We start from the raw sequence: 53,677 nt of genomic DNA, 5'->3' as shown, positions 1-53,677 counted from the left end.
AAATGGCAGCGACGAATTCCGGCCGCCTGCGCTCGAGATCGATGTCCTCGATCCGCAGCAGAAAACGACCGCCGTTCAACTGCGCCGTATCGTGCGCGATGATCGCGGACAGCGCGTGCCCGACATGCAGCAGACCGTTCGGCGAGGGAGCAAATCGCGTGATCGAACTCATTGGCCAACCGTCCGGCCCGCGGAACGGCGCGCATTGAGCGAGACCTTCGCGATCTCGCGCCGTCGATGCACGATCATAAACGCAAACAATAAGCCTATCGCCAGCGCCAGCGCCGACGGCGCCAGCTTCCAAAACACATCCACGCGCAAGATCCCTCTACGCAAGCTACGCCCGCTCGAAATCGCAGATTAAGCGCTCGCAGGCGGCGATAAAAGTGTCGTCCAACAGTGACGACTTGGTGACCCCGGCATCGGCAGCCGCTAAAAACTGTTTCGAGGATTGCGCAGGCGCATCGACGCCATCGATGCGGGTGAACAATCGGCAATCCGCGCGTCATATGACCGCGCAAGCCGCTCAAATACGGCAAAAATCTCGGCGAGAGCCTACATTAGAGCGGATGCTTCACAGAATTGATATGCGCGGCTAGTATCCCGGCGCCCTGACGAGGCAGACGCGATTCGACGGAACAAAAACCGCGAGGTTGATGGCTACCGTGAATGCTCACGCGACAATCCCGGATAATTGTCCGGCTCTGGTCCTGAACGCCGACTTCCGGCCGCTCAGCTACTATCCGTTGTCGCTGTGGAGCTGGCAGGACGCGGTCAAAGCCGTGTTCCTGGATCGGGTCAACATCGTTTCCGAATACGAACGCTATGTCAGAAGTCCGTCGTTCGAGCTGAAGCTGCCGAGCGTTGTTTCACTCAAAACGTATGTAAAGCCGGCGCTCTATCCTGCGTTCACGCGCTTTAACGTGTTTCTGCGCGATCGCTTCACCTGCCAGTATTGCGGCGACAAGAGCGATCTGACGTTCGATCATCTCATTCCACGCTCACGCGGCGGACAAACGCGTTGGGACAATGTCGTCACCGCCTGTGCGCCGTGCAATCTCAAGAAGGGCGGGATGATGCCGAAGGTCGCCGGAATGTTTCCGGCGCATGAGCCGATGCGGCCGACAGTTTTCGATCTGCATAGAAATGGGCGGCTTTTTCCGCCCAATTATTTGCATGAAAGCTGGCTCGATTATCTCTACTGGGATACCGAACTCGAACCGTAGGCGTAGCTTCCTACGCCGCGCGCTGCATTGGATGCGCGCAAATTTCCGTCGCGATGAGATCGACGGCCCGCTCCCACGTTGCGACATCGCCCGCATTCAATCCGAACGCCTTGAGCGCGTCCTGCGGCGCACCGCCATCGCGGAAAATGCGCGCGCATTCCTGACGGCTGACGGCGACGGCCTGATGCCACTGGATGGGATTGAGATAATCAGGAACCGAGGGGGTCATGTTACAGCTCCGCATAAAACTTCATACTGGAGGGAACTTGAAAGGTGCCTTCCGTGTTCCCGGCAGGCGGCAGACACACAGAGCGCTGTGACACCACTACGCAAAACCTTGTCACGTGATGTCTCGATTGAGGGCTAACTCGATCACGCTCCGTGTGTCTGCCAGCTCATTGGGAAAGCCGGCTGCCTTCCAAATCTCGTTTCGACGAACGCAAACAGCGACACGCAATACCGACACGGGAACGCGACTACCAAACTCAACGCGCTGACTGATCTCCCGATGGCTTTCGAGCCGCCATCAGAACGTCGCGCGCAACATCTCCAACCGGACGCCAATCCCAGTCATCAGATCCCGCATGAAGCCCAGGGCCCGACAAAGGACCGTGAGGCAGCGTGCGGGCGAACCGCCGGGACATACGCATCGACGAGTTTGTCGAAGCGGTTCGCCTTAGTTTTTTGAACGTTCCGGACAGAACTTCTTTTGGCGTCCGTCCGCACTCAGACACAACGCTACGCAACAAACGCTTACGATACGCAACAACGCAACGCGCACTCAAAGACGGGACGCGAACACGCTCGCAAGGACCACCGAGGGCAGGCAGCTCGGGAACCGATCCCGAAAGACGCAACTCGAACGCCACTTGAAACTCCCTCGACGCTTGGAACGTCACCAACTCGGCTGTGTGTTCCGCGAACGAAGAGAGAATAGCCGTCACATTCAGGCAACGCGAAGGCGCGATTCTGTCAGTGCGATGATATTCGATTGACAGTATCGAGCCCGCAACGAAATCAAGGTTTTCGTGCGTTGCGAGAATTGTGGACAAAGTCCAGGAGGCGCGGAAAAGCGGGACGCGCGCTATCGGCGTCCGGCAGCGGCGGCAAGCCCGGCGCGAAGCGCCAGCGCCATGATCAGCAGTGACGACACAACGTTCCAGCCGGCGAACGAAATTCCCAGAAACCGGAACGACGCCTCGTCGCAGCGCATCACCTTGATGCCCTGGATGTCGTTGAGCAGGCCGCCCGCCGTCGTGCTGAGCGACTCCCCGCCCCCGCACGTCTCCGGGCCGGGCCAGAATTTCCATTCCGCGCCAGCGTGATAGACGCCGAGACCGGCGTTGGCGAGGAACGCCAGCGCGACCAGAAAGAACAGGATCGCGGCAAGCCCGCGGTAGCTGCCCGATGTCAGCGCGAGAGCAACGAAAAGAACCGGCACCGCGGCGTAGTAGGCGTAGCGCTCGATCAGGCAGAGCATGCACGGCACGTAGCCGCCGATGTACTGGAACCCGAGAGCCGCGAGAATGGCGCCTGTGGTCAGGAACAGCGCTACGGCGCCGTAGCGATAGTCGGCTCCACGTTCGGCATGTGCAGCAAGCGCCATGAGATGGTCTCCGCTAGTGCTTCCGGAAAAGTCGAAACCGTTTTCCGGTCAGAAGCACGATCAGACAGAAAACTAGAGCGTTTCCGAGCCTCTGCGGAAGGCTCTAGAAGATATACTTGACCGCGACAAACCCGCCGATCAACAGAACGAAAAAGACCGTCATCACCAGGCTGAGACGCTTCTCGATGAACTCGCGGATCGGTTCGCCTGCGTAGTATAGCAGTGCGGCGACCATGAAAAAGCGCATCGCCCGCGCCACGATGCTCGCGCCGATGAACGCCAGCAGGTCCATATGCCCGACCCCTGCCGCAATCGTCACGACCTTGTACGGGATGGGCGTCATGCCCTTGATGATGACCGCTGGCACGCCGTAATCGCGGACGAACGCCATGAAGCTGTCGAGCGCATGCTCGCGCCCGTAGAATTTCAGGATCGGCAGCCCGACCGCGTCATACAGGAAGTAACCGATCGCATAGCCCAGAAGCCCGCCGAGCACGGAGGCGACGGTCGCAATGGTCGCGTACCACCAGGCCTTCTCGCGCCGGCTGAGGATCATCGGGATCAGCATCACGTCGGGCGGGATCGGGAAAAACGAGCTTTCGACGAACGATACGCCAGCGAGCGCGGCCGGAGCCTTGTCGCTTGCCGCCTTTCGCATTGTCCAGTCGTAGAGTCCCCGAAGCATGCGGCGTGCTTAAATGGCGTCCAGTGAATTGTCTATGCGGCAGCCGGGACGAAGCCTTTGGAAAGCTCCGCCACGACCGCGTTAAGAACCAGCCGCCCGGCGCGTGTGACGCGAATGCGGGACGGCGAAGTTACGTGGGCAGCGAATGTCTCCGGCGCAAGCCCCGGTCCGGCGCAACCGCGAATGATGTCTCTGTCGTCGTCTTGCGCGAGAACAACGCCAGACCGCCCCGCGCTGGATGCGGCCACGACTTCCAGAAGTCCCATCGCGATGAGACCGCCAACGACATGCGCGGCAGGACGAACGCCGCCGAGCGCGGCGAGCTGATCGAGATCGACGCCCTCGCTCAGCCGCAATCCCATCAGCAGCATTTCGTCGGCCTGTTCTTCGAGCGTCAACACCGTGCTTTCGACGACGCCGGTTCCCGAGGCCTCCACCCGCTCCGCCCACGCTTCCGGATTGCGTTCCGTAACTGTTGCCGTGCGCTGCCCCTTGACGATGATGCGCCCGTGCGCGCCGGCGCCGATGCCGGCATATTCACCGTAACGCCAGTAGAGCAGATTGTGCCGGCTCTCGGAGCCTGGCCGCGCATAATTCGAAACCTCATACGCCGCGAGTCCGCGCGCCGCCGTCAGCTCGTCCGTGATTTCGTAAAGCGCACGCGCCGCGTCGTCGTCGGGAATGACGAGCTTGCCTTTCGCATGCAGTGCCGCGTACGCCGTATCGGGCTCGATCGTCAGCTGATAGAGCGACAGGTGATCGCCCGCCAGATCCAACGCTTCCGAAAGTTCCGCGCGCCACGCGTCAGGCGTTTGCTTGGGCCGCGCGTAAATCAGGTCGAAGGAAAATCGATCGAACGTCGAGTGCGCGACATCGAGCGCCGCCTTCGCTTCCGCAACGCTGTGAATGCGTCCGAGCTTGCGCAGCTCATCATCGCGCAGCGATTGCACGCCGATTGAGACGCGATTGACGCCCGCTTCGCGAAAACCGCGAAAGCGCGCGGCCTCGACGCTGTTCGGATTGGCTTCGAGCGTGATCTCGGCATCGGGCGCTATAGTCCAGCGCTTCGCGATGTGATCGAGAATGGCTGCCGTCGTCGCCGGCTGCATGAGCGACGGCGTACCGCCCCCGAAAAAAATGCTCGAAACCGTCCGCGCGCCGATCAGATCCGCAGTCGCGTCGATCTCGCGAACGTAGGCGGCGAGAAATCGCGCCTCATCCCAACCGCCAAAACGAACGTGGCTATTGAAATCGCAATACGGACATTTCTGCGCGCAGAACGGCCAATGCACATAAACCCCGAACGACGGAGCATCATCTCGCAGCCCGGACGACTGCAGATCACCCTTGCTCCGCGTGAGAAAGGATGACTCTCGACGCTCCGACTTCTCCCCTCTCTCCTGCGGGGAGGCGTCGGGGGTGGAGATTGCGGCAGGAGCTGTTAGCGCGTCCGTCATCGACCGTTCTGACTTGCCGCGAGCATCGCCTTTGCGAGTTGCCGCCATGCCGGTTCATCCGTCGCCGGTGCATCGTTGAGCCGCGCCGCAAGCGCATCGAGATAATCTGCGAGCGTCGTGTTCGCCCACTGACTTTCCTTGGCTTCGAGATCGGCCTTCAGGCGCTCGACAAACGACGCTACTTCAACGCGCGTCGAAAGACTGGCAGCCGCTGCCGAGAACGCAGCAAGATCTCGCGCATCCGTCGAGCCATCGCCCGCATTGTCACACTTTAAATGATCCAGCATCGCCGCCTGAAAAACGGCGAAGGCGCGCGTCCGGTGCGAGATCGCGTACTTCTCCGCGGGCTCCATTTCTCCGAACGTCTTGCTCTCGCCGTCCGCCACGAACATCGGATCGTATCCGAAACCGTTACCGCCGCGCGCCGGCCAGACGAGATGGCCGAAGACTTTGCCTTCGAAGATTTGCGTCTCGCCGTCAGGCCATGCAAGACACAGAACTGAAATGAAATTCGCCTTCGGGTGAGGCGGACCCCAGCCGTTGCGCACGCTGATTTCATCCGCGACCTTCTTCATCGCGATCCCGAAATCCTTGCCCGGTCCCGCCCAGCGCGCCGAATAGATCCCCGGCGCTCCGTCGAGGCAATCGACTTCGAGACCGGAGTCATCGGCGAGAGACGGCAATCCCGAACCTTCGGCTGCGGCCAAGGCTTTGAGCCGCGCATTGCCAGCGAACGTCGTCTCCGTTTCTTCCGGCTCCGACAGATTGAGATCGCCCGCAGAAATGGCGTTGAGACCATAAGGCGCGAGAAGCTGGTTGATCTCCCAAACCTTGCCCGGGTTGTGACTCGCGACGACAAGCTTCGATCCGTGCGTCAAGCGCCGCATCAGGAAATCCCCCAGATGCGCGCCTCGGCCAATTCGAGGCAGTTGCCAGCCGGATCGCGGAAGTAGATCGAATGCCCGCCCTTCGGCCATTCGAAATCGGCTTCGATTTCGACGCCCAATTCAGGGAGCTTCGAGCGCCAGACATCGAGATCGTCGGCTGTCACGCGGAAGCACACATGCCCCTCGCCTTCCATGCCATGCGGCGGCACCGGCAGCGCACCCGGCCTCGGCGGATGGCGCGTCGCCTCCGGATTGAAGATCAAAAGCATCTGCTCTCCACAACGAAAGAAGACATGCCGGCCGGGAACGACGGCGATCGGCTGCAGTCCGAGCACGCGCCGGTAAAACTCCTCGGTCGCGACCAGATCGCGTGCATAAAGCACCGTTTCGAGAATTGAGAGTAAGGGGGAGGCAACGCTCAGATCAGCACCCATAAGAATATCCCAGCACTCACCAAGCCGAGCCCTGTCCGCACGGCATGCAGTCGTCCCCATTTCTCGAGTAACGCCCGCGACGCCGGACCGGCCTGATCGACGACGGTCGCCTCGAGCACCCGGTTCGTCGGCATGATCGAAATGAACGTATAGGGCCAGTTGGCGAACAGCACGAGCGCTCCGAGCAACCATAGCCAATTGCCGGTGACGAGCCATTCGAGAACGCCGAGCACGGACCCAAGCAACGCCAGCGTCGCCTGCATCATCGCGCCGCGCGGGTAAGCGACGTGCCAGTGCGCCAGAGCCGGACCATCGCCCAGCTCCATGCGCGCCGGATGCTCGGCAACGCTGATGTAAAGCGCCGCTCCGGCGAACAGGCACGCAGCGACGAGTGCGAAGTTTCCGAACATGCTCGTTCCATCCGAGCGTCTGGTTTACCCGACCGTCAGCTTCTGCAATTGCACGAGTTCGCCAATACCCTTTTTTGCCAACGTCAGCAGATCGCCAAACCGCTCCTCGGTAAACGGCGTCGTTTCCGCCGTCCCCTGGATTTCGACGATCCCACCCGTGCCCGTCATGACGAAGTTGGAATCGGCGTCGGCGTTGCTGTCCTCGGCATAGTCGAGATCGAGAACCGGATCGCCTTTATAAATTCCGCATGACACGGCGGCGACATGGTCGCGCAAAACGCCGTCCTTCACCATGTCGCGCATTTTCATCCATTGGATGCAATCATGCAGAGCCACCCAGGCGCCGGTGATCGACGCTGTCCGCGTTCCGCCATCGGCCTGGATAACGTCGCAGTCGACCGTGATCTGGCGTTCCCCGAGCTTCGGCAGATCGACGACGGCACGCAACGCGCGACCGACGAGCCGCTGGATTTCCTGGGTTCGTCCCGACGGATGCCCGCTCGTCACCTCGCGCCGTGTCCGCTCGTGCGTGGCGCGCGGCAGCATCGAGTATTCGGCCGTGACCCAACCCCGGCCTTGACCCTTGAGCCACTGCGGCAGGCGCTCTTCGAGGCTTGCCGTGCAGAGGACATGCGTATCCCCGAATTTGATCAGGCAAGAGCCTTCGGCATGCTTGGACACGGCACGTTCAATCGAAACGCGGCGCAGCTCATCGGGCTTGCGTTTGGAGGGTCGCATAATGTTCCTGAAAACCTTGAAATTTCGCTGGAGGCTAAAGAAGTCGTCCCCGCCCTTCAACCCTAAAGCCCGAAACCCTGCAAGCCGATTTGACGGAAGCCATTGGCCTTCCTAGACTCTCAGGTCATGAAAATCGACGATCAGGCCGTGACGGCAGCCTTGCTTGACGGCAAAAGCCCGCTTCAGAAGCTTAACGAGCGCTCGCGCACGATCCTGCGGCGCATCGTCGAGAGCTATCTGGCGACCGGCGAACCCGTCGGCTCGCGCAACCTGTCGCGCGCTCTGCCGATCGCGCTGTCCCCCGCATCCATCCGCAACGTGATGTCGGACCTGGAGCAGCTTGGCCTTATCGTTTCGCCGCACACCTCCGCCGGGCGGCTGCCGACGCAGCTCGGGTTGCGGTTATTCGTCGACGGCCTGCTCGAGGTCGGCGACGTGACGCCGGAGGAACGCCGCCAGATCGAGACGCAGATCGCCTACCGCCGCGACAAATCCGTCGATCAGTTGCTGAGCGAAGCCGGCGAATTGATTTCCGGCCTTTCGCACTGCGCCGGCATTGTGCTCGCCGAAAAGCAGGTCGCGCGCCTGCGCCACATCGAATTCGTGCCGCTCGAACCCGGACGCGGCCTCGCCGTTCTCGTCGACGAAGACCAGAATGTCGAAAACCGCATCATCGCGCTGCCCGAGGGGCTGCCGCCGTCCGCGTTGCAGGAAGCCTCCAACTATCTCAACACGCACGTCCGCGGCATGACGCTCGCCGAGGCAAAGGTCGAGCTTGAGAAATCGCTGCACGTCGCCAAGGCCGAGCTCGATCAGCTCGCGCAGAAGGTCATCACCGCAGGCCTGGCGGAATGGTCCGGCGTTTCCGACGACCGCAAGAGTCTCATTGTTCGCGGGCAGAGCAATCTCTTGAAAGACGTGACCGCCGCCGAGGATCTCGAACGCATCCGCCAGCTGTTCGACGCATTCGAGGCGAAACAGGACATCGTCGAGCTGCTCGGCGCCTCCGACAGGGCGGAAGGCGTTCGCATTTTCATCGGTTCCGAGAACAAGCTGTTTTCACTGTCCGGATCGTCTCTGATCGTCGCACCGTTCCGCGATCAAACTCGTCACGTGGTCGGCGTCCTGGGCGTGATCGGCCCGACGCGGCTGAATTACGCGCGCATTATCCCGATGGTCGATTACACAGCGAAGCTGGTCAGCCGTCTCATTCCTTAAGGGTTCGTTGAGCGCCAGCGTCTACTGCGGTTCACGACCGCCTTGATTTTTCGGCCATTGCAGCCGATATCCCGGGACCCGTTCGTGTGCGCATCGGGTTCCCATCAATCCCAAGCGAAGAGAATCATGAGCGACGAGAACAAGCCGGTTGACGAGCCCATCGAGGACGCAGCGTCCGAGCACGGCGATGTAACGCCGGAACAGCTCAAGGCGATGGTCGCCGCTTTGCAGGCCGAGATCGACAACAAGACCGCTGAGGTCGCGGCCAAGCAGGACGCCTATCTGCGCGCCGTCGCTGAAACCGAAAACGTGCGCCGCCGCCTCGAAAAGGAAAAAGAGGAAACGGCGAAATACGCGATCTCGAAGTTCGCGAAAGATATTCTGACGGTCGGCGATAACTTCCAGCGCGCCATCGCTGCCGTGCCGAAGGACGCGCTCGAAGGCGATCCGGCGCTATCGGCGTTGCTTGATGGCGTCGTTCTCGCCGAACGCGACTATCGCGGCGCCCTCGAACGCCACGGCATCGTCGTCGACGATCCCGTCGGCCAGCCGTTCAATCCCCATCATCATCAGGCCGTGATGGAGCAGGAGAATCCTGACGTCCCGAGCGGCACCGTGCTGCAGGTTTTCCAGGTCGGTTATCTGATCGAGGACCGTTGCCTTCGCCCGGCGATGGTCGTCGTCTCGAAGGGCGGCCCGAAGGTCGCAAAACAGGACGTCAACGAACCACCTCCCGCGGCCTAACCGCTGCTGTGACGACGTTGCGCAGAGCCGCCGTCAGACGAAATCCGAGGGAATTCGTACTCTTGAAGCGCCATTTCGGATCAAATTATTCCTGACGAAATGGCCCAAAATCGAACGTGTTTGAGGGGAAAGGTTTGTGCTGGTAATCCGCGACCCGGTGGCCTTAAAGTTGATGTGCGGTTGCGCGGGTGAACCGTTGCACGCGAAAAACAGCTCCTTATATAACCGTCGGTCACACCATTGAAATCCTGGGGACCGGTGCTTTGAGCCCCTCGTGGGCGGGCACGTTGGATGCCAAACAAGGGTCCACCCGGTCTGCCGCAACTCAGAAGGATTGACGAGAATGTCTAAAGTAATCGGTATTGACCTCGGCACGACCAACTCATGCGTCGCTGTCATGGAGGGCGGAAAGCCGAAGGTTCTGGAGAATTCCGAGGGCGCGAACACGACGCCGTCCGTCGTTGCATTTACGTCCGACGACGAGCGTCTCGTCGGCTTGCCGGCCAAGCGCCAGGCTGTGACGAACCCCACGAACACCTTCTTCGCCATCAAGCGTTTGATCGGCCGCCGCTTCGACGACCCGGAGGTCCAGAAGGACGTTAAGCTGGTCCCGTTCAATATCGTTAAAGGTACCAACGGCGACGCCTGGGTCGAAAGCCACGGCAAGCAGTATTCCCCGCAGCAGATCTCTGCGTTCATCCTTCAGAAGATGAAGGAAACCGCCGAAGCCAAGCTCGGCGAGAAAGTCACGCAGGCCGTCATCACCGTTCCGGCGTACTTCAACGACGCTCAGCGCCAGGCGACCAAAGACGCCGGCAAGATCGCCGGTCTTGAAGTGCTGCGCATCATCAATGAGCCGACGGCAGCCGCGCTCGCTTACGGTCTCGACAAAAAGAAAGAAGCCAAGACCATCGCGGTCTACGACCTCGGCGGCGGCACGTTCGACGTGTCGATCCTCGAGATCGGTGACGGCGTCTTCGAAGTGAAGTCGACGAACGGTGACACGCACCTCGGCGGCGAAGACTTCGACATGGTGCTGGTCAGCTACCTCGCTGACGAGTTCAAGAAGGAGCAGGGCATCGATCTCCGCTCCGACAAGCTGGCTCTGCAGCGCCTGAAGGAAGCCGCTGAAAAGGCCAAGATCGAACTGTCGAGCGCCCCGCAGACCGAAATCAACCTGCCGTTCATCACGGCCGACGCTTCGGGTCCGAAGCATCTGACGATGAAGCTGACGCGCGCCAAGCTCGAAAGCCTCGTCGAAACGCTGATCAATCGCACGAAAGGTCCTTGCGAAAAGGCCCTGAAGGACGCTGGCCTGAAGGCTGCCGAAATCGACGAAGTCGTTCTCGTCGGCGGCATGACGCGCATGCCCAAGGTCCAGGAAGTCGTGAAGCAGCTGTTCGGCAAGGAGCCGCACAAGGGCGTCAACCCCGATGAAGTCGTGGCCGTCGGCGCCGCGATCCAGGGCGGCGTCCTGAAGGGCGAAGTCAAGGACGTGCTGCTGCTCGACGTGACCCCGCTGTCGCTCGGCATCGAGACGCTTGGCGGCGTGTTCACACGCCTGATCGATCGCAACACGACGATCCCGACCAAGAAGGGTCAGACGTTCTCGACGGCGGAAGACGGCCAGAACGCCGTGACGATCCGCGTGTTCCAGGGCGAACGCGAGATGGCTGCCGACAATAAGATGCTCGGCCAGTTCGATCTTCTCGGCATCCCGCCCGCTCCGCGCGGCGTGCCGCAGATCGAAGTGACATTCGACATCGACGCCAACGGCATCGTCCATGTGTCCGCGAAGGACAAGGCGACCGGCAAGGAACAGTCGATCCGCATCCAGGCATCGGGCGGTTTGTCCGACGCCGACATCGACAAGATGGTCAAGGACGCGGAAGCCCACGCGGCCGAAGACAAGCAGCGGCGCGAGGTCGTCGAGCTTCGCAACCAGGCCGAAGCGCTCGTCCACGGCACCGAGAAGTCGCTCAGCGAAAACGAGTCGATCCCGGCTGTCGCGGCGATCAAGGGTGACGTCGAAAGCGCCATCGCTGCCACCAAGACCGCGATTGCAGGTGAAGACGCCGAGGCGATCCGCTCCGCAACCACGGCTCTGACGCAGGTTGCGATGAAGATCGGCGAAGCCGTCTACACCGCCAAAGGCGGCGCGGCCGGCGTCGAAGGCGAGGAGCCATCTGCTGAGAAGTCCGCCGGCGGCGAAGACGTCGTCGACGCGGATTTCGAGGAAGTCAAAGACGATAGGAAGAAATCGGCTTAACGGCCGATCGACGTCTCATCGCCCTCGACACGCTGCGGAAATCCCTGCATAGGGTGCCGCTGGTGGGTCGAGGGCGAAAGAATATAACGCGGATATTCTGACGGGCGTACAACCGGCCCCTTTTTGCAAACAGGTCACAGAACAACAAAACCATGGCCAAGCGGGACTACTATGAGGTTCTCGGCGTCAAACGCGGCGCCACGGAACAAGAGGTCAAATCCGCGTATCGTAGTCTCGCGAAGGAATTCCATCCCGACCGCAACGCCGGCGACAAGGAAGCCGAGCGCCGCTTCAAGGAAGTCAACGAAGCCTACGAGGCGTTGAAGGATCCGCAAAAGCGCGCCGCCTACGATCAGTTCGGCCATGCGGCGTTTGAAGGCGGAATGGGCGGTCGCGGCGGACCGGGCGGATTCGGACCCGACTTCGCCTCCTCGATGTCCGACATTTTCGACGACCTCTTTGGCGAATTCATGGGCGGACGCCGCGCTGGCGGCGGCCAGGGCCGTGGCGGACGTTCCGGCCGCGAAGCCGGCGCCGATCTCCGCTACAATCTCGAAATCACCCTCAGCGAAGCCTTTGGCGGCAAGACCGCGCAGATCCGCGTCCCGGCCAGCGTCAAATGCGAGACCTGCTCCGGAAGCGGCGCGAAACCCGGCACCAAGCCGCGCACGTGCACGACCTGCGGCGGCATGGGCAAAGTTCGCGCCAGCCAGGGCTTCTTCACGATCGAGCGCTCCTGCCCAGCCTGTCAGGGCCGCGGTGAAACGATCGACGATCCGTGTGCGGATTGCGGCGGCGCCGGTCGCGTGCAGAAAGAGCGCACGCTTTCCGTCAACATTCCGGCGGGCGTCGAGGACGGCACCCGCATCCGTTTAGCGGGCGAAGGCGAAGCCGGACTTCGCGGCGGCACGCCGGGCGACCTCTACATTTTCCTGTCCATCAAGCCGCACGAGTTCTTCCAGCGCGATGGCGCCGACATCTTCTGCAAGGTGCCGATCGCGATGACGACGGCCGCCCTCGGCGGACAGATCGAAGTCCCGACGCTCGAAGGCACGACGACGCGGGTCAAAATTCCGGAAGGCACCGAAAGCCGCAAGCAGTTCCGTCTGCGTGGCAAGGGCATGCCGGTGCTTCGCGCCAAGGTCACCGGCGACATGTACATCGAGGTCGATGTCGAGACGCCGAAAAACCTGACGCGCCGGCAGCGCGAACTGCTCGAAGAATTCGAACGCGCGAGCCACAAGGAAACGAGCCCCGAAAGCGCCGGCTTCTTCTCCCGCGTTAAGGAATTTTTCGAGGGCAAGAGCGGCTGATCTGAGCGGCGCGCTCTTCAGCTGCGCGCCCGGTCCTATTCCCTAATCCTCAATCCCTCGGTACGGTCCGGCGCAATCCGCCGCCAATCCTACACGGACAGTTCTTTCTCCATGACAGCATCGACGAAGTCGGACCCTCGCCTGCTCTTCTTCGCGGGCAGCGCTCGCAAGAATTCGCACAACAAGCGCTTGGCGCGTCTCGCTGCTCAAATCGCTGAAGCAAACAGCATTCCGTCGACGTTCGCTGACCTCGCCGATTATCCGATGCCGCTTTACGACGGCGATTTCGAAGTGACCTCGGGTCAGCCCGAGAATGCTCATAAGCTGAAAAATCTGATGAAGGCGCACACGGGCATCTTCATCCTCAGCCCCGAGTACAACGCTTCCTTCACGCCGCTGCTGAAAAACGCCATCGACTGGATCAGCCACATTCGCGACGATGGCGAAGCCCCGATGGAAGTCTATCGCACGCGGGTGTTCGCGATCGGCTCGGCATCGCCCGGCGGCATGGGCGGCTTACGCGGCCTGTCGCAGCTTCGTCTGGTTTTGGAAACTGGCATCGGTGCGCTGGTGCTGCCCGATCAGTTCTTGCTCCCGCGCGCCGTCGACGCCTATGACGAGCACGGACACTTGAAAAACAAGGACCAGCAGGAGCAACTGAAAACGGTCATTCAGAAGCTCGCTCGCGCCGCCCGCGTTTTGCACGGATAAGCCCGATGACGGACGCCAAAGACAAACTCATCGTCGCCCTCGACCTGCCCTCCTACGACGAGGCGCGGGCGCTGGTTAATCGTCTTGGCGACACGGTGTCATTCTACAAGATCGGGCTCGAGCTTCTGTTTTCCGATGGCCTGTCGCTCGCGAGCGAGCTGAAGCAGGAAGGCAAGCGCGTCTTCCTCGATCTGAAATTTCTCGACATCGGCAACACCGTCGAGCGCGCCGTCTCTTCAGCCGCGGCACTCGGCGTCGACTTCGTCACAGTTCACGGACCCGATACGAAAACGCTGAAAGCCGCCGTGCGTGGACGCGGCGACTCTGAGCTGAAAATTCTCGCCGTGACCGTACTGACGAGCCTCGATCAAACCGACCTCGACGAACAGGGCATTCCGCTAACGCCCGGCGCCCTCGTGCTGAGCCGCGCCCGCATTGCCCACAACGCCGGCGTCGACGGTGTCATCGCGTCTGGACAGGAAGCCGCCGCCGTCCGCGCCAAGACCTCGCCGAGCTTCCTCATCGTCACGCCCGGCATTCGCCTGCCCGGTGGCGAGACCGGCGATCAGGCGCGCATCACGACGCCGGACGAGGCGATCCGCGACGGCGCCAACCACATCGTCGTCGGCCGCCCGATCAACGCCGCGAAAGATCCCAAGGCTGCCGCTGAAGCCTTCCTGGCTCGCATCGCAAGCGCCTGATCGCGCGCATAGCACGCACCATCGCCACATCCTCGCCAAGCTCTGACCACGCCCTGCGCACAGTCGCGATTTACCAAGCATTAACCGTCTGTGGGGCTAGGCTAAGCGCTAGTCCGGGGAACAGGTCACGCGGGGTTCACGGCAGATGTTGTGGCGTACAATGGAGCGGGCAAATTGGCTCGCTGCGGTTTTGTTTTTGCTGGGTACGCTCCCTGCGCTTCACGCCGCGCGCGCCGAGGAACAAGCCGCCGCCAAACCGCTTCCCGCCACGACCGAAGCCGCGCTCCTGATGAAAGAGATTGTGCCGGAAGCGCCGGTCTATATCCGCGTCTTCAAGGAAGAGTCGGAACTCGAAGTCTGGAAGGCGCGCCCGAACGGCCGCTACGCGCTCGTGAAAACATTCCCGATCTGCAACTGGGGCGGCACGCTCGGCCCGAAGCAGACGCAGGGCGACCGCATGTCGCCCGAAGGGTTTTACGCGGCGACACCCGGCGGCATGAAGCCCGACAGCAAATACCATCTCGCGTTCAACATCGGCTATCCGAATGCGCTCGACCGCGCGCTCGGACGAACCGGCGCTTACATCATGGTGCACGGCGACTGCCGCAGCGTCGGTTGCTTCGCGATGTCCGACAAGCTGATCGAAGAAATCTACGCTTTCGTGCGCGATGCGCTGGCGGCTGGCGAACCATCCGTTCCGGTGCACGTGTTCCCGTTCCGCATGACCGCTTCGAACATCAAGCGCCACGCCGACAATCCCGCACGCACGACCTGGGCTCCGCTGAAACAGGCCTACGACGATTTTGCCGAGACGCGGGAACCGCCGAAGGTCGGCATGTGCTCAAAGCGCTACGTCGTCAATTCGCTGACGCCGGTCGGCATGGACCCGAACGCCGCCTGCCCGACCTTGATCGGCAAACGCCTCGCACCGTTGTCGCCGCGCATGTCCAAGCGCCTCGCCAAGAACGATCCGAGTCTCGAAGCCCAGGGCAAGAAATTGAAATCGGCCGAAGCTTCATCCGGCATCGGCGGCTTTTTCACGAGCTTGAGCTGGGGCTCGACGACGGCGACCGTCAGCCGTCCGTCCCGCCAGAGCAGCGACGCCAGCCTCGGCGCCGTGCAGCCGCTGCTCAATCCCTGAGCCGCTGCGGTTTTCCGTCTTTCTGCCCACGGGTTGCCGAAGCCGCCTCGCACCGGCTATGCCACGGCGTTCGAACATCACAGCAGGAAGACCGCAATGCCGAAGGGATATGTCATCGCCCACGCCACCGTAACCGACCCTGAGAAGTGGGCGGCTTACGTCGCGAAATCGAAAATCGCGCTCGACAAGTACGAGGGCAAGCCGATCGTGCGCGGCGGCCGCCACGAGATCGTCGAAGGCAACGGCACCGCGCGCAACGTCGTCCTCGAATTCCCGAGCTACGAGCACGCCCACGGCTATGCGACGTCGCCGGAATACGCCGAAGCCAAAGCGCTCCGCCAGGGCGCCGGCACGCTCGACATCACCGTCGTCGAAGGCGTCTGATCTTTTCCGGTCATCCGAAGCCGATCGCATCGGATGACCACTTCACGCGAGGCTCCTGCGATGCCGCACTTTCCTTCGGGCGATGGCCGTCCGCCGTGGCGCGCGCTCGTGCTGACGCTGTTCCCGGACGCATTTCCGGGACCGCTCGGCGTTTCGCTCGCGGGCCAGGCGCGCGACGCCGGCATCTGGTCGCTCGACACGCTCCAGATCCGCGATTTCGGCCTCGGCAAGCATCGTCAGGTTGACGATACGCCCGCAGGCGGCGGTGCCGGAATGGTGCTGCGCGCCGACGTTCTCGGCCCGGCGCTTGATCACGCCTCAACGCTCTCGCCCGATGCGCCGCTGATCTACCTGTCGCCGCGCGGCACACCGCTGACGCAGAGCTTGGCGCGTAGTCTGGCCGAAGGCCCGGGCGTGACGCTGCTCGCCGGGCGGTTCGAAGGCATCGACGAGCGCGTCATCGCCGCCAAGGGGCTGAAAGAAGTCTCGATCGGCGACTACGTCCTCGCAGGCGGCGAGGTCGCGGCCATGGTCCTGATCGAAGCCTGCATCCGCTTGCTTCCGGGCGTCCTCGGCGCCAGCGAAAGCCTCACCAGCGAAAGCTTCGAGACTGGCCTGCTCGAATATCCCCAGTTCACGAAGCCGCGCGACTGGCAGGGCCGTGCCATCCCGGACATTCTGCTTTCCGGCGATCACAAGAAAATCGAGGCGTGGCGGCGGGAACAATCTGAGAAATTGACGGCCGACCGGCGGCCCGATCTGCTACACCCGCCGCACCAAAAGCGCTCCTAAAGCACGCCATCAAACCTTCGCCTTTGCATGGTCAGGATTTTCCTGGACAAATGCGTCTGGGGAAAGATTCGGGGCGCGCCCGTCGCGGCATATGCGGCGGGTCGCGCGAAAGTGCTTCCGGAAAAGTGGGAACCGGTTTTCCGATAAGAAGCACGACAAAACAAAGAGCTAAACGCCAGTGCGTGCGTGACCGATCGGGACGGGGCAATGGGGAACTTCAAGAGCATTCTGTTCGGCGCGGTTGCGGCTTTGGCAATGATCCAGCCAGCTTTCGCGGACCCAACGCCGAGCGAAACTTCGGCACAGGCAGCGCCTGCGCCCGCACAGCCCGAAGCAACGCCCGAAACGCAAGCAACCCCCGAAGCCACTTCAACGCCCGACGCCGTCGCGCCGGCGGCAGCCGCCGACGATCCGGTCCTCGGCGTCGCGCGCTCGAAGCTCGCCGCTGCGAAGGCATCCGACGACGAGCGCGAGAAAATGGATCAGACGGCGCTCACCGAATTTTACGCGGCGCGCCACGGCGACGGACTTTGGGTGACCGCGTCCGGCGTGAAACCCGAAACCAAAGCCCTCATCACCGAAATCGAAAACGCCAACGCCTACGGTCTCGACGCCAGCGCCTTCAAACTTCCGATGCTCGAAAACGGCGCGCTGACCGCGACCGACACCGACACGCTGGCCGATGCGGAAATCCAGTACTCGACAGCAGCCCTGCAATACGCGCGCTTCGCGCGTGGCGGACGCATTCCCGACCCCGCCGAAATGCTGACGACCGAATTCGACCGCCGTCCGCAGTGGATCGACCCCGCAACCGTGATCAAGGCTCTGGCGGACTCGCACGAACCCGACGCTTACCTACGCAGCCTGCATCCGCAACAGCCGCAGTTCGAAAAGCTGCGCCAGCTCTACGTGACGATGCTGCCCGCCAACGGGAACCTCGCGAAGCTCAGCCCCGCCGCCAAGCGTCTTCGCGCCAACATGGAGATGTGGCGCTGGATGTGGCCCGACATGGGCGACTTCTACGTGCTGAACAACATCCCCGAGTTCATGCAGTACGTTTACAAGGACGGCGAAATCATTCGCTCCGCCAAGATCGTTGCAGGCGAAGTCGATAAGAAATCGACGATTTTCTCGCGGCCTTTAAAATACGTCGTGCTTCGCCCGGCATGGCGCGTGCCGGAAAGCATCATGGTCAACGAGCTGTGGCCGAGCCTCATTCGCGGCGGCGGGCTCATGCGCCAGTATGGCCTTCAGCTCCAGACCAAGGACGGACGCCGCGTCGACTGGCGCCAATATGATTGGTCGTCGACCGACATTCGCAACTTCATCGTGCTCCAGCCGCCCGGTCCGAAGAGCGTCCTCGGCCGCGTGAAGTTTTCGTTCCCGAGCCAGCACACGATCTTCATGCACGACACGCCCGACAAATGGATGTTCCGTCCCGCCCAGCGCACGCTGAGCCACGGCTGCCTGCGCGTGCAAAATCCGATGCAGCTCGCCGAAATGGTCTTGAAGGAAGACAAGGGCTGGGATGCCGCCAAGATCGCCGAGCTCGATCGCTCGGGTCCCCTCAACAACGAGGTTCCGATCTCGAAGGAAATCCCGATCCACCTCGTCTATTTCACCGCCTGGGTCACGGACGACGGCAAACTGAAAACCTTCAACGACGTCTACGGCCACGAAAAGCGCGTGACGCTGGCGCTCGACGGGCAATGGTCGAAAATCAAGAAGGGCCGCAATCACCTCGCGCCGGTCGAGCCGAGCTTCAATCCGGCCGCGGTCGCTTCCAAGTCTCGCGGCCGCGACACTGCCACCGCCACCCGGCGCTCCGCGCAAACGAACGCGACGCTCGGGGACATCATCGGCAGCGCCTTCGGGCTCTGAGGCTGAGGCTGGAAACGTCGCGTTAAGTCTTGCGCGACAAACCATCGGAGCGCCCCTTTCCACTCGACAACGGGGGGCTCTTCGAGTATCAGCGGGGCCAACAAGACTTCCCCTCAAACGGGTAGCCCATCAGGGGCTTGCATGACCGGCTCGGTCGAAATACCGCCAGCCGATCCTCTGCGTCATCAAAAAACGAAACGGAATCAACAAGATGAATATTATCCAACAGCTCGAACGCGAGCAGATGGACGCCGTCCTTTCCAAGCGCGGCATCCCTGAATTCGGCCCCGGCGACACCGTTAAGGTGATGGTCAAGGTCATCGAGTCGGCCGAAGCCGACCCGAAAGACAAGAAGAAGAAGGTCGAGAAAGAGCCGACCGTCCGCTTCCAGGCCTATGAAGGCGTCGTGATTGCCCGCTCGGGCGCCGGCCTCAACGAGAACTTCACGGTTCGCAAGATTTCTTACGGCGAAGGCGTCGAGCGCGTTTTCCCGATCTACTCACCCTACATCGCCGAGATCGAAGTCCTCCGCCGCGGCAAGGTCCGCCGCGCGAAGCTCTATTATCTCCGCGGCCGCCGCGGCAAAGCCGCCCGCATCTTCGAGCGCACGGACGCGCGCGCACGCCGTCTCAACGCGGCTTGGAAGGGCTTCAAGAAGCCGAAGGGCGAGGCCGATGATCTGACCCGTATCAACGGCATCGACATCGACCTGCAGAACCGCCTGAAGCATCTCAACTGCTACAAGATCGAACAGATCGCCAACCTGTCGGACGAAGACATCGCCAACATCGATGAGACGCTGAACCTCAAAGGCGCCATCGAGAAGCAGGATTGGATCGGCCAGGCGCAGCGCCTCGTCGCCGAACTCACGGCCGCTGAAGTTCCGGCTGAGGAAGCCAAGGAATAAGTCGGCTGATCTGAAATCGACGTCCAAGGATGAAGCGCCGGATCTCGTGTCCGGCGCTTTCTTTTTGCGCCCTTGGGCAAACGCAGGACTGCGATAGCCAAAAGAAAAGCGGCGGCCGATGAAGCCGCCGCATCTCAGTCTTTCATCGCGGCCTTTACTGACCCGAAAGCACGAACTCGACACGCCGGTTGAGACGGCGGCCTTCCGGCGTTTCATTGTCGGCGACCGGATCGTCCTCACCCTTGCCGACAGCCGTCAGCTTCGACGCTTCGACCCCCGCTTTCGTCAGGAAATCGACGATCTTCTTCGCGCGAAGCTCGGACAGCATCTGGTTGCCCTCCGATGAGCCGACGCTGTCCGTAAATCCGCGAACCTCGACGACGACACCGGCACAAGCCTTCAGCGCCGTTACGAGGGCCGACAACGCGGTGCGGCTCGCCGGAGCGATGGCAGCGCTGTCCTCATTAAAGCGCAGCGTCGCGGCCTTGGCATTCGTTGCAACCGTTTCGCGGCATGCTTCCCCTGAGGGTGCCGCTGCTTCCGATGCCGCCGGCGCAGTGGCGGCGTTGTAGTCGGGATTCATTTTTGCAGGTTCCGCCCAGGCCGGGTTATTCGGAGCTGCGCTGCCTCCGTAATAGTCTGTCGTGGCCTTGCCACCGGTCGGAGGCGGTGCTGCGTCTTCCTCGGCCGGAGATGCAGCAGCAGCCGGAGCTTCCGTTGCCGCTGGCTGAGCCGTCTCCGCAGGTGCGGCCGGCTCGCTCGAATAGTCCGGGTTCATCTTGGCCGGAGCGGCCCACGCCGGATTCTGCGGCGACGGCGATCCGCCGTAGTAATCCGTTGTCGCTGTCCCACCCGTTGGAGGCGGAGACGTATCCTCGGCCGTCTGAGTTGCAGCCGCTTCGCCGGATGTTTCGCTTCCCGATGGCGCTGCCTCAGCTGCGTCATCCGACGCGGCGGGCGCGTCCGACGAGTTCGCCGCGTAGTCGGGGTTGAACTTCGCCTCAGCCGCCCACGCCGGGTTTTCAGCTGCCGCGCTGTCGCCGTAGAAATCGGTCGTCGCCTGACCGCCGGTCGCCGGAGGCGCGGAGTCGTCCTGCGCAACCTTGATCGTCGCCCGGGTCGTTCCCGAACTGAACTGAACAGCGCCGTCGCGCATCAGCTGCGGCAGTGGACTGGAAGTGGATTGCACGCGGGTCGCGTCACGAGCGCTCAGCATCTCGACCGTCGTCGTCGCATGCCCTATATTTACGCTCGCGAATTGAAACATCAGCCCGACGCAAGAGACCCCTCCAAGGAGAGGCGCACGGAATTGCAACATGGGTTTTCCTCCTGTGCTCGCGGCGCCCTTGGCAAAGGCGCTCTTTTATAGCGGGATAGTTTGGCACTAAATTGCAGTCGCAGCCATATAAGTTCCAGTCCGGAGCAACATGTCGAACGTTGAAGTAAATAGAAGCGCCACGCGCGACGGCAAAATCCCGCTCCATGATGCGGAAGCCTTTGCTGCAATGCGCAAAGCCGGACGGCTTGCCGCCGAAGCGTTGGATATGCTTGTTCCCATCGTGCAGCCCGGCGTCACGACGGCTGAGATCGACGATCTGGTGCTCGCCTTCGCCCTCGATCATGGCGCACTGCCGGCGACGCTCAACTATCGCGGATATCGCTACGCGACGTGCACCTCGATCAATCACGTCGTCTGTCACGGCATGCCCAACGACAAGCCGCTGCGTGTCGGCGACATCATCAACATCGACGTCACATTGATCGTCGACGGCTGGCATGGCGACACCAGCCGGATGTATTCCGCTGGTGAAGTCTCGCGCCGCGCCCAACGCTTGATGGACGTGACGTACGAATCCCTGGTGCGCGGCATCGCGGTCGTTAAGCCGGGCAACACGACCGGCGACATCGGCGCCGCGATCCAGACCTTCGCCGAAGATGAGCGCTGCAGCGTCGTTCGCGACTTCTGCGGCCACGGACTTGGGCGCGTCTTCCACGATCGCCCGAATATCCTCCACTACGGCGAACCGGGCGAAGGCGTGATCCTGGAACCGGGCATGCTGTTCACGATCGAGCCGATGATCAATCTCGGCAAGCCGCACGTCAAAATTCTCGCCGACGGCTGGACCGCGGTCACGCGGGATCGCGAGCTGTCCGCACAGTTCGAGCACACGGTCGGCGTCACCGAAACGGGATGCGAAATCTTCACCGCGTCGCCCGCCGGTTACGACTTCCCGCCTTACAAGTTGCGCGCCGCCGCCTGACGGACATAGCCGATGTCGCACTCGAACGGGTCTGGCGACGATAAGGCAAGTGCCGCGGAGCAGGGCGCGCTGTTCGGCGGCGCGCCGCTCAAAACAAAAAAAGCCGTCGACGACAAGGCCGGACATCGCGGGCGCTTGCGCGAGCGATTCACGAACGGCGGCGCGGATGCGGTGCCCGACTACGAGCTTCTCGAGATGATCTTGTTTCGGGCGTTTCCGCGCATCGACACGAAGCCGATCGCGAAACGCCTGCTCGCTCGCTTTGGCTCGTTTGCGGAAGTCGTCTCGGCCCCGCCGGATCGCCTGAAGGAGATCGAAGGCGTCGGCGACCGTGCCGTCCAGGAACTGAAGCTGATCAAGACGGCGGCAGAACGCCTGACCAGGGGCGAGATCAAATCGCGCCCCGCGCTGTCATCCTGGAGCGGCGTCCTCGATTATCTCCGCCTCGCGCAAGGCTTCGAAGATCGCGAGCATTTTCGCATTCTCTTCCTCGACAAGAAGAACGCGCTGATCGCCGACGAAGTCCAGGGGCGCGGAACCGTCGACCACACGCCCGTCTATGTCCGCGAAGTCGTGAAGCGGGCGCTCGAACTGTCCGCAACCGCGATCATCCTGGTGCACAATCATCCGTCGGGCGATCCAACGCCGTCGCGCGCCGACATCGACGTCACGAAGCAGATCATCGATGCCGCGAAACCGCTGGGCGTCACTGTCCACGACCACGTCATCGTCGGCCGCCACGGCCACGCCAGCCTCAAGGCATTGCGATTGATCTAAGGACCTTCGCTTTTATTGATCGCACTGTCGTTGCGCGTGTCGCGCATCGTTGCGTAGACGACGAGCGAGAGGCCGATGCAGATCGTAACGTACCAGAAAAAGTCCGTCTCGCGTCCGGCCTGCTTCAGCCAGAGCGCGATATATTCGGCCGTGCCGCCGAACAGCGCCACCGTCAGCGCATAGGGCAATCCAACGCCCAGCGCTCGCACTGAAGTCGGAAACAGCTCCGCCTTCACGACGGCGTTGATCGCTGTGTAGCATGATACGATCGCGAGCCCAGCCAAGATAAGAAAAAAGGCTGTAAGCGGATCTTGCGTCGATTGAATTGCAGTGAGCAGCGGCACTGTAAACAGGACGCCGAGCACGCCGAACGTGATCAGCACGGGACGTCGTCCGATCTTGTCCGAGATCGCGCCGACGACGGGCTGCATCAGCATGTAGACGAACAACGCGGAAGCCGAGATCAGCGTCGCGGTATCCTTCGAAAACCCCGACGTGTTGACCAGAAATTTCTGCATGTAGGTCGTGTAGGTATAGAACGCGAGCGTGCCACCGAGCGTCAATCCGACGACGATCGCGACTTCCCTCGGATGCGCGAACAGAGCCTTGAGCGAGCCCTCACGCCGCTTTGAGCGATGGAACGCTTCCGTCTCGGCGAGATCCCGCCGCATGACGTAAGCGACGACGGCAAGAGCCGCGCCGATCGCGAACGGAATGCGCCAGCCCCAGGCATCGAGTTCGGCCGGAGTCAGAACGAATTTCTGCAGCACGACCAGAACCAGCATGGCCGCGAGCTGCCCGCCGATCAGCGTCACGTATTGGAAGCTCGAATAGAAACCGCGCCGCTCGGCTGTCGCCATTTCGGAAAGATAAGTGGCGCTCGTGCCGTACTCGCCACCGAGGCTCAGACCTTGGATCATCCGCGCCACAAGCAGGATGATCGGCGCCGCGATGCCGATCGTCGCGTAGACGGGTGTAACGGCGAGCAGCGCCGAACCGAAACACATCAGCAGAACCGACGTCGTCAGCGCCACACGCCGGCCGTGGCGGTCCGCCATGCGCCCGAACAGCCATGCCCCAATCGGACGCATCAGGAACCCGACTGCGAAGATGGCGGCCGTGTTGAGGAGCTGCGCCGTCTGATCGCCTGCCGGAAAGAATGCCTTTGCGAAGTAAAGCGAGAACGCCGCGTAGACGTAAAAATCGTACCACTCGACCAGATTGCCGGAGGAGCCGATCAGGATGGCCCTGATTCTCTCTCGCATTCCGAGCACCGGCGGCGCTGTCGGCTGCTCGTTCATCCAATCAGACTCCCGGTTTTGCACCAAAATAGGCCAGCGGCTCTCCGCGCACGCCTGACGGATGCCCCTATTGCCGCGCCGGCCCTGCCTGTCATTGACGATCCGATCCCGCGTCCCCTAATTATCTGCCCTTCCCGGAGCTTTGAACCATGACCAAGAAACCGCACCATTCCAAGGTGATCGTCCTCGGCTCCGGCCCGGCCGGATACACGGCAGCCATCTACGCGGCCCGCGCCATGCTCGCTCCGACGCTCATTCAGGGCTCCCAGCCCGGCGGCCAGCTTACGATCACGACCGATGTTGAGAACTATCCCGGTTTTGCCGAGCCGATCCAAGGCCCTTGGCTGATGGAGCAGATGCAGGCGCAGGCCGAGCACGTCGGCACCAATATCGTGATGGACCAGATCAACAAGGTCGATCTGCGCGCTAGGCCCATCCGCCTCGAAGGCGATAGCGGCGACATCTACACGTGCGATGCGCTGATCATCTGCACCGGCGCCCAGGCGCGTTGGCTTGGTCTGCCGTCGGAAGCGCATTTCCAGGGGCACGGCGTCTCCGCCTGCGCCACCTGCGATGGCTTTTTCTACAAGGGCAAGGATGTCGTGGTCGTCGGTGGCGGCAACACCGCCGTCGAGGAAGCGCTGTTTCTGACGAACTTCGCCAACAAGGTGACGCTCGTCCATCGTCGCGATTTTCTGCGCGCCGAAAAGATCCTGCAGGAGCGCCTGTTCAAGAACCCGAAGATCGAGGTCATCTGGGATAGCGCCGTCGAGGAAGTCGTCGGGACGACGACGCCGAAGTCCGTCACAGGCGTCGTTCTGAAGAACGTCAAAACCGGCGTGACGTCCAAAATTCCGGCGGACGGATTTTTCGTCGCCATCGGTCATGCGCCAGCGACCGAGCTGTTCAAAGGCCAGCTCGAGACGACGCCGTCTGGCTACCTGATTACGGCGCCCGACTCGACGGCAACGGCGATTCCGGGCGTGTTCGCGGCAGGCGACGTCAAGGACGAGGTTTTCCGTCAGGCTGTGACGGCGGCAGGCATGGGATGCATGGCCGCGCTCGAAGCCGAACGGTATCTCGCCAAAGTCGAAGCCCAAGCGGACGCAGCCGAATAACGCCTCGACTGACCAACACTGCATTGTAACGTGACCGTGTTTCGCTAGACTTCGCCGCCGCTTCAGAGCCGCGCCCGATCGGGTGCAACATGGCCAATTACCGAAAGCGTTGAAGATGGATTGGGACAAACTGCGTATTTTCCACGCGGCAGCGGAGGCCGGCAGTTTCACGCATGCCGGCGAGCAGCTGCACATGAGCCAGTCCGCAGTCAGCCGCCAGATCTCGGCCCTCGAAGCGAACCTCAAGGTCACGCTCTTTCATCGTCACGCCCGCGGCCTCGTTCTGACGGAACAGGGCGAACTTCTCAATCGCACCGTCGCCGAGGTGTTCGCGAAACTTCAGACCGCCGAAACGCTGCTGTCGGACTCGACCTCGAAACCGTCGGGCGATCTGCGCATCACCGCGCCGATCGGCTTCGGTACGATCTGGCTGACGCCTCGGCTGCAGGAATTCGGCGACCTCTATCCCGAAATCCGCGTCGAGCTGATCCTCAACGACGACCAGGTCGATATCGGCATGCGTGCCGCCGACGTTGCGATCTGGACGCGCGAGCCGGAACAGGCCGACCTGATCCGCCGTTCGCTGTTTGAAAGCCGGGTTCGCGCCTTCGCGTCCGCCCAGTACCTGCGCAAGCACGGAACGCCGAAAACGCTGGCCGAACTCGATCAGCACCGGATTATCGCCTACACGGGCATTCCGGCGCAGCACCTCGACGCCATGTCGTGGATCGAGAAGGCCGGGCGTGAAGGAGCGGCGCCGCGCGAGGCTGCGCTCAGGGTCAACAGCGTCGTCGCGATCAAGTACGCCATCCAGGCCGGCATCGGCATCGGCATGATCCCCGACTACATGAGCGACGAGCAGTCGGACCTCGTGCCCGTCTTGGCCGAATTCGAGCAGCCCTCGCTGAACCTGATCTTCGCCTACGCCGAGGAATTGAAAGCCTCGAAAAAAGTCCAGCTTTTGCGCGACTTTCTGGTATCCAAGATCAGCCGGTTTCGGTAAACCGCGAAGCTTTCCTGATCGAACCTGCGACGACGGCTTATTTGCGCAAATGCCGGTCTGACGCTATCTAACCGGTTTCACCGTCCGACGCCCGCTAAGGCCCATAAAAACATGGCAAAAACGCTTTACGATAAAATCTTCGACGATCACGTGGTTGAAAAGTCCGAGGACGGAACATGCCTCCTCTACATCGACCGCCACCTCGTCCACGAGGTCACGAGCCCGCAGGCGTTCGAAGGGCTGCGCATGACCGGACGTAAAGTCCGCGCGCCCGAGAAAACCCTCGCCGTCGTCGACCACAACGTCCCGACCACCGACCGTACGAAGGGCATCGCCGACGAGCAGAGCCGCGTCCAGGTCGAAACCCTGGCGACGAACGCCCGCGACTTCGGCATCGAATACTACAACGAGCTCGATAAGCGGCAGGGCATCGTCCACGTCGTTGGACCCGAGCAGGGCTTCACGCTGCCGGGAACGACGATCGTCTGCGGCGACAGCCACACCTCGACGCACGGCGCGTTCGGCGCGCTCGCGCATGGCATTGGCACCTCCGAGGTCGAGCACGTGCTCGCCACCCAGACGCTGATCCAGAAGAAGGCCAAGAACATGCGCGTCGTCGTCGACGGCGTCGCTCCGCACGGCGTCGGCGCCAAGGACATCATCCTCGCCATCATCGGCGAAATCGGCACCGCCGGCGGCACCGGCTCCGTCATCGAATACGCCGGAGACGCCATCCGCGCGCTGTCGATGGAAGGCCGCATGACCGTCTGCAATATGTCGATCGAGGGCGGCGCCCGCGCCGGCATGATCGCGCCGGACGAAAAAACGTTCGCCTTCATCAAGGATCGCCCCAAGGCGCCGAAAGGCATGGCTTGGGACATGGCGATGAAATACTGGGAAACGCTGGGCTCGGACGACGGCGCGCACTTCGATCGCGAAATCCGTCTCGATGCCGCGAAGCTGCCGCCGATCGTCTCCTGGGGCACGAGCCCCGAGGACGTGACCGCGATCACCAGCGTCGTGCCGAATCCCGCCGACGTCGTAGACGAGAACAAGCGTGCCTCGATGCAGCGCGCGCTCGACTACATGGGCCTCGCGCCGGGAACAAAGATCACCGACATCCCGCTCGACGTCGTCTGGATCGGCTCCTGCACCAACGGCCGCATCGAAGACCTGCGCGCCGTCGCAAAAATCGTCGATGGCAAGAAGATCTCGTCACGCCTCGCCTACGCGATGATCGTGCCGGGTTCGGGCCTCGTCAAAGAGCAGGCGGAAGCCGAAGGTCTGGACAAGATCTTCAAGGCAGCGGGCTTCGAATGGCGCGAGCCCGGATGCTCGATGTGCCTTGGCATGAACCCGGATCAGTTGAAGCCGGGCCAGCGCTGCGCCTCGACCTCGAACCGCAACTTTGAGGGACGTCAGGGCTACAAAGGCCGCACGCACCTGGTTTCGCCGATCATGGCCGCCGCAGCCGCGCTCGAAGGCCACTTCGTCGACGTCCGGAGCTGGCAGGCTTAATCAATCATACGGCGATGGCGGCCGGCTTTCCGCAGGAGAGTCGCCGTCGCCCAACAAAAACTACACCGCGATCTTGATCTCTTCGGCCTGATCGGCGCGGCCCAGCGTCCGTCCGATCGAGTTCTTCATGCTGGCGACCTCTTCTTCCGTGATCTTGAAGAAGCGGTTCTGCAGCCGCTGGCGCATGCGCGCCTGCTCCAGGCTGCCGCCGAGCAGCGTGATCTTGAAATCGCCGGGCGGATAGAACGCCGGCTCGCCGATCTGCTGGAAGCCCAGCATATAGCGATAGAACTTGACCCAATCGGGCCGCGTCGCAATCAGCAGCATCGAGACACCCGTCGCCAGCGCCGCCGTCAGCGATGCCCGGACGAGAAACGCATAAAGCGTCGTCCGGTAAGACACATTGGCGATGTCCGGCTCGATCGAGAGCCTCGAAATTTCAACGAAGCCGTGGCTTTGCGAGCGATGCATATCCCTCAGCGCCGGATAGTGCGAGGCGCAGGGAAGCGAAGCGACGGACTGTGGAAGCGAGAAGCAGAGGCGCACCGTCCCCACGATACGTCCGCTATCGTAGACGCCGAACAACACGGTCGTCGCGAGCGTATCGAAGTGATCCGAGTATTCGCCGTCGGCCTTGTCGATGTCGTAGCCGATGGCCGTATAAGCGCGGCCCCTGAGCTGTAGAGCTTCGCGAATGTCTTTTTCGTCTTCGAGAATGCGCAGTTCGAAGGAATTGCTGTTACCGTGCCACGAGCCCTCTTCGATCGGCATAGACTCCTGCCGTGGGCGAAACGCGAGCGTCTTCGACATCAAATTCTCTCAACCAGTTATGGCAAACGGCCCACAGAAAAGTGGTGCGGAACATAGGCATGCAACCGATGCGCGACGATGCGGCATATATTCTTGCGAGATGTTAAGAACACGCGCCGAGGCTCCTGAGTAGAAAAGACATTTTAGCAAACGGTTAATGCTTAATTGAGCTCATCATGACGAAAGACGGCACCGACCTCGTCCGCTCGCAGTTCGGCGCGTCCGCCGCCGCGTATGCGACCTCGGATGTGCACGCTAAAGGCGAAAGTCTCGCGCGAATCGTGGAACTGGCTCGGCCGCAGCGCCACTGGCAGGGCCTCGACGTCGCTACCGGGGCAGGCCATATGGCCGCGGCATTCGCGCCACATCTGGCGAACATTATAGCCAGCGACATCACCGACGAGATGCTGGGCGAAGCGGCGAAGCTCGCCGCCGACCGAAACCTTGCCAACGTGTCGACCGCCAAGGCCGAAGCCGGGGCGCTTCCCTTCGACGACGCCCGCTTCGATCTCGTCTGTTGCCGCCTGGCGGCTCACCATTTCCCAGACTTGCGCTGTTTCATTGCCGAAGTCCGCCGCGTCTTGAAGGCAGGAGGCCGCTTCGCCCTCGTCGACAACGTCGCTCCGGACGCGCAGCAGTTGCCGGACGCATCTCAAAGCGACATTGCGGACACGGCTGCCGCCTACAACGCCTTCGAGAAATTACGCGACCCGAGCCATGGCCTCGCGCCGCCGCCCGAAACATGGATCAGCCTGCTGACGGACGCAGGTTTCAGGATCGTCGCGCGAGAGCAGTTCGGCAAAGAACTCGATTTCTCGTCATGGGTGACGCGAATGCGATGCGCGCCAGATACCATCACTGAACTTCGGCGCATCCTCACCAGCGGCCCGTCGAACCTGCGAACCTTCTTGCAGCCGCGCACCGATCAAGACGGCGAGTTGCATTTCAGCCTGCAGGAACTGCTGATTGTTGCCGACAAGACCGCCTGAATGGGCGGTTTCGCGCCCTTTCATTCGCCCACCGCGACACTATCTCGGTAAGTTGCGGTTCGTCAGCAGAAGGAGTGCAAACGTGTCAGTGCAATGGGCCAGCGCCAAGGCCCCGACGCTCGCGGAATTCGAGGCCCTCGCGATGGATGCCTGGGAAAAACTGCCACCTGAATTCCGCGACATCGCCGGCGATCTTCTCATCCGCGTCGAAGACTTCGCCACTGACGAAATCCTGGATGGTCTCGGCATCGAGGATCCTTTCGAGCTGACCGGCCTCTATCAGGGCGTGAGCCTGACGAAGCAAAGCGTCATGGAAAGTGCGCGCGAACCGGATATGGTTTTCCTCTACCGGCGCGCTATTCTCGACGAATGGTCGGAAAACGGGGAGGAGTTAGGCCACTTGATCGGGCACGTGCTCATCCACGAGATTGGCCATCATTTCGGCTTTTCCGATGAGGATATGGAGCATATCGAAGCCGGGGCTGCGTCCTGACCAGGGCCAGAACACGCGACGTTAACCTCCCACACGTCACAAGTTAGATGGGATTGAGCAATAAGCCATTTCGCGCCATGTTGTAGGGACGTGCACGAAAACGGTGGGGTCGTTTTGAGAACGGAAGCGGGGATGAAAGCGCGGGGATTGTTTCACCGGATCGCCTTGGGTCTGTGCATGGGCGCGATGCTCATGCTTGCGCCCGGCGCCGATGCACAGGACGCCAAGAACCTCGGCGACGGCATTCCAACGCCCGAGCAGTACGTTGCGACGGTCGGCGGCGACAGCCGCATTGTGAAGCCCGGCGAATTCAAGCTTGACGGCAACACGCAGTATTGCGGCCAGCGGCCGACGGTCATCGACAACAAGCTCGACGACTACGGCGCCGCCTACCCCGGCTTCCTGATCATGAACCCGCGTTACCTCGAGAAGGTCTCGACGCCCGTCAAACAGTGGATCTACGCCCACGAATGCGGGCACCAGTTCCGCGGCCCCGATGAAGAAACCGCCGATTGCTTCGCCGTGCAGCGCGGCCGCCGCCAAGGCTGGCTGAAGCCTGAGGGGCTCGAGGAAGTCTGCACCTTCATTTCCCCGGCCAAGGGCGACGCGATGCACTTCTCGGGGTCCTATCGTTGCGCCTACATGCGCAAATGCTACGCCGACCCGACGATCAAATAGCGCCTGCAGCTGAATCTTATCCCCGCGCCCGGCCTCGGCCGTAAAATCCTGGATCGTAGAGTTCAGGATTTTGCCAATGCGGCTTGCCGCCTACCTTCGACGCCTATCGAGCTTTGCCGAGACGATCCACCGCTGGCTGGAAGAGGCCGCTCGCCTCGATGAACTCCGCCGCGAAAAGGTGGCCCTTTACGCCGAAGAGATCGCCGCGACGCTCTCGCGGGCGGCCGCCGCCCTCGGCACGCTCGAAAACGCGCCCGACGACCGCTTGGCCGTGCTGACGGCCACGCGCGAGCTTGGCCGCATCGCCGGCTACCTCGAAACCATCATGGCCGCGCTCGCCGTGCATCTTGACGGACGCAAGCGGGCTGGCGTTAAACGGCGCCTGGAACATCTGAAGCCGTTTGATCTCGAAGCTGCCATCCGGGAGTTCGGCGCCTTTCCGCAGGCGCGGCGCCTAACGGCGGCGGAAGGATATTTCCGGGCGCTTGCGGATACGTTGCGCGCCTGATCGACGGCGCGGCTGATTGGAGACGATAGCATGGACAAGTTCACGGTTCTGACCGGCGTCGCGGCGCCCTTGCCGATCCGCAACGTCGACACCGACATGATCATTCCGAAGCAGTTTCTGAAAACGATCAAGCGGACGGGTCTTGGCAAATCGCTGTTCTACGAGATGCGCTACGACCCCGAGACCGGCAACGAGCTTCCCGAATTCGTTCTGAACAAGCCGCAGTACCGCAAGGCGACGATCCTGGTCGCGGGCGAAAACTTCGGCTGCGGCTCCTCGCGCGAGCACGCGCCGTGGGCCCTGCTCGACTTCGGCATCCGCTGCGTCGTAGCTCCGGACTTCGCCGACATCTTCTATAATAACTGCTTCCAGAACGGCATTCTGCCGATCAAGCTGCCGCAGAGCGAAGTCGACAAGCTGATGGACGACGCCGAACGCGGCGCCAACGCGACGCTGACCGTCGATCTTGAGAAGCAGGAAATCCGCGGTCCCGACGGCGGCGTCATCAAGTTCGACATCGATCCGTTCCGCAAGCATTGCCTCTTGAACGGCCTCGACAACATCGGCCTGACGCTCGAAAAATCGAAGGCGATCTCGTCCTTCGAAACGTCGACGTCGACGTCGCGTCCCTGGCTGTGAGAGGCCATATCCAATCATCACGTCATGGCCGGGCTTGACCCGGCCATCCAGGAAAAAGCGGAACACAAAAACAGCGGAGATCCGAGACGATGGCCAAAGCGATCCATATGATGGTGCGCGTGCTCGACGAAGCCCGCTCGGTGAAATTCTATGAGGACTGCTTCGGCCTCAAAATTTCGGACCGCCGCGACTGGCCCGATTTCACGCTCATCTACATGAAGAACCCGGAGAACGATTTCGAGCTGGAGCTGACGGTCAACAAAGGCCGCACCGACGCCTACGATCTCGGCAACGGCTATGGGCATGTTGCGTTTGCCGTCGAGGATCTTGAAGCCGAGCGCGCCCGCATCACAGCGGCGGGCTATCAGCCGAAGGACATCAAGACGATGACGCACGACGGCAAGCCGTTCGGCAAATTCTTCTTCATCGAAGATCCCGACGGCTACAAGATCGAGGTTCTGCAGCGCGGCGGCAGGTTCCAGTAATCCCATGGCCGACGACGACTTCAAATTCGACGCGGCGATGATGGGCAGGCTTTCCGGCGCACTGGCGTTCATCGTCGGCGCCGATCACGCCGCAACGAAAGCCCTGAAAACCGCGTCGGAAACGGGCGCCGAAAAAGACATCAAGGCGGCGCGCACGCAGTTTCTTCGCCTGAAGCCCGGCGACCGCCGCGCCGCGCTCACGATGCTCGACGATTAAATCAGAACAGCGATCCGCGCGTCGTCACCAGCGCGCCGGTCAAGGCATCGGCGAAGTTGCGCCGCTCATCGTCCGTCAAAAACTGGCCGAACAATACTTCCTTACCCTGAGCCATGAGCCGCATCGACGTCCGTCCATCCGGATGATCGATGGAAACGCGAACGCGCGCCCAATACGGATTGAAGTCGAACTCCTCGCAGCGGCCCGACGGGTGAATGCGCGTCAGCTTCAAAAGCTCGGGCGACAATGTCACCATTTCATAAAGTCGGCCCGAGCGGTAATTGCGCTTGAACGCGTAGTAGATCAGCGCCACGTCAAGACCGAAGAATCCGAACACCGGCCAGGCGCCCATCAATAAAAATACAGACCCTACAGCAAAGCTGACGAGGCCGAGCACAGTCATCAGGATCGTGAAGCCGCGCGGCGTCAGCGACCGGTAAGGATGCAGCACAAACCGCGTGACGTTTGCGGATTGCTTTTCTGCGAGACTGTCCGTCATTTTCGGCTTCTCTGACTCACGTCGTTGTCCGCAACCGCAATTTGAAATACGGACTTTCTGATGGCCAAAGCACTGAAGGATAAAAGTCCGTCAAGCATCGCGAGTTCCAGCTCCCGAGGCAAGCCCGTAAAAACCCTCCGGCCGCTGAAAAAACCGGCAGGCAAAGGAAGCCGCCGCATCCTACTGACGGAAGCGGAGATTTACGAAGTCTTCCGCCGCTTTCACGCCGCCAGCCCCGAGCCCAAGGGGGAGCTGCTTTACGTTAATCCTTACACGCTGCTCATCGCCGTCGTGCTCTCGGCCCAGGCAACGGACGCCGGCGTCAACAAGGCGACGCCCGCGCTGTTCAGGCTCGCCGACAGCCCTGAGAAAATGCTGGCGCTCGGCGAAGACAAGGTCCGCGACCTGGTCAAGACGATCGGCCTCTATCGCACCAAGGCCAAGAACGTGATCGCGCTGTCACAACGCCTCGTCGACGAGTTTGGCGGCGAGGTGCCGGGCGATCGCGACGTCCTCGAAACGCTTCCCGGCGTCGGGCGCAAGACGGCGAACGTCGTGATGAATATCGCCTTCGGACATCCGACGATGGCCGTCGATACGCACGTGTTCCGCATCGCAAACCGGCTCGCCTTATCGCAGGGGACGACGCCGCTGGCGGTTGAAGCCGATCTGCTTCGCGTCGTGCCGCCCGAGTACGCCCTGCACGCGCATCATTGGCTGATCCTGCACGGCCGCTACGTCTGCAAGGCGCGCAAACCGGAATGCTGGCGCTGCCTGGTCAACGACATCTGCCTCTATCCCGACAAGACTCCCGCGCCCTGAATGTGGGCGCGTATCTGAATTCTTTTGCCCGATCGGAAAAGGTGCCATCGCCCTCTCCATGGCCGGGCTTGACCCGGCCATCCAGGGGCAGCGCATTCGAACGGCATCGCGTGTGACCCTGGATGAACGCCTCTAAGGTGGCCACTACGTATGTGCCGACGGCGCTAGCGCTCAGCCGTCCACGCGCATCGCAAGTCCGGCGTCCGCCATGAATGCCTTCGCTTCGGGGATCGAATACGTGCCGAAGTGAAAGATCGACGCCGCAAGCACGGCGCTCGCGTGCCCATCGCGCACACCATCGACGAGATGCTGCAACGTCCCGACACCGCCTGAAGCAATGACCGGGATCGAAACGGCATCCGATACCGCGCGCGTCAACGCAACGTCGAAGCCGGACTTCGTGCCGTCGCGATCCATCGAGGTCAGTAGAATTTCGCCGGCCCCAAGCTCGGCGACCTCGCGCGCGAAGGCGATGGCGTCGATACCCGTCGGCTTGCGTCCGCCATGAGTGAAGATCTCCCAGCGATTGGGCTCGCCTTCGCCTGAAACCTTCTTCGCATCGATGGCGACGACGATGCACTGCGCGCCGAACTTCTCGCTCGCCTCTTTGACGAACGCACGATTGGTGACCGCGGCCGTGTTGATCGACACCTTGTCGGCGCCGGCTTCAAGCAGCTTTCGAATGTCGTCGATGGTGCGAACGCCGCCACCCACCGTCAACGGCATGAAGCAGCGGTTCGCCGTGCGCTCGACGACGTCAAAGATCGTGTCGCGATTTTCATGGCTCGCGGTGATGTCGAGAAAGCAAAGCTCATCCGCGCCCGCCGCATCGTACGCCGCCGCCGCCTCGACCGGATCACCGGCATCGATGAGATCGACGAAGTTGACGCCTTTGACGACGCGGCCGTCTTTCACGTCGAGGCACGGAATGATGCGGACCTTCAGCATAACGGAATTCTTTTCACTCAGAGATCAGGCCGAATTCGGCTATCATGGGCGTGCGGGGACCGTCGAGCATATAAACCAAATTCCGGAGGAACTCTTTACGCCCGGCGGTGTTGTGGAGTTTTGCATAGTTGCGTGGAACTCTGGAGTTGCACTTGCATAGGGGAATTCTCTAAATGGTCGAAGACTTTGCTCCGCTAAACCTTCGCGCCCGTCTTTCGGCGCTGCAAGACCGGATCGCTGAGGCGCGCACGAAACTCGAAGCGCACGGCGCCGTCGGCGAGCACTCCGAGGAGCTGACGAAATTCGCAACCCAGCACGACGCCATTCGCGGCTCGCTCGACAGCGAGGGCACCGTAACGGAATTGCAGCATAGCAAAGCGACCGTTCAGACGGACAGCCTCGAGAAGGAACTCAAGCACTGGCTGGAGTCGATCGAGCACCGCTACAACGAGCCTACTCCGCGCGGCCCAAATATTTCCGTCTGAACGAATTGCGCTCGAACAACCGTCATTCGCCGCGTTCTCTGAGCGCGGCGAATTTGATATCCGGAAATTTCTCGCCTTTATATTTCAGCATCCAGGCGCTCTCGGCGAGAAATACCATTGCGCCGTCGCGATCCGTTGCAATCTCGCCCCGATGCGCATCGACGAACTTCTGCAACTTCGCCGGATCGTCTGCTGAAAACCATCGCGCCAGTTCGAACGGCGATTGCTCCAGCGTCACCGGTACGCCGTACTCGTTCGCGACGCGCGATTGCAGAACTTCGAACTGCAGTTGCCCGACGACGCCCAGAATCTGACGGCCACCCGCGATCGGCGTGAACACCTGCACGATGCCTTCTTCCGCGAGATCGTCGAGCGCGCGGTTGAGCTGCTTCGCCTTCATCGCATCCTGAATGACGACGCGGCGCAAAAGCTCCGGCGCGAAGTTCGGAATTCCCGTGAACTTCAGACCCTCTTTTTCCGTCAGCGTATCGCCGACGCGCAGCGTGCCGTGGTTCGGCACGCCGATGATGTCGCCCGCATAAGCTTCGTCCGCCGTCTCCCGGCCCTGTCCGAAGAAGAACGTCGGCGACGAAACGGTCATCGGCTTGTTGTCGCGCACGTGCAAAAGCTTCATGCCGCGCCGGAAGCGCCCCGAGCACAGCCGCACGAACGCCACCCGGTCGCGATGGTTCGGGTCCATGTTCGCCTGCACCTTGAACACGAAGCCGGTGACCTGATCTTCGCCGGGCTCGACCGTGCGCTGCGTCGCCTTGCGCGGCAACGGTCCCGGCGCCCACTGCGCCAGCGCATCGAGAAGCTGCTCGACGCCGAAATTTTTCAACGCGCTACCGAAGAAGACGGGCGACAGATGCCCCTCGCGAAAGGCCTCGATATCGAACGTCGGCAGCGCACCCTGCGCCAGCTCGACGCCTTCGAGCGCCCGGTCCGCGATGCGCTCGTCGATCCCCTCGATCTTGCGGATATCGGCAAGATCACTCAATGGCTCCACGCGCCCGAACGACGCGCCGCGCTCGCCGTTTTCTGGCAGCAGGATCCTGTTGCTCATCAGATCGAGCACACCACGGAAATCCGTGCCCATGCCGACCGGCCACGCCATCGGCACGAGATCGAGCGCCAGATCCGCCGCGATCTGATCGAGCAGCGTCAGCGGATCTTCCGCCTCGCGGTCGATCTTGTTGATGAAGGTAATGATCGGAATATCGCGCAGCCGGCAAACCTCGAACAGCTTGCGCGTCTGGCTTTCGATGCCCTTCGCGGCGTCCATCACCATCACCGCAGCGTCGACGGCCGACAGCGTGCGATAGGTGTCTTCGCTGAAGTCCGAGTGGCCCGGCGTATCGAGCAGATTATAGACGATGCCGTTCCGCTCGAACGTCATCACAGACGACGTCACCGAGATGCCGCGCTGCTGCTCGATCTGCATCCAGTCGGAACGCGTGCGCCGCCGTTCGCCGCGCGCCTTCACCGCGCCCGCCATCTGAATGGCGCCGCCGAAATAAAGGAGCTTTTCCGTCAGCGTCGTTTTACCGGCGTCGGGATGCGAGATGATCGCGAACGTGCGCCGACGCGCGATCTCGGGCGGCATCGCAGGCGCCGCCGATGCGGCCGATTGAGATTGCGGCATGACGTTCAACGTTCAGGCCTCGACCAGCTTGACGCGATCCGGCTCGAGCCAGATCTGATGATAGTCAGCAGGCTTTCCGAAGATTTCGCCGACGTGCAGCTCGACGAGCGGACCGTCGAACTTGACGATCGGAAACGTCTTGCCGAGGCAGCTCCGAAACAGAGTTTGCAATTGCTTGTTGTCGGGCGGCACGCCATCCGGCATCCGCTCGACCCGGACCTTGTCACCAATCTTCATGCGGTCCCCAAAAGTTCGAGAGCTTCTTTTGCATCGATGCGCCCGTCATAGAGCGCCCGGCCGGTGATCGCACCTTCAAGCATGCGATATTCGGGCTTCATGAGTTCGCGCACGTCGTCGATCGAAGCGAGCCCACCCGACGCGATGACGGGGATGCGGGTCGCTTCGGCAAGCGCCGCCGTCGCGGGCAGATTGAGCCCCTTGAGAATGCCGTCGCGCTCGATGTCCGTATAGATGATTGCGGCGACGCCCGCATCCTCGAAGCGTCTCGCTAGGTCCGCCGCCGTAAGTTCCGACGTCTCGGCCCAGCCCTCGACCGCAACCTTGCCGCCCTTCGCGTCGATGCCGACCGCAACGCGTCCCGGAAACCGCTTCGCGGCTTCCCTGACGAGCGCCGGGTCGCGCACGGCGACGGTCCCGAGAATGACGCGGCGGATGCCCTTGTCGAGCCAGGCTTCGATGGTCGCCAGATCGCGAATGCCGCCGCCGAGCTGCGCCGGCATCGAAATCGCCTTCAGGATCGCTTCGACCGCCGCCCCGTTGACGGGCTTGCCCGCGAACGCGCCATTGAGATCGACGATGTGCAGATATTTGAAACCCTGACGCTCGAAGGCGAGTGCCTGCGCCGCCGGGTCGTCATTGAACACCGTCGCGGCGTCCATTTCCCCGAGCCGGAGACGCACGCACTTGCCGTCTTTGAGGTCAATCGCCGGAAAAAGGATCAAGTCAGCCCTTTCGAGGTCGAGGCGTTGCGTTGCTCTTCCGTCTCCCGCAGGGAGAAGGTGCCCATAGGCCGGATGAGGGGCAACGAAACGGTGACCGCGGTTCGGTGAACGCAACGGCCATCAGTTTGCTTTGTTCGGTCTATAAATCTTCTGGGCGCGATCAATCGCGTATCGCACGCCGCGTCAAGACCCACGCGCTGCGGCGGCTCCCCGTCAGGGGTGTCGCAGCACGTAACGCACGAAATTGCCAGCTTCTCGCAGGCGGGTCATTACGCGATAAGAGTATTGCTTATGGTCACCGCGTTCCTTGTCGAACCTCCGCCTGCCGTAGCCCGTCGTCCGCTGACGGAGGCCGATGCCGTCGACATCTGGATCGCACGCTGGCTCCGCATCCGGCCCATCGATCTGCAGCGGCGCTACGCCTGCGATCCGCGCCGCCTGTACGAAATCTGGGAAGAGGCGCGATTTCCCGGCAGCCGTGCGCGAGCCCTAGAGGAATTTCAGGTCCGCTTTCCAGGTCTCGAACCTCGCTTCGACCCCGGCCCCCACCGCCGCGTGCCGATCGCAATTCCCCCCAGCCAGCTCAGCCTGTTTCCTGAGGCCTGACGTCACGCTGACGTGCGGTTGGACATGCCACAATGTTAAGAACTTCACAAGAACATTTTTAGAACAAGCGCTGGACAAGCGCGATGAGTCGTGGCATGTTCTTCCTATGTTCACGGCGCCCTAAATCAGACGCCGTCCCGGGTCACCGTAGCGTATCGACCCTTCCCCGCACGTTAGGAGAGCTCCCGATGCGCACCTATCTGATCTCGTACGATCTCGCCAAGCCGAACCGCAATCAGCACGTCATCGCTCAGCTCATCATGGGGCTCGGCGACAAGTGGGCCCGCCCTCTCGTCAACACCTGGTACGTGATGTCAGATCGCGAGGAAGTCGAGCTTGAAGCCGACCTCAGAGAGCTGCTTGGTGAGGACGATGGATTGCTGATCCAGGCGACCAAGCGCGACGCGGTGCTGACCAACACGTCGCTCCGCTGGTTCCGTCAGCGCCGCCCCGGTCTCGATCTTGCGCCGGATGGCAACATCATCGCCTTCCCGTCGCTGCCGGCCGTTGCGTCCGAGCCGCTCGAGCCCGAGCTGCCATTTGCCAGAGCAGGCTGAGTTTCAGGTCTTTGGGCGGGGCGGGACCGTCTCCCCCTTCGTCGTCCAATGGGTCCGTCCCGCTCAAAGACCAGGACGGAGTGCCTCGGGATCATCCCCCCCGATCCCGGGCCTCCTTTTTTCTCCAACCGGCTACGACCCAAAAGCCGGACTTGCGTGTGAGTGAGTTGCGTTCCGCGTTCTTGTCTTCGCCCCCCAACGCCCCCGGTAGACACCCATGAAAACGTATCTCGTCCATCACACCCCGAAATCGCCCGACCAAGACACCTGGACCGTTTCGTTCTCGCTCCCCTACATCGCCTCCGAATACGCGCCCGTCGGAACGGGCGTCTGGTATGTACGCACCTGGCTCAGCGCCGATCAGATCAAGCGCCGTCTCGCGATCCTGTTCGATCACCCCGATGAACTCGCCGTGCACGAGCTCGGACGCGCCGACCAGCGCGTCGCCGCTCACATGCAATGGATGCAGGGCCGCCTCGAAGACGAAGAGCCGGCCGCGTCATGGCAATTGCCGCGCGGCGTCTGGACAGCGTTTCAGTCGGCAGTGGGCGGGGTGGCCCGCCCTTCTCACTAAAACGTTGGCGATAGCCTGATACGCATCCCAACGTTATCGACGCTTGGCACGCAACGTCATGGCCGCGTAGGCGGCCATCCACGACGCCTCGAAAGGCGACCGTCCCACAGATCAACCTGACCGGCGAAGCGAGCCGCGATGTCTGAAGGAACTTCAGCCGCTAGTCGTCACGGTTTCCAGCTGAGGAAGTTCGCGATCAGCTTGAGGCCGAGCTTCTGGCTCTTCTCAGGATGAAACTGCGTGCCCGCGATGTTCGCGTCCGCGACGAGCGCCGTGATCGGCCCGCCGTAGTCCGTTTCGGCGACGACGACGCGGCGCTCTTTCGGCGCGAGCGCGAACGAGTGCACGAAATACGCGTGCCAACCGTCAGGCCCCGTCGGAATGCCGTCGAGCAGCGCGTGCGCGTTGACGACATTCAGCGTGTTCCAGCCCATATGCGGAATTTTGAGCGACGGGTCCTTCGGCTCGATCGCGCGCACTTCGCCCTTGATCCACCCAAGCCCCGGCGTCTCGGCGAATTCGAGTCCGCGCTCGCTCAGAAGCTGCATCCCGACGCAAATGCCGAGAAACGGCCGCGCTTTTTCGCGTACAGCTTCTTCAAGCGCTGCGATCAATCCCGGAACGCGCTCGAGACCGTGCTTGCAGTCGGCATAGGCGCCGACGCCCGGCAGCACGATGCGATCCGCCGCCAGCACGTCTTCCGGATGCGGGCTGACGATGATGTTCGAGGCTACGGAACTCGTGCGCGCAGCGCTCTCGAAAGCCTTCGCGGCGGAGTGAAGGTTCCCCGAACCGTAATCGATGATGACGACGTTTTGCATTGCTACTCGAAATCAGTGCCGCGCGCTGAACGGCCAGAACCGCGAGCCACGGCGCGGCGCAACCGGCGGCACCGACGTCCCCATCGGCCCAGCCGTCTCGGCCGCGATGATCGGCTGCGCGGGCAGCCAGCTTTCGAAGAACCGCCGCTCGCATTCCGCGATCGATTTGCCGGTGACGACACCCAGCGCCTGCCAACCGGTTCGCTCCAGCATCCAGCGTTTCAGCGTCGAAACCTCGAAGCCGAGATAGATATTGATCAGCAGGAACACGAACCCGGTCATCTGCGGACCGAGCTTCAACGCGGCGAGCGCCCAGGCGAGCAAAACCGCGCCGACGAGATACGCGATCGTGAAAAGCCAAAGTCCGTTCGCGAGCAGTCCAAGCGGCGGACAAATCGCCGTCAGCCACGAGAACCCGTCCTTGACGAACTCGAGGTCAACGCCGCGATCGACGCGATCGGATCCGGCGTGCGGCGGCTCATGCACTGTGTACGTCACCACGGAAGACAAACTCCTTGACCCCCTCAAAGCAAAACTCCGTTCCGCAGCCAACGCTTAAAGCGTGCCCTTCGTCGAAGGCACGCGGCCGGCCTGGCGCGGATCGACGGCGATCGCAGCCTTGAGAGCGCGCGCCAGCCCCTTATAGCAGGTCTCGGCGATATGGTGGTTGTTCTCGCCGTAAAGGTTTTCGAGGTGCAGCGTGATGCCGGCGTTCTGCGCGAACGCCTGGAACCACTCGCGGAAAAGCTCGGTGTCCATCTCGCCGATCTTGGGCCGCGAGAACTCCGCCTTCCAAATCAGGAACGGCCGCCCCGAAACGTCGATCGCCACCCGCGTCAGCGTCTCGTCCATCGGCAGGTGCACGTCGGCATAGCGAACGATGCCCGCCTTGTCGCCGAGCGCCTGCGCGATCGCCTGCCCGAGAACGATGCCCGAGTCCTCGACCGTGTGATGAAAATCGATGTGCAGATCGCCTTTGGCCCGGAGCGTGATGTCGATCAGCGAATGTCGCGCCAGCTGCTCAAGCATATGGTCGAGAAAGCCGATCCCGGTCGAAATGTCGTACGCGCCCGTCCCGTCCAGATGGACGGTCGCGGAGATTTCGGTCTCCTTCGTCTTGCGCGTGATCGTCGCTTGGCGCTTCACGTGAATCATTCTCCAATCCTGGCCTTGTGGCCGGCGCCCGCAGGAGGCCGCCCAGACCGGCAACAAGCCTTTCGTTGCCGGAGGCCGCCCGAGCGTTTATCAGCTTGAGGCCCGGCAGGCCAAGACCCGCCAGACCTACAGCCTCGGCGGCCGGCTCCCCGAAGGGGAGTCGCCGAGGCAAATCGAAACTTCCGGCCGGCTTCCCCGAGGGGGAGTCACCGAGCCAACCTAAACTCTCTTTCCTTGCATCCTGACAGCAAGAGCTTAACTGACGCGATACATATGACGCATGAAACGCAAAATTCCGGCAGTTCGAGCTGGCACGCCACCACGATCCTCACGGTTCGCAAGGATGGTAAGGTTGTAGTTGCCGGCGACGGTCAGGTCAGCCTCGGCCAGACGGTCATCAAATCCAACGCCCGGAAAGTCCGCCGCCTTGGCAAGGGCGACGTGATCGGCGGCTTCGCGGGCGCCACCGCCGACGCCTTCACCCTATTCGAACGCCTGGAAGCCAAGCTCGAGCAGTACCCGGGACAATTGACCCGCGCCTGCGTCGAACTCGCCAAGGACTGGCGGACCGACCGCTACCTCCGCCGCCTCGAAGCCATGATGATCGTTGCCGACGCAACGACGACGCTCGTCCTGACCGGCACAGGCGATGTCCTGGAGCCCGAGAACGCCATCGCGGGCATCGGCTCCGGCGGCAACTACGCCCTCGCGGCAGCGCGCGCGCTTCTCGACCAGCCGCTGGACGCCGAGGCGATCGCCCGCAAGGCAATGTCCATTGCCGCCGAAATCTGCGTGTACACCAACAGCAACATCGTGGTCGAAACCCTCGACGCGCGAACTTCCTGAGCCGAACCAGAGCCCCAACATGGCCAACAGACGATCCCCTGACGACCTCCAGGCCGCCGTCGATGCTGGTGTCATCGACGCCGCGCAGGCCGAAAAGCTCCGCGCCATGCGCGGGGGTTCGACGCCCGTGATCGGCCCGGACGGCGAACCGGCACTCGCCGACGAAGAACGCTTTCGTTTCCTCAACGGCTTCAACGACGTCTTCCTGACCATCGGCGTGCTGCTGGTTGCGGGCGCCGTGCTCGCCGCCACCTCGACGACCTTCTTCGGTCTCGGCTGGGCAGCAACGATGGCCGTCGGCGCAGCGATGTTCTGGGCGCTAAGCGAAATTCTGGTCGGCCGCCTGCGCGCCGTCCTGCCTGGCATGGTGCTGTCGATCCTGTTCGTCCTGTTCGCGGCGGCAGCCGTCGTCATTCAGCTGCATTGGGACAACCTGAAAACGTCGAACTGGGATGTCGCTTCCGAGCTTGCCTTCTGGCGTAATCCGACACTCGTCTTCGGCATTCCCGCTTTGGTCGCGGCGCTCGTCTACTATCTCCGCTTTCGCCTGCCGTTCGCGCTCGCGCTGATCGCCTGCTTCGGCTACGCAGTCGCGGCGCGAAGCCTTTACGACATCGGCGTCGGTTTTTCGATCACCGCCATCGGTTACGGCCTGCTCGTGCTCGCCGTGGCGCTCGCCTACGACGCCCGCGATCCGCAACGCGTGACGCGGCTCTCCGACTGCGCCTTCTGGCTGCATCTCGTCGCCGCGCCTCTGATCGTGTCGCCCGCCCTCATGCTGATCAAGCACGCGACGAACAGCGGCGCGACCTCCGCGATCATTCTGCTGACCGTGCTGCTGCTCGCAATTTTCGCACTCGCGATCGACCGCCGGGCGCTGCTCGTCTCGTCCCTCGCCTCGTTCACCGTCGCCGTCTACGACATCCTGAGCGGTGGCGTCGGCTTGCCGGATCGCGGCGGAATCCCGATATCCTTTATCCTGACGCTCGCCCTCGTCGGCGGCTTCGTCCTTCTCCTTGGCGTCTTCTGGCATCCGCTGCGGCAACGCTTGCTGCCGTTTCTCCAGAGCATGCCGTTCGCGCGCAATCTTCCACCGGCAAGGCAATGACCAACTTTTCTCCCCGTGAAATCGTCTCCGAACTCGATCGCTATATCGTCGGCCAGCAGGACGCCAAGCGCGCCGTCGCGATCGCCTTGCGCAACCGCTGGCGCCGCCAGCAGCTGACCGGCGAATTGCGCGACGAAGTCCTGCCGAAAAACATTCTGATGATCGGCCCGACCGGCGTCGGCAAAACCGAAATCTCGCGCCGTCTTGCGAAGCTTGCCGGCGCGCCGTTCCTCAAAGTCGAAGCCACGAAATTCACCGAGGTCGGTTACGTCGGCCGCGACGTCGACAGCATCATCCGCGACCTCGTCGAAGTCGGCATCGCGCTCGTCAAGAACGTCAAGCGCCAGGACGTGCGCGCCCGCGCCGAAAAGTCCGCCGAGGAACGTGTCATCGATGCGCTCGTCGGAAGCGGCTCGTCGCCCGCGACGCGCGAGAGCTTCCGCAAGAAGCTGCGCAACAACGAATTGAACGACAAGGAAATCGACATCCTCGTTGCCGACACGGCGCCGCAATTGCCGATGTTCGACCTGCCCGGCGGCGCGTCGATGTCGACGATCAATCTCGGCGACATGCTCGGCAAAGCGCTCGGCCAACGGACCAAGCCGCGTCGCGTCACCGTAAAGGACAGCTTCGAAATCCTGATCGCCGATGAAAGCGATAAGCTGATCGACAACGATCAGATCACGGCCGAGGCCGTCGCGGCAGTCCAGAACGACGGCATCGTCTTCCTTGACGAGATCGACAAGATCTGCTCGCGCGGCGATGGCACGCGCGGCGGCGCCGACGTCTCGCGCGAAGGCGTCCAGCGCGATCTCCTCCCGCTCATCGAAGGCACGACGGTCTCGACCAAGTACGGCCCGGTGAAAACCGACCACATCCTGTTCATCGCATCCGGCGCGTTTCACGTGTCGAAACCATCGGACCTGCTTCCCGAGCTGCAGGGCCGCCTGCCGATCCGCGTCGAGCTCAACGCGCTGACGCGGGACGACTTGAAGCGCATCCTGACCGAGCCGCACGCGAGCCTGATCAAGCAGTACGTCGCGCTGATGGAAACGGAAGGCGTCACACTCGAATTCAAACCCGAGGCGATCGACGCCATCGCCGACGCTGCGGTTGAAGTGAACTCGACCGTCGAGAACATCGGCGCCCGCCGTCTACAAACCGTCCTCGAACGCGTCCTCGACGACATCTCCTTCGAAGCCTCCGACCGCAACGGTCAGACGCTCGCGATCGACGGCGCCTATGTGACGCAACGCGTCGGCCAGCTCTCGAAAAACGCCGATCTCAGCCGATTTATCCTGTAATTCGTCATCCTCGACCGAGCATGGCGCAGCCATGTCGAAGGTCGGGGATCCAGCGTAGGGCTCGTCAAAGACACATAATATGGAGCCTGCGGCACACTTTACGCTGGATCCCCGAACGTCCTCGCTCTGCTCGTCCGTTCGAGGATGACGGCTCTAGTGACGACAATTGTGCCCGCTATCCATTCCCCGCGAACGCCTGTAAAAGTGCGCATTCCCCGAAGCTCGAAGCCATTTTCGTCATGACTGCTGCCCCACTGGTTGAAATCGACGCACAAATCCCGGCCGAGCCCGCCGCTGAGAAGCGCTCGCTCGCGGGCTTGACGCGCGCGCGCCTGAAGGAAGCGCTCGCCGCTGGCGGCGTTCCGGAAAAGCAGCTCAACATGCGCGTTAACCAGCTATGGAGCTGGATATACGTGCGCGGCATCACGCGCTTCGAGGACATGACCGACGTCTCGAAAGATCTGCGCCGTCAGCTCGATGCCATCTATACGCTCGATCGCCCGGAGATCATCTCGGAGCAGATTTCCGTCGACGGCACGCGCAAGTGGCTGCTGCGTCTCGCCAAGCGTGGGCACGAAGCCCGCCCGCCGGAAGTCGAGACCGTCTACATCCCGGAAAGCGATCGCGGCACGCTCTGCATTTCGAGCCAGGTTGGCTGCACGCTGACATGCTCGTTCTGCCATACCGGAACGCAGCGCCTCGTGCGCAATCTCGAAGCCCAGGAAATCGTCGGGCAGATCATGCTCGCGCGCGACCGCATCGGCGACTGGCCCGGCGCGAAAGGCCCGGACGACGGCCGCCTGCTTCCCGCCAGCGAACGCAAGATCACCAACGTCGTGCTGATGGGCATGGGCGAACCGCTCTACAATTTCGACAATGTCAAAGCCGCGATGGAAGTCGCGTCCGACGGCGACGGCCTCGCGCTCTCGAAACGGCGCATCACGCTGTCGACCTCGGGGGTCGTCCCTGAAATTCCGCGGTGGGGCGAAGAAGCCGACACCATGCTCGCGATCTCGCTGCACGCCACCAACGACGCGCTGCGCGACGAACTGGTGCCGATCAATCGCAAATATCCGATCGCCGAGCTGATGCAGGCTTGCCGCGATTATCCGGGCCTGTCGAACGCCCGCCGCATCACGTTCGAATACGTGATGCTGAAAGGCGTCAACGACAGCCTCGCCGAGGCCCGCGCCCTGGTGAAGCTACTCGCGGGCATTCCGGCGAAGATCAACCTGATCCCGTTCAATCCGTGGCCCAATACACGTTACGAATGCTCCGATTGGGAAACGATCGAGCGCTTCGCCGAGGTCGTGAACCGGGCGGGCTACGCCAGCCCTGTCCGCACGCCGCGCGGCCGCGATATCCTCGCCGCCTGCGGACAATTGCGTTCGGAAAGCCTGCGCCTCAGCGCCAGCGAACGCCGCAGTGGTGCCGAGAAGGCATAAGCCGGACCTTCCACCGCCCGGCACCGATAATTCTATTGAGACCTTGAGCTTAGCCCCTGTAAATTGATCCCTTGTGTAAGACGGGTCAGGGCAGGGTCGAGTGTTGAAGTTCCTGGGATCGGTCGCCCGGGTGGCGTTCGGGTTCATCCTCGCGAGCATCGCGGCGGGGTTCGTCACGATGTTGTTCGTCAACACCCCGAGCGAAGTCCTGAATCAGCCGATGAGCCGCTTGCCGCGCACGGCCGGGGAAACGTTCGAGCTGGCGCTGCTGACCGCGACGCATGTGGCGATCTTCGCCTGCATCTTCGCGCTGATCGTCGGAGGCCTCGGCGAAATCTTCTCGCTGCGCCGCCTTCCCTTCTATCTCATCGGCGGCGTCGCGATCGCGTCACTCGGTTTTCTCGCGCAATATGCGAGCGAGGTTCAGGGCGAGCCGACGATCTTCAACAACTACGCGCTGAAAGCATTTCTGACGACAGGCTTCGTCGCTGGCTTCGTCTATTGGCTCGCGGCAGGCCAGTTCGCAGGTCGCGCGCCGGTCGAGACAGCCCATCCCCCATCTTCCGCCGACGTTGCCGATCAACCGCCCAGCGATGCCTTGACCGTCGACCCTGCTCCCGTCCGCCAATCGCCGTCCCTGGTAACCCCGCGTCCGACCTATCGCACGCTGCTGAAACGCCTGAGCTTCCGAGCAGACGAGACAGCCAACCACGATGCTGAAGGCGGGACCAAAGGCCCTGCAAGCAGCGAGAAGCGCTAGGCTCCGCGTCCTATCCGCAACAAAATTTTTGGGCTGGGAAACGTTGATTGCTCAACTCGCCAGCAATTTCCATCGCTTCTGACGCTGTCTTACCGTGCCGCATCATGATTGCTGCAATGCAACAGATATGCTAAGATCGGGTTTTCGGGGGACTCGCCCGTGTTCGATTTTGCGCTCCATTTCCGATGCCTGCAAAAGGCCACCGAAGCCCTTTTTGAAATGGGCCAGGCGACATTTGCTGCCCAGATTGCGTGGCAGAGCAAGCTCAATGACGAGTTGGTTAATACGCTTCACGCGGCGACGCCCAGCCCAGCGACCGAGGCGAACATCGACCCGTTCTCGCTATGGCAGAGCTGGCTCGAGTGCTGGACGAACGTCGGCGCTCAACCCCGGTCGAATTCGAATTCAATCGCAAATATGTGGCAGGCGTGGGCGACGCCCGCATCGACGGCGATGGTTGCCGGTGCTTCGGCTTGGCCGTCGCTCACCGCAAACGCATTTCTCAACGCGACGCCATGGAGTTTCTACCAGGGCCCGCTGACGGCGATGATGTTGAGTTACGGCGTGCCCTATTCGGTTGCCGCCCCAACAGCGCGCGCGAGTACCTGCGCAATGGATGCCGCCGACGCAGCGTGCGCGCAATGGCGCTCGATCTTCAACGACAACACTCCGCACACCAATCAAGAGATGCGCAGACGGCGGCGCTCGACGTATCTTCACTGACGTGACGCGAGCGGCGCGAAGCCCGCGAAGGCCCTAAAATCAATCCGAGCCGGAAGCCGCGGGCGCATCGACCTGCGGAGCCGCCTGATCTCCGTTCTCTGATGAGGCAGCGGGTGCAACCGCTTTCGGCTTGGCTGCTTTCTTCGTGGTTGCAGTCTTCGTCTTCTTCTCGCCCGCGGGTTTCGCGGCGCCATCACCCGTCGATGCGGCGGCTCCATTCGCAGGAATGCTGCCCGTATGCGATGCCCACGGCAGAACTTCGGGCTCGCTCGTTTTAGCGGCTTTCTGGGCCTTTTCCGCTTCCTTCTTCATCGCTGCCAGCGACCGGCATCCGGCCGTTGTACCCTTGCTCGTGCCTTCGGCGGGCGTACCGACCACCCAGATGCACGCCGAATTACTGCCGCACGCCGTTTCATCGAGCTTTTTGCAAGAGGCCGCAGCGCTCGCCTTCTTCGCCTTGGGCTTCGCCGGAGCAGCGTCTGCATGAGCGGGCATTTCGGATGTATCCGCTGCTGGGGCAGGCGCTGCCGCTTTCTTCGTTTTAGCTGCAGACTTCGGAGCGACCGGCTCTGCTGCAGGAGCAGGCGCGCTTTCGGCCTGAGGCGGTTCAGGTGCGGCGACGGGGGCCGCTTCCTGCTGCGTTTCGGGCGGCGGCGCCGTCGTGTCCTCTGCCATCGGTGCGGGTACGGAATTATCTTCGACAACAGCCTGCGCGGGCGGATCGGTCGGAATGGTAACCGTGATCTCTTCCGCCGCTAGTGGAAGCGCCAACGCGCTTCCGGCTAAAACCAGCACTGCAAGGTATCCGCTCAGTCTCGACACGGCCGCTCTCCCCCGACAGAAAACTTCCCAGTTCCTTAGCATTTCGGCTCGCTGCGACCTACGCCAATCGGCGCGCCCACGACAAATTTATGTTCACGGCAATGATGCGATGCGCAATCGCAATGCGGGGAACCTAACCTACGGATTTCGCGTGAAATAATGAGACGTGAAAACCTCAGTCCCGCCGGCGCATTTCTGCAAGCGAGCCCCAGGCTAGGATCAAGAGTGGTCGCGCGCGCCCCGAGACGGCAAATCCGCCGCCGCGAATCGCATTTCGAATGCACGCGCCGCGCTTTGCCCCGCTCCCGCATTCGTTAAAGCGTCATATTCCGTCGCGCTCGCGGCGTGTCGCGTTGCCGCTTCGCCCGCACTTGCGACCGACACCGTCGCCCCTATAGTGCCGCGCGTTCCTCACCCGAAAATCAATCGAAAGTCAGCTCGCATGACCGCCGCACCCAAAGCCGTGAAGAAAGTCGTCCTCGCCTACTCGGGCGGTCTCGATACGTCGATCATTCTGAAATGGCTGCAGGAAACCTATAACGCCGAAGTCGTGACGTTCACCGCCGATCTCGGCCAGGGCGAGGAACTCGAGCCGGCGCGCAACAAAGCTCTGATGCTCGGCATCAAGCCCGAGAACATTTTCATCGAGGACCTGCGCGAGGAATTCGTCCGCGATTACGTTTTCCCGATGTTCCGCGCCAACGCCGTTTATGAAGGCATCTACCTGCTCGGCACGTCGATCGCCCGCCCGCTCATCTCCAAAAAGCAGATCGAGATTGCGAAAAAGGTCGGCGCCGACGCCGTCTGCCACGGCGCGACGGGCAAGGGCAACGATCAGGTCCGCTTCGAGCTTGGCTATTACGCTCTGCAGCCGGGAATCAAGATCATCGCTCCCTGGCGCGAATGGGCATTCAAGGGCCGCGAAGAGCTTCTGAAATTCGCGCGCGACCATCAGATTCCCGTCGCCAAGGACAAGGAAGGCGAAGCGCCGTTCTCGGTCGACGCCAACCTTCTGCACTCGTCTTCCGAAGGCAAGGTCCTCGAAGACCCGGCCGTGAAAGCGCCCGAACTCGTCTATCAGCGCACGATTTCGCCGATGGCCGCCCCCGATAAGGTGACGACCATCAAGATCGGCTTCGAGAAAGGCGACGCTGTCTCGCTCGACGGCAAGAAGCTCTCGCCCGCGACGCTGCTCAAAGCCCTGAACGATCTCGGCCGCGACAACGGCATCGGCCGCATCGACCTCGTCGAGAACCGCTTCGTCGGCATGAAATCACGCGGCGTCTACGAAACCCCAGGCGGCACGATCCTGCTCGCAGCCCACCGCGCCATCGAGAGCATCACGCTCGATCGCGGCGCCGCGCACCTGAAAGACGAGATCATGCCGCGCTACGCCGAGCTGATCTACAACGGCTTCTGGTTCGCGCCCGAGCGCGAGATGCTACAGGCCCTGATCGACAAATCGCAGGAGCATGTCGAAGGCGAGGTGACGCTCGAACTCTATAAGGGCAATGTCATCACTGTCGGCCGCGAGAGCCCGAAGTCGCTCTATTCGCCGACGCTGGTCACCTTCGAGGACGATAAGGGCGCCTACGATCAGAAGGACGCGCAAGGCTTCATCAAGCTCAACGCGTTGCGTCTCCGCACCCTCGGCAGCCGCAAGCGGAAGTAAGTTTCACGCCTGCCTTCAGGCTCAGCCAAGCGGAACGCGACCATGATCGTCATCACCATAAACGGAAAGACGACGGTCATCGACGGATGGCGCGAATGGATCGTTCGCGCCATCGTCTTCGTTGTGATGCTTCTCTTGCTCGCTGCCGTCGTATTTCTCATGCTCGGACTTGCGGTGACGCTTGGCGCAGTCCTGATGATCGCCATTCCGGCCGCAATCGTCGTCGCGCTGCTCGGCTCGATGTTCGCAAAACATTAACGCTGCGCGGCCGCCCCGCGCGCGACAGATCCGTGACGATACGCTAACCCTTGACACCCGCGGCCCGGTCCACGACATGGCGGTCTCACGCAGGATGAGCGTCAGCGCACGTCCTGCAAAGCCTTGCGGCGAAAACTTAGGGACAGATATGACGACGGCCCCTGCCAACACCCCCATCGTAACGCCTTCGGAATGGGCGCCGCAGAAAGCGATCTGGACGGCATGGCCCGCCGATCCGGCTGAGTGGAACGACGATCTCGAAACGCCGCGCCGTGACGTGGCCGCGCTGGTCCGCGCTCTGAGCATCGCCGGCAACAAGGTCCGCGTGCTTGCCAACGGCGATGAAGCCGAGGCAACCGCGCACGCGGCGCTGCCGATCGACGTCGCGGAAATCATCCCGGCGAAGTACGGCGACATCTGGCTGCGCGATACCGGGCCGATCTTTGCCCAAACGCCCGAAGGCGTGGTTGCCCTGCGCTTCAGGACGAACAGCTGGGGCGGCAAGTACGATCTGCCCGACGACGCAATCGTTGGCGATCACATCGCAAGCATCGCCAGGACGCCCATCCGCCGTTTCGACTTCGTGCTCGAAGGCGGCGCGGTCGATCACGACGGCGAAGGCACGATCCTGACGACGCGGCAGACGCTTCTGAACCCGAACCGCAACGGCTGGTCGAAGGAAGCAGCCGAGGCCGCGCTGCGCGAAGCGTTCGGTGCCAAGAAGGTCATCTGGATCGACGAAGGTTTGAAGAACGATCACACCGACGGCCACGTCGACAACATCGCACGCTTCGTAGCGCCGGGCCGCGTCGTCTGCCAGGCGCCGGCCGGACCCGACGATCCGAACGCCGCAACGCTCGACGCCATCGCCGCGACGCTCGCGCGCGAAACCGACGCAGCGGGCCGCAAGCTCGACGTCATCCGCATTCCGGGCGTCGGCCTCTATCACAACGCGCTCGGCGAAGTTTCGCCCGCGTCGCACATGAACTTCATCATCGCCAACGGCGTCGTCGTCGTGCCGATCTACGGAACGGCGACTGAAGCCGATGCGCTGCAAGCTTTGCAGACCGTCTTCCCGGATCGCGCCGTCGTCGGCGTGTCGTCGCGCGGCCTGCTCGGCTGCGGCGAGGCGGGCGGCGGCTCGTTCCACTGCATCACTCAACAGGAGCCGGCCTGATGTCGAAACGATCGATCACCGTCGGCGCGATTCAGACGTCGTACGGTCACGACCTCAAAACCAATATCGCGAAGACGGAAGCCTTCGTGCGCGAAGCCGCGCGCAAGGGCGCGCAAGTGATTTTGCCGTCGGAGCTTTTCGAAGGCATCTACTTCTGCACGCGTCAGGACCCGAAATGGTTCGAGACGGCTCATCCCGTGAACGAACACCCCTGCGTGCTCGCGCTTAAGAAGCTCGCGAAAGAACTCGGCGTGGTCATCCCGATCTCGTTCTTCGAGAAAGACGGCCCGCGCTATTACAACAGCATCGCGATCGCCGATGCCGACGGCGAAATCCTCGGCGTCTATCGCAAGAGCCACATTCCGGACGGCCCGGGCTATCAGGAAAAGTATTATTTCCGCCCCGGCGACACCGGCTTCAAAACCTGGGCGACGAAGTTCGGCCGCATCGGCGTCGGCATCTGCTGGGATCAATGGTATCCCGAAAGCGCCCGCGCCATGGTGCTGCAGGGCGCGGAAATCCTGTTCTATCCGACCGCCATCGGCTCCGAGCCTTACGACGCGGCTCTCGACACGCATCTCCAGTGGCAGCGCGCGATGCAGGGCCACGCCGTCTCGAACGCCGTGCCGATCGTCGCCGCCAATCGCATCGGCCTCGAAGACAACGACGGCGTGCAGCAAAAGTTCTACGGCCATTCCTTCATCAGCGATCACCGTGGCGAACTCGTCGAAAGCTTCGGATCGTCAGACGAAGGCGTTTTGATCCATGCCTTTGACCTCGATCTGATCGAAAGCTATCGTGCCGACTGGGGATTTTTCCGGGATCGCCGGACGGATCTCTACGCGAAAAGCATCGTCTAAAGATAGATCAGCGCGACAACGCCGGAGCCGCCATGAAGATCAGCGCCAGGAACGTCCTCAAGGGTAAAATCGTCGACATCGTCAAAGGCGTGACGACCGCTCACGTCCGCATCGATGTCGGCGGCACGATTGTCACCGCCTCGATCACGAACGAGTCCGTTGACGATCTCGGCCTCGTCAAAGGCATGACGGCATCGGCAGTGATCAAATCATCCGACGTCATGGTTGCGATCGACTAGACATGAAAATGCAGAGATCGATCTGGATCGCCGCTGCGGCGATGGCATGCCTGTTGCCGTTGAACGCCTATGCCGCCGAGCCGGGCGGCTGCGAAACTTTCGCCTGGCCGGTCGCGACCGAATTGCAATGGCTCAAAGCCGCCGACAGCGAACCCGTGGCGTCCGGCGGCTCGCTGAAGCAGCCGCCTGCAAAAGCCATCCAGCTGTCGCTGCTGCCGATGGACGAGGTCAAATTCACGGCCGATCAGAGCCGCCGCCGCAAGGAAGCCGACAAGACCCAGTTCGGCGGCGCTGTGACGTTTGAAAGCGTCGGCGAGCCGGGCATCTATCAGATCTCGCTTCCGGTCCGCAGCTGGGTTGACGTCGTGCAAGGCGGCAAGACCCTGAAATCCGCCGCACACACCAGCAAGACCGATTGCGACGGCCTCCGCAAAAGCATCCGTTTCCCGATGGGCGAAGGCCCGGTCACGATCGAGATCAGCGGCATCCCGACGGACACGGTCAAATTCGTCATCCGCCGCGGCGAATGACAAAACCTGCCGCCTCGGCTTGACGAAACGATGCGTCTTGCCCGAGGCTCGCCGCCATGAACTTCATCGACGACACGCCGCGCCTCGAGTTGTTCCGGATCGGCGGCATTCCGGTCCGGATCGACGTCACGTTCATCTTCGTGCCGTTGCTGCTGCTCGGCATCCTGCAACAGGCGCCCTTTGCAATTGCGGGCCCGGCCTTCGCAGCCATCATCGTCGGCGTCTTCCTGTCGGTGCTGTTTCACGAACTCGGTCACGCGGCGCTGGCACGATTTTTCGGCGTTCCCGTCGGTGAAATTCTCGTCGGCGGATTTTACGGCTACGCGCGCATGCTCGACGTACCGCGCTCGACGCTGGCGAACGTCATCATTCTGTTCGCGGGACCATTGGCAAATGCCGCGATCTTTTTCGCGCTCTGGCAACTGCTCGGTTCACCGGAAATCTCCGGCGCCGGTTACTTCCACTTTACCGATCGGCCCGACTGGATGAGCGAGACACCGTGGCTGGCGTATGCGACCGTTACGCTCGCGCGCGTCAATCTCGCGATGGCGATTTTCA

Annotated in this window: 64 protein-coding genes (2 of these 64 only partly in view); 42 read left to right on the top strand and 22 right to left on the bottom strand. The window is 62.2% G+C overall.

Annotation, left to right across the window (positions count from 1 at the left end):
• Both gluQRS and HDEN_RS18420 read right to left on the bottom strand, forming a co-directional pair.
• Window positions 1-172 carry the 5' end (the start) of a tRNA glutamyl-Q(34) synthetase GluQRS gene (gene gluQRS, locus HDEN_RS16800; protein WP_013217348.1) on the bottom strand. It extends 692 nt beyond the left edge of the window, so only the first 172 of its 864 coding nucleotides appear in the window; the start codon lies at window positions 170-172; the stop codon falls past the left edge of the window.
• Between the two features lie 165 nt (window positions 173-337).
• Window positions 338-490, bottom strand: a complete 153-nt coding sequence (locus HDEN_RS18420; RefSeq protein ID WP_169305498.1) for a hypothetical protein — start codon at window positions 488-490, stop codon at window positions 338-340.
• A 166-nt stretch (window positions 491-656) separates the two neighbouring features.
• On the opposite strand from HDEN_RS18420, the gene HDEN_RS16795 reads away from it, so the two are divergent.
• Window positions 657-1,226, top strand: a complete 570-nt coding sequence (locus tag HDEN_RS16795) for an HNH endonuclease (protein WP_013217347.1) — start codon at window positions 657-659, stop codon at window positions 1,224-1,226.
• Between the two features lie 10 nt (window positions 1,227-1,236).
• On the opposite strand, the gene HDEN_RS16790 is transcribed toward HDEN_RS16795, so the two are convergent.
• The 8 genes from HDEN_RS16790 to rph all read right to left on the bottom strand — a co-directional run bounded on the left by HDEN_RS16790 (window position 1,237) and on the right by rph (window position 7,443).
• The gene (locus tag HDEN_RS16790) at window positions 1,237-1,455 is read right to left on the bottom strand and encodes a hypothetical protein (protein WP_013217346.1); all 219 of its coding nucleotides are present in this window, start codon (window positions 1,453-1,455) and stop codon (window positions 1,237-1,239) included.
• An 855-nt stretch (window positions 1,456-2,310) separates the two neighbouring features.
• Window positions 2,311-2,832 (bottom strand): disulfide bond formation protein B, encoded by a 522-nt coding sequence (locus tag HDEN_RS16785; RefSeq protein ID WP_013217345.1) that lies wholly within the window; start codon window positions 2,830-2,832, stop codon window positions 2,311-2,313.
• Between the two features lie 103 nt (window positions 2,833-2,935).
• The gene (locus HDEN_RS16780) at window positions 2,936-3,517 is read right to left on the bottom strand and encodes a YqaA family protein (RefSeq protein ID WP_013217344.1); all 582 of its coding nucleotides are present in this window, start codon (window positions 3,515-3,517) and stop codon (window positions 2,936-2,938) included.
• A 32-nt stretch (window positions 3,518-3,549) separates the two neighbouring features.
• On the bottom strand, window positions 3,550-5,022 hold the full coding sequence (hemW, locus tag HDEN_RS16775; RefSeq protein ID WP_245256673.1) for a radical SAM family heme chaperone HemW: 1,473 nt from the start codon (window positions 5,020-5,022) through the stop codon (window positions 3,550-3,552).
• Window positions 4,971-5,861, bottom strand: a complete 891-nt coding sequence (gene rdgB / locus HDEN_RS16770; protein WP_013217342.1) for an RdgB/HAM1 family non-canonical purine NTP pyrophosphatase — start codon at window positions 5,859-5,861, stop codon at window positions 4,971-4,973. Before rdgB ends, hemW begins: the two co-directional genes overlap by 52 nt.
• Window positions 5,861-6,295 (bottom strand): VOC family protein, encoded by a 435-nt coding sequence (locus tag HDEN_RS16765; protein ID WP_013217341.1) that lies wholly within the window; start codon window positions 6,293-6,295, stop codon window positions 5,861-5,863. Before HDEN_RS16765 ends, rdgB begins: the two co-directional genes overlap by 1 nt.
• Complete coding sequence (locus HDEN_RS16760) at window positions 6,280-6,705, bottom strand: anthrone oxygenase family protein (RefSeq protein WP_013217340.1); 426 nt, start codon at window positions 6,703-6,705, stop codon at window positions 6,280-6,282. Before HDEN_RS16760 ends, HDEN_RS16765 begins: the two co-directional genes overlap by 16 nt.
• 24 nt (window positions 6,706-6,729) lie before the next feature.
• Window positions 6,730-7,443, bottom strand: coding sequence for a ribonuclease PH (rph, locus tag HDEN_RS16755; protein WP_013217339.1), 714 nt, complete (start codon window positions 7,441-7,443; stop codon window positions 6,730-6,732).
• A 126-nt stretch (window positions 7,444-7,569) separates the two neighbouring features.
• On the opposite strand from rph, the gene hrcA reads away from it, so the two are divergent.
• The 11 genes from hrcA to rplS all read left to right on the top strand — a co-directional run bounded on the left by hrcA (window position 7,570) and on the right by rplS (window position 19,504).
• Window positions 7,570-8,661 (top strand): heat-inducible transcriptional repressor HrcA, encoded by a 1,092-nt coding sequence (gene hrcA, locus HDEN_RS16750; protein ID WP_041921709.1) that lies wholly within the window; start codon window positions 7,570-7,572, stop codon window positions 8,659-8,661.
• A 126-nt stretch (window positions 8,662-8,787) separates the two neighbouring features.
• Window positions 8,788-9,405: a nucleotide exchange factor GrpE gene (grpE, locus tag HDEN_RS16745; protein WP_013217337.1), complete on the top strand. Its 618-nt coding sequence runs from the start codon at window positions 8,788-8,790 to the stop codon at window positions 9,403-9,405.
• Window positions 9,406-9,748: 343 nt separating this feature from the next.
• Window positions 9,749-11,674 (top strand): molecular chaperone DnaK, encoded by a 1,926-nt coding sequence (dnaK, locus tag HDEN_RS16740; protein ID WP_013217336.1) that lies wholly within the window; start codon window positions 9,749-9,751, stop codon window positions 11,672-11,674.
• Window positions 11,675-11,826: 152 nt separating this feature from the next.
• The gene (gene dnaJ / locus HDEN_RS16735; RefSeq protein WP_013217335.1) at window positions 11,827-12,987 is read left to right on the top strand and encodes a molecular chaperone DnaJ; all 1,161 of its coding nucleotides are present in this window, start codon (window positions 11,827-11,829) and stop codon (window positions 12,985-12,987) included.
• A 111-nt stretch (window positions 12,988-13,098) separates the two neighbouring features.
• On the top strand, window positions 13,099-13,698 hold the full coding sequence (locus HDEN_RS16730; RefSeq protein ID WP_013217334.1) for an NADPH-dependent FMN reductase: 600 nt from the start codon (window positions 13,099-13,101) through the stop codon (window positions 13,696-13,698).
• 5 nt (window positions 13,699-13,703) lie between these two features.
• A complete protein-coding gene (gene pyrF, locus HDEN_RS16725; protein WP_013217333.1) occupies window positions 13,704-14,399 on the top strand; it encodes an orotidine-5'-phosphate decarboxylase in 696 nt (231 codons plus the stop codon).
• Window positions 14,400-14,544: 145 nt separating this feature from the next.
• Window positions 14,545-15,540: a L,D-transpeptidase family protein gene (locus tag HDEN_RS16720; protein ID WP_245256672.1), complete on the top strand. Its 996-nt coding sequence runs from the start codon at window positions 14,545-14,547 to the stop codon at window positions 15,538-15,540.
• A 96-nt stretch (window positions 15,541-15,636) separates the two neighbouring features.
• A complete protein-coding gene (locus HDEN_RS16715; protein ID WP_013217331.1) occupies window positions 15,637-15,924 on the top strand; it encodes a DUF1330 domain-containing protein in 288 nt (95 codons plus the stop codon).
• A gap of 60 nt (window positions 15,925-15,984) precedes the next feature.
• On the top strand, window positions 15,985-16,716 hold the full coding sequence (gene trmD, locus HDEN_RS16710) for a tRNA (guanosine(37)-N1)-methyltransferase TrmD (protein WP_013217330.1): 732 nt from the start codon (window positions 15,985-15,987) through the stop codon (window positions 16,714-16,716).
• A 207-nt stretch (window positions 16,717-16,923) separates the two neighbouring features.
• Window positions 16,924-18,597 carry a L,D-transpeptidase scaffold domain-containing protein gene (locus HDEN_RS16705; RefSeq protein ID WP_013217329.1) on the top strand — a complete coding sequence of 558 codons (1,674 nt, stop codon included), beginning with the start codon at window positions 16,924-16,926 and terminating at the stop codon, window positions 18,595-18,597.
• Window positions 18,598-18,808: 211 nt separating this feature from the next.
• Window positions 18,809-19,504, top strand: a complete 696-nt coding sequence (gene rplS, locus HDEN_RS16700) for a 50S ribosomal protein L19 (protein WP_013217328.1) — start codon at window positions 18,809-18,811, stop codon at window positions 19,502-19,504.
• A gap of 154 nt (window positions 19,505-19,658) precedes the next feature.
• Here the strand turns inward: rplS and HDEN_RS16695 are convergent, their stop codons facing one another.
• On the bottom strand, window positions 19,659-20,822 hold the full coding sequence (locus HDEN_RS16695; RefSeq protein ID WP_013217327.1) for an OmpA family protein: 1,164 nt from the start codon (window positions 20,820-20,822) through the stop codon (window positions 19,659-19,661).
• Between the two features lie 109 nt (window positions 20,823-20,931).
• Between HDEN_RS16695 and map the strand changes: the two genes are divergently transcribed.
• Both map and radC read left to right on the top strand, forming a co-directional pair.
• Window positions 20,932-21,765 carry a type I methionyl aminopeptidase gene (gene map, locus HDEN_RS16690; RefSeq protein ID WP_013217326.1) on the top strand — a complete coding sequence of 278 codons (834 nt, stop codon included), beginning with the start codon at window positions 20,932-20,934 and terminating at the stop codon, window positions 21,763-21,765.
• 12 nt (window positions 21,766-21,777) lie between these two features.
• The gene (gene radC, locus HDEN_RS16685) at window positions 21,778-22,542 is read left to right on the top strand and encodes a RadC family protein (protein ID WP_013217325.1); all 765 of its coding nucleotides are present in this window, start codon (window positions 21,778-21,780) and stop codon (window positions 22,540-22,542) included.
• Here the strand turns inward: radC and HDEN_RS16680 are convergent.
• Window positions 22,539-23,843: an MFS transporter gene (locus HDEN_RS16680; protein ID WP_013217324.1), complete on the bottom strand. Its 1,305-nt coding sequence runs from the start codon at window positions 23,841-23,843 to the stop codon at window positions 22,539-22,541. The two genes, radC and HDEN_RS16680, sit on opposite strands and share 4 nt — an antisense overlap.
• Window positions 23,844-23,992: 149 nt before the next feature.
• On the opposite strand from HDEN_RS16680, the gene trxB reads away from it, so the two are divergent.
• From trxB to leuC, 3 genes are all read left to right on the top strand, one after another.
• On the top strand, window positions 23,993-24,961 hold the full coding sequence (gene trxB, locus HDEN_RS16675) for a thioredoxin-disulfide reductase (protein ID WP_013217323.1): 969 nt from the start codon (window positions 23,993-23,995) through the stop codon (window positions 24,959-24,961).
• 115 nt (window positions 24,962-25,076) lie between these two features.
• Window positions 25,077-25,964, top strand: a complete 888-nt coding sequence (locus HDEN_RS16670; protein WP_013217322.1) for a LysR family transcriptional regulator — start codon at window positions 25,077-25,079, stop codon at window positions 25,962-25,964.
• 111 nt (window positions 25,965-26,075) lie between these two features.
• A complete protein-coding gene (gene leuC / locus HDEN_RS16665; RefSeq protein ID WP_013217321.1) occupies window positions 26,076-27,482 on the top strand; it encodes a 3-isopropylmalate dehydratase large subunit in 1,407 nt (468 codons plus the stop codon).
• A 60-nt stretch (window positions 27,483-27,542) separates the two neighbouring features.
• Here the strand turns inward: leuC and HDEN_RS16660 are convergent, their stop codons facing one another.
• Entirely contained in the window at window positions 27,543-28,292 is a 750-nt protein-coding gene (locus tag HDEN_RS16660) for an N-acyl amino acid synthase FeeM domain-containing protein (RefSeq protein WP_013217320.1), read from the bottom strand.
• Window positions 28,293-28,468: 176 nt separating this feature from the next.
• Here HDEN_RS16660 and HDEN_RS16655 point away from each other — a divergent pair, with 176 nt between their 5' ends.
• From HDEN_RS16655 to HDEN_RS16625, 7 genes are all read left to right on the top strand, one after another.
• Entirely contained in the window at window positions 28,469-29,281 is an 813-nt protein-coding gene (locus tag HDEN_RS16655) for a class I SAM-dependent methyltransferase (protein ID WP_013217319.1), read from the top strand.
• Window positions 29,282-29,363: 82 nt separating this feature from the next.
• Window positions 29,364-29,774, top strand: a complete 411-nt coding sequence (locus HDEN_RS16650) for a metallopeptidase family protein (RefSeq protein WP_013217318.1) — start codon at window positions 29,364-29,366, stop codon at window positions 29,772-29,774.
• A gap of 132 nt (window positions 29,775-29,906) precedes the next feature.
• On the top strand, window positions 29,907-30,452 hold the full coding sequence (locus HDEN_RS16645; protein ID WP_013217317.1) for a hypothetical protein: 546 nt from the start codon (window positions 29,907-29,909) through the stop codon (window positions 30,450-30,452).
• Between the two features lie 76 nt (window positions 30,453-30,528).
• On the top strand, window positions 30,529-30,960 hold the full coding sequence (locus HDEN_RS16640) for a hypothetical protein (protein WP_013217316.1): 432 nt from the start codon (window positions 30,529-30,531) through the stop codon (window positions 30,958-30,960).
• A 30-nt stretch (window positions 30,961-30,990) separates the two neighbouring features.
• Window positions 30,991-31,599: a 3-isopropylmalate dehydratase small subunit gene (leuD, locus tag HDEN_RS16635; RefSeq protein ID WP_013217315.1), complete on the top strand. Its 609-nt coding sequence runs from the start codon at window positions 30,991-30,993 to the stop codon at window positions 31,597-31,599.
• Window positions 31,600-31,688: 89 nt separating this feature from the next.
• The gene (locus tag HDEN_RS16630; protein WP_013217314.1) at window positions 31,689-32,084 is read left to right on the top strand and encodes a VOC family protein; all 396 of its coding nucleotides are present in this window, start codon (window positions 31,689-31,691) and stop codon (window positions 32,082-32,084) included.
• A 4-nt stretch (window positions 32,085-32,088) separates the two neighbouring features.
• On the top strand, window positions 32,089-32,301 hold the full coding sequence (locus HDEN_RS16625) for a hypothetical protein (RefSeq protein ID WP_013217313.1): 213 nt from the start codon (window positions 32,089-32,091) through the stop codon (window positions 32,299-32,301).
• A gap of 1 nt (window position 32,302) precedes the next feature.
• Here the strand turns inward: HDEN_RS16625 and HDEN_RS16620 are convergent, their stop codons facing one another.
• A complete protein-coding gene (locus HDEN_RS16620; RefSeq protein ID WP_013217312.1) occupies window positions 32,303-32,800 on the bottom strand; it encodes a DUF2244 domain-containing protein in 498 nt (165 codons plus the stop codon).
• 60 nt (window positions 32,801-32,860) lie between these two features.
• Between HDEN_RS16620 and nth the strand changes: the two genes are divergently transcribed.
• Window positions 32,861-33,622 (top strand): endonuclease III, encoded by a 762-nt coding sequence (gene nth / locus HDEN_RS16615; protein ID WP_013217311.1) that lies wholly within the window; start codon window positions 32,861-32,863, stop codon window positions 33,620-33,622.
• A gap of 171 nt (window positions 33,623-33,793) precedes the next feature.
• Here nth and hisF read toward each other — a convergent pair whose 3' ends face one another.
• On the bottom strand, window positions 33,794-34,570 hold the full coding sequence (gene hisF, locus HDEN_RS16610) for an imidazole glycerol phosphate synthase subunit HisF (protein WP_013217310.1): 777 nt from the start codon (window positions 34,568-34,570) through the stop codon (window positions 33,794-33,796).
• A 173-nt stretch (window positions 34,571-34,743) separates the two neighbouring features.
• Between hisF and HDEN_RS16605 the strand changes: the two genes are divergently transcribed.
• On the top strand, window positions 34,744-35,055 hold the full coding sequence (locus HDEN_RS16605) for a hypothetical protein (RefSeq protein ID WP_013217309.1): 312 nt from the start codon (window positions 34,744-34,746) through the stop codon (window positions 35,053-35,055).
• 22 nt (window positions 35,056-35,077) lie between these two features.
• Here HDEN_RS16605 and HDEN_RS16600 read toward each other — a convergent pair whose 3' ends face one another.
• Genes HDEN_RS16600 through hisA form a run of 3 tightly spaced genes read right to left on the bottom strand, consistent with a single transcriptional unit; the run spans window position 35,078 to window position 37,662 of the window.
• Complete coding sequence (locus HDEN_RS16600; protein ID WP_210160331.1) at window positions 35,078-36,700, bottom strand: peptide chain release factor 3; 1,623 nt, start codon at window positions 36,698-36,700, stop codon at window positions 35,078-35,080.
• Between the two features lie 12 nt (window positions 36,701-36,712).
• On the bottom strand, window positions 36,713-36,937 hold the full coding sequence (locus HDEN_RS16595; RefSeq protein WP_013217307.1) for a hypothetical protein: 225 nt from the start codon (window positions 36,935-36,937) through the stop codon (window positions 36,713-36,715).
• Window positions 36,934-37,662: a 1-(5-phosphoribosyl)-5-[(5-phosphoribosylamino)methylideneamino]imidazole-4-carboxamide isomerase gene (gene hisA / locus HDEN_RS16590; protein ID WP_013217306.1), complete on the bottom strand. Its 729-nt coding sequence runs from the start codon at window positions 37,660-37,662 to the stop codon at window positions 36,934-36,936. The genes HDEN_RS16595 and hisA overlap by 4 nt, the downstream gene beginning before the upstream one ends.
• A 291-nt stretch (window positions 37,663-37,953) precedes the next feature.
• Between hisA and HDEN_RS16585 the strand changes: the two genes are divergently transcribed.
• The 3 genes from HDEN_RS16585 to HDEN_RS16575 all read left to right on the top strand — a co-directional run bounded on the left by HDEN_RS16585 (window position 37,954) and on the right by HDEN_RS16575 (window position 39,399).
• The gene (locus HDEN_RS16585; protein WP_013217305.1) at window positions 37,954-38,268 is read left to right on the top strand and encodes a hypothetical protein; all 315 of its coding nucleotides are present in this window, start codon (window positions 37,954-37,956) and stop codon (window positions 38,266-38,268) included.
• 188 nt (window positions 38,269-38,456) lie between these two features.
• Window positions 38,457-38,825, top strand: a complete 369-nt coding sequence (locus HDEN_RS16580) for a hypothetical protein (RefSeq protein WP_013217304.1) — start codon at window positions 38,457-38,459, stop codon at window positions 38,823-38,825.
• Between the two features lie 217 nt (window positions 38,826-39,042).
• Window positions 39,043-39,399, top strand: coding sequence for a hypothetical protein (locus tag HDEN_RS16575; protein WP_013217303.1), 357 nt, complete (start codon window positions 39,043-39,045; stop codon window positions 39,397-39,399).
• A gap of 167 nt (window positions 39,400-39,566) precedes the next feature.
• Here HDEN_RS16575 and hisH read toward each other — a convergent pair whose 3' ends face one another.
• Genes hisH through hisB form a run of 3 tightly spaced genes read right to left on the bottom strand, consistent with a single transcriptional unit; the run spans window position 39,567 to window position 41,375 of the window.
• Window positions 39,567-40,220, bottom strand: a complete 654-nt coding sequence (gene hisH / locus HDEN_RS16570) for an imidazole glycerol phosphate synthase subunit HisH (RefSeq protein ID WP_013217302.1) — start codon at window positions 40,218-40,220, stop codon at window positions 39,567-39,569.
• A 12-nt stretch (window positions 40,221-40,232) separates the two neighbouring features.
• Complete coding sequence (locus tag HDEN_RS16565; protein ID WP_013217301.1) at window positions 40,233-40,721, bottom strand: DUF2628 domain-containing protein; 489 nt, start codon at window positions 40,719-40,721, stop codon at window positions 40,233-40,235.
• A 54-nt stretch (window positions 40,722-40,775) separates the two neighbouring features.
• Complete coding sequence (gene hisB, locus HDEN_RS16560) at window positions 40,776-41,375, bottom strand: imidazoleglycerol-phosphate dehydratase HisB (RefSeq protein WP_013217300.1); 600 nt, start codon at window positions 41,373-41,375, stop codon at window positions 40,776-40,778.
• 273 nt (window positions 41,376-41,648) lie between these two features.
• Here hisB and hslV point away from each other — a divergent pair, with 273 nt between their 5' ends.
• The 6 genes from hslV to HDEN_RS16530 all read left to right on the top strand — a co-directional run bounded on the left by hslV (window position 41,649) and on the right by HDEN_RS16530 (window position 47,561).
• Window positions 41,649-42,221, top strand: a complete 573-nt coding sequence (gene hslV / locus HDEN_RS16555; RefSeq protein ID WP_013217299.1) for an ATP-dependent protease subunit HslV — start codon at window positions 41,649-41,651, stop codon at window positions 42,219-42,221.
• Between the two features lie 19 nt (window positions 42,222-42,240).
• On the top strand, window positions 42,241-43,329 hold the full coding sequence (locus HDEN_RS16550; protein WP_013217298.1) for a hypothetical protein: 1,089 nt from the start codon (window positions 42,241-42,243) through the stop codon (window positions 43,327-43,329).
• The gene (gene hslU / locus HDEN_RS16545) at window positions 43,326-44,633 is read left to right on the top strand and encodes an ATP-dependent protease ATPase subunit HslU (protein ID WP_013217297.1); all 1,308 of its coding nucleotides are present in this window, start codon (window positions 43,326-43,328) and stop codon (window positions 44,631-44,633) included. The genes HDEN_RS16550 and hslU overlap by 4 nt, the downstream gene beginning before the upstream one ends.
• Before the next feature lie 239 nt (window positions 44,634-44,872).
• A complete protein-coding gene (rlmN, locus tag HDEN_RS16540; RefSeq protein ID WP_013217296.1) occupies window positions 44,873-46,078 on the top strand; it encodes a dual-specificity RNA methyltransferase RlmN in 1,206 nt (401 codons plus the stop codon).
• A gap of 100 nt (window positions 46,079-46,178) precedes the next feature.
• Complete coding sequence (locus HDEN_RS16535) at window positions 46,179-46,838, top strand: hypothetical protein (protein ID WP_013217295.1); 660 nt, start codon at window positions 46,179-46,181, stop codon at window positions 46,836-46,838.
• Window positions 46,839-47,057: 219 nt separating this feature from the next.
• Window positions 47,058-47,561 carry a hypothetical protein gene (locus HDEN_RS16530; protein ID WP_245256671.1) on the top strand — a complete coding sequence of 168 codons (504 nt, stop codon included), beginning with the start codon at window positions 47,058-47,060 and terminating at the stop codon, window positions 47,559-47,561.
• Window positions 47,562-47,600: 39 nt separating this feature from the next.
• Here the strand turns inward: HDEN_RS16530 and HDEN_RS16525 are convergent, their stop codons facing one another.
• Complete coding sequence (locus HDEN_RS16525; RefSeq protein ID WP_013217293.1) at window positions 47,601-48,383, bottom strand: hypothetical protein; 783 nt, start codon at window positions 48,381-48,383, stop codon at window positions 47,601-47,603.
• 442 nt (window positions 48,384-48,825) lie between these two features.
• On the opposite strand from HDEN_RS16525, the gene HDEN_RS16520 reads away from it, so the two are divergent.
• The 7 genes from HDEN_RS16520 to HDEN_RS16490 form a co-directional block, all read left to right on the top strand.
• Window positions 48,826-50,055, top strand: a complete 1,230-nt coding sequence (locus HDEN_RS16520) for an argininosuccinate synthase (protein WP_013217292.1) — start codon at window positions 48,826-48,828, stop codon at window positions 50,053-50,055.
• Window positions 50,056-50,097: 42 nt separating this feature from the next.
• The gene (locus HDEN_RS16515) at window positions 50,098-50,313 is read left to right on the top strand and encodes a hypothetical protein (protein WP_013217291.1); all 216 of its coding nucleotides are present in this window, start codon (window positions 50,098-50,100) and stop codon (window positions 50,311-50,313) included.
• 148 nt (window positions 50,314-50,461) lie between these two features.
• Window positions 50,462-51,490 carry an agmatine deiminase family protein gene (locus HDEN_RS16510; RefSeq protein ID WP_013217290.1) on the top strand — a complete coding sequence of 343 codons (1,029 nt, stop codon included), beginning with the start codon at window positions 50,462-50,464 and terminating at the stop codon, window positions 51,488-51,490.
• The gene (aguB, locus tag HDEN_RS16505; RefSeq protein ID WP_013217289.1) at window positions 51,490-52,350 is read left to right on the top strand and encodes an N-carbamoylputrescine amidase; all 861 of its coding nucleotides are present in this window, start codon (window positions 51,490-51,492) and stop codon (window positions 52,348-52,350) included. Before HDEN_RS16510 ends, aguB begins: the two co-directional genes overlap by 1 nt.
• A gap of 32 nt (window positions 52,351-52,382) precedes the next feature.
• On the top strand, window positions 52,383-52,589 hold the full coding sequence (locus HDEN_RS16500) for a TOBE domain-containing protein (RefSeq protein ID WP_013217288.1): 207 nt from the start codon (window positions 52,383-52,385) through the stop codon (window positions 52,587-52,589).
• A 2-nt stretch (window positions 52,590-52,591) separates the two neighbouring features.
• Entirely contained in the window at window positions 52,592-53,119 is a 528-nt protein-coding gene (locus HDEN_RS16495; RefSeq protein ID WP_013217287.1) for a hypothetical protein, read from the top strand.
• 56 nt (window positions 53,120-53,175) lie between these two features.
• Window positions 53,176-53,677: the 5' portion of a site-2 protease family protein gene (locus tag HDEN_RS16490; protein ID WP_013217286.1), read on the top strand. 233 nt of this gene lie beyond the right edge of the window; only the first 502 of its 735 coding nucleotides appear in the window; the start codon lies at window positions 53,176-53,178; its stop codon lies beyond the right edge, outside the window.

The sequence above is a fragment of the Hyphomicrobium denitrificans ATCC 51888 genome, from assembly GCF_000143145.1.
Taxonomy (GTDB): domain Bacteria; phylum Pseudomonadota; class Alphaproteobacteria; order Rhizobiales; family Hyphomicrobiaceae; genus Hyphomicrobium_B; species Hyphomicrobium_B denitrificans.
This window is presented reverse-complemented; position numbering and strand designations above follow the sequence as displayed.

What these genes read in the sequence shown, in the direction of transcription:
- trxB (WP_013217323.1), top strand. Translation starts at nt 23,993, where the DNA reads ATGACCAAGAAACCGCACCATTCCAAGGTGATCGTCCTCGGCTCCGGC.
- hrcA (WP_041921709.1), top strand. Translation starts at nt 7,570, where the DNA reads ATGAAAATCGACGATCAGGCCGTGACGGCAGCCTTGCTTGACGGCAAA.
- rlmN (WP_013217296.1), top strand. Translation starts at nt 44,873, where the DNA reads ATGACTGCTGCCCCACTGGTTGAAATCGACGCACAAATCCCGGCCGAG.
- map (WP_013217326.1), top strand. Translation starts at nt 20,932, where the DNA reads ATGTCGAACGTTGAAGTAAATAGAAGCGCCACGCGCGACGGCAAAATC.
- HDEN_RS16720 (WP_245256672.1), top strand. Translation starts at nt 14,545, where the DNA reads ATGTTGTGGCGTACAATGGAGCGGGCAAATTGGCTCGCTGCGGTTTTG.
- rph (WP_013217339.1), bottom strand. Translation starts at nt 7,443, where the DNA reads ATGCGACCCTCCAAACGCAAGCCCGATGAGCTGCGCCGCGTTTCGATT.
- leuD (WP_013217315.1), top strand. Translation starts at nt 30,991, where the DNA reads ATGGACAAGTTCACGGTTCTGACCGGCGTCGCGGCGCCCTTGCCGATC.
- leuC (WP_013217321.1), top strand. Translation starts at nt 26,076, where the DNA reads ATGGCAAAAACGCTTTACGATAAAATCTTCGACGATCACGTGGTTGAA.
- HDEN_RS16495 (WP_013217287.1), top strand. Translation starts at nt 52,592, where the DNA reads ATGAAAATGCAGAGATCGATCTGGATCGCCGCTGCGGCGATGGCATGC.
- HDEN_RS16655 (WP_013217319.1), top strand. Translation starts at nt 28,469, where the DNA reads ATGACGAAAGACGGCACCGACCTCGTCCGCTCGCAGTTCGGCGCGTCC.
- HDEN_RS16600 (WP_210160331.1), bottom strand. Translation starts at nt 36,700, where the DNA reads ATGCCGCAATCTCAATCGGCCGCATCGGCGGCGCCTGCGATGCCGCCC.
- dnaJ (WP_013217335.1), top strand. Translation starts at nt 11,827, where the DNA reads ATGGCCAAGCGGGACTACTATGAGGTTCTCGGCGTCAAACGCGGCGCC.
- HDEN_RS16530 (WP_245256671.1), top strand. Translation starts at nt 47,058, where the DNA reads ATGGGCCAGGCGACATTTGCTGCCCAGATTGCGTGGCAGAGCAAGCTC.
- rplS (WP_013217328.1), top strand. Translation starts at nt 18,809, where the DNA reads ATGAATATTATCCAACAGCTCGAACGCGAGCAGATGGACGCCGTCCTT.
- HDEN_RS16620 (WP_013217312.1), bottom strand. Translation starts at nt 32,800, where the DNA reads ATGACGGACAGTCTCGCAGAAAAGCAATCCGCAAACGTCACGCGGTTT.
- HDEN_RS16785 (WP_013217345.1), bottom strand. Translation starts at nt 2,832, where the DNA reads ATGGCGCTTGCTGCACATGCCGAACGTGGAGCCGACTATCGCTACGGC.
- HDEN_RS16730 (WP_013217334.1), top strand. Translation starts at nt 13,099, where the DNA reads ATGACAGCATCGACGAAGTCGGACCCTCGCCTGCTCTTCTTCGCGGGC.
- HDEN_RS16585 (WP_013217305.1), top strand. Translation starts at nt 37,954, where the DNA reads ATGGTCACCGCGTTCCTTGTCGAACCTCCGCCTGCCGTAGCCCGTCGT.
- HDEN_RS16760 (WP_013217340.1), bottom strand. Translation starts at nt 6,705, where the DNA reads ATGTTCGGAAACTTCGCACTCGTCGCTGCGTGCCTGTTCGCCGGAGCG.
- HDEN_RS16625 (WP_013217313.1), top strand. Translation starts at nt 32,089, where the DNA reads ATGGCCGACGACGACTTCAAATTCGACGCGGCGATGATGGGCAGGCTT.
- HDEN_RS16645 (WP_013217317.1), top strand. Translation starts at nt 29,907, where the DNA reads ATGAAAGCGCGGGGATTGTTTCACCGGATCGCCTTGGGTCTGTGCATG.
- hslV (WP_013217299.1), top strand. Translation starts at nt 41,649, where the DNA reads ATGACGCATGAAACGCAAAATTCCGGCAGTTCGAGCTGGCACGCCACC.
- trmD (WP_013217330.1), top strand. Translation starts at nt 15,985, where the DNA reads ATGCCGCACTTTCCTTCGGGCGATGGCCGTCCGCCGTGGCGCGCGCTC.
- rdgB (WP_013217342.1), bottom strand. Translation starts at nt 5,861, where the DNA reads ATGCGGCGCTTGACGCACGGATCGAAGCTTGTCGTCGCGAGTCACAAC.
- pyrF (WP_013217333.1), top strand. Translation starts at nt 13,704, where the DNA reads ATGACGGACGCCAAAGACAAACTCATCGTCGCCCTCGACCTGCCCTCC.
- radC (WP_013217325.1), top strand. Translation starts at nt 21,778, where the DNA reads ATGTCGCACTCGAACGGGTCTGGCGACGATAAGGCAAGTGCCGCGGAG.
- HDEN_RS16510 (WP_013217290.1), top strand. Translation starts at nt 50,462, where the DNA reads ATGACGACGGCCCCTGCCAACACCCCCATCGTAACGCCTTCGGAATGG.
- HDEN_RS16715 (WP_013217331.1), top strand. Translation starts at nt 15,637, where the DNA reads ATGCCGAAGGGATATGTCATCGCCCACGCCACCGTAACCGACCCTGAG.
- dnaK (WP_013217336.1), top strand. Translation starts at nt 9,749, where the DNA reads ATGTCTAAAGTAATCGGTATTGACCTCGGCACGACCAACTCATGCGTC.
- hisH (WP_013217302.1), bottom strand. Translation starts at nt 40,220, where the DNA reads ATGCAAAACGTCGTCATCATCGATTACGGTTCGGGGAACCTTCACTCC.
- HDEN_RS16795 (WP_013217347.1), top strand. Translation starts at nt 657, where the DNA reads ATGGCTACCGTGAATGCTCACGCGACAATCCCGGATAATTGTCCGGCT.
- hemW (WP_245256673.1), bottom strand. Translation starts at nt 5,022, where the DNA reads ATGGCGGCAACTCGCAAAGGCGATGCTCGCGGCAAGTCAGAACGGTCG.
- HDEN_RS16670 (WP_013217322.1), top strand. Translation starts at nt 25,077, where the DNA reads ATGGATTGGGACAAACTGCGTATTTTCCACGCGGCAGCGGAGGCCGGC.
- HDEN_RS16520 (WP_013217292.1), top strand. Translation starts at nt 48,826, where the DNA reads ATGACCGCCGCACCCAAAGCCGTGAAGAAAGTCGTCCTCGCCTACTCG.
- HDEN_RS16500 (WP_013217288.1), top strand. Translation starts at nt 52,383, where the DNA reads ATGAAGATCAGCGCCAGGAACGTCCTCAAGGGTAAAATCGTCGACATC.
- HDEN_RS16595 (WP_013217307.1), bottom strand. Translation starts at nt 36,937, where the DNA reads ATGAAGATTGGTGACAAGGTCCGGGTCGAGCGGATGCCGGATGGCGTG.
- HDEN_RS16680 (WP_013217324.1), bottom strand. Translation starts at nt 23,843, where the DNA reads ATGAACGAGCAGCCGACAGCGCCGCCGGTGCTCGGAATGCGAGAGAGA.
- HDEN_RS16515 (WP_013217291.1), top strand. Translation starts at nt 50,098, where the DNA reads ATGATCGTCATCACCATAAACGGAAAGACGACGGTCATCGACGGATGG.
- HDEN_RS16640 (WP_013217316.1), top strand. Translation starts at nt 30,529, where the DNA reads ATGCGGCTTGCCGCCTACCTTCGACGCCTATCGAGCTTTGCCGAGACG.
- HDEN_RS16660 (WP_013217320.1), bottom strand. Translation starts at nt 28,292, where the DNA reads ATGTCGAAGACGCTCGCGTTTCGCCCACGGCAGGAGTCTATGCCGATC.
- HDEN_RS16780 (WP_013217344.1), bottom strand. Translation starts at nt 3,517, where the DNA reads ATGCTTCGGGGACTCTACGACTGGACAATGCGAAAGGCGGCAAGCGAC.
- grpE (WP_013217337.1), top strand. Translation starts at nt 8,788, where the DNA reads ATGAGCGACGAGAACAAGCCGGTTGACGAGCCCATCGAGGACGCAGCG.
- HDEN_RS16575 (WP_013217303.1), top strand. Translation starts at nt 39,043, where the DNA reads ATGAAAACGTATCTCGTCCATCACACCCCGAAATCGCCCGACCAAGAC.
- HDEN_RS16605 (WP_013217309.1), top strand. Translation starts at nt 34,744, where the DNA reads ATGGTCGAAGACTTTGCTCCGCTAAACCTTCGCGCCCGTCTTTCGGCG.
- HDEN_RS16550 (WP_013217298.1), top strand. Translation starts at nt 42,241, where the DNA reads ATGGCCAACAGACGATCCCCTGACGACCTCCAGGCCGCCGTCGATGCT.
- HDEN_RS16695 (WP_013217327.1), bottom strand. Translation starts at nt 20,822, where the DNA reads ATGTTGCAATTCCGTGCGCCTCTCCTTGGAGGGGTCTCTTGCGTCGGG.
- HDEN_RS16580 (WP_013217304.1), top strand. Translation starts at nt 38,457, where the DNA reads ATGCGCACCTATCTGATCTCGTACGATCTCGCCAAGCCGAACCGCAAT.
- HDEN_RS16765 (WP_013217341.1), bottom strand. Translation starts at nt 6,295, where the DNA reads ATGGGTGCTGATCTGAGCGTTGCCTCCCCCTTACTCTCAATTCTCGAA.
- hisB (WP_013217300.1), bottom strand. Translation starts at nt 41,375, where the DNA reads ATGATTCACGTGAAGCGCCAAGCGACGATCACGCGCAAGACGAAGGAG.
- hisF (WP_013217310.1), bottom strand. Translation starts at nt 34,570, where the DNA reads ATGCTGAAGGTCCGCATCATTCCGTGCCTCGACGTGAAAGACGGCCGC.
- HDEN_RS16790 (WP_013217346.1), bottom strand. Translation starts at nt 1,455, where the DNA reads ATGACCCCCTCGGTTCCTGATTATCTCAATCCCATCCAGTGGCATCAG.
- HDEN_RS16705 (WP_013217329.1), top strand. Translation starts at nt 16,924, where the DNA reads ATGGGGAACTTCAAGAGCATTCTGTTCGGCGCGGTTGCGGCTTTGGCA.
- nth (WP_013217311.1), top strand. Translation starts at nt 32,861, where the DNA reads ATGGCCAAAGCACTGAAGGATAAAAGTCCGTCAAGCATCGCGAGTTCC.
- hslU (WP_013217297.1), top strand. Translation starts at nt 43,326, where the DNA reads ATGACCAACTTTTCTCCCCGTGAAATCGTCTCCGAACTCGATCGCTAT.
- aguB (WP_013217289.1), top strand. Translation starts at nt 51,490, where the DNA reads ATGTCGAAACGATCGATCACCGTCGGCGCGATTCAGACGTCGTACGGT.
- HDEN_RS16630 (WP_013217314.1), top strand. Translation starts at nt 31,689, where the DNA reads ATGGCCAAAGCGATCCATATGATGGTGCGCGTGCTCGACGAAGCCCGC.